A 57,325-nucleotide genomic window follows, 5' to 3' on the forward strand; every position below is an offset into this window, starting at 1 on the left:
CGATCGGCCTGCTCACCCAGGGCGACGACCTCGACCCCACCGCCACCCTGCGCGACGTCGTCGTCGGCGACCGCGCCGAGCACGAGTGGGCGGGGGACTCCCGCGTCCGCGACGTCATGGGCGGCCTGCTCGGCGGCGTGAACGCGGACGCGTACGAGGGCGGCCTGGACGCCGTCATCGGCACGATGTCCGGCGGCGAGCGCCGCCGTGCGGCCCTCGCCCGTCTGCTCATCGACGACCCCGACCTCCTCGTGCTCGACGAGCCCACCAACCACCTCGACGTCGAGGCGGTGTCGTGGCTCGCGCACCACCTCGCCCCGCGTCGTGGCGCGCTCGTCGCCGTCACGCACGACCGCTGGTTCCTCGACGAGGTGGCCACCGAGACGTGGGAGGTCGTCGACGGCGCGGTGCACCGGTACGACGGCGGATACGCGGCGTTCGTCCTCGCCCGCGCCGAGCGGTCGCGGCAGGCGGCGTCCAGCGAGGAGCGCCGGCAGAACCTGCTGCGCAAGGAGCTGGCGTGGCTGCGCCGCGGCGCACCCGCGCGCACCAGCAAGCCGAAGTTCCGCATCGACGCCGCGAACGAGCTCATCGCCGACGAGCCGCCGCCGCGCGACCGCCTGGCGCTGGAGAAGTTCGCGACCGCGCGGCTCGGCAAGCAGGTGTACGACCTCGAGGACGTCACGGTCGCACCCGCAGCGGGTGCGCCGCCGGTCGTCACCGGGCAGACCTGGCGGCTCGGCCCCGGCGACCGTATCGGGCTGCTCGGTCCCAACGGCGTCGGCAAGACCACGCTCCTGCGGCTGCTCGCGGCTGCGCACGACGGCGTGCTCGACACCGAGCACGCCCCCGACGTCCGTGCCGGCACTGTGCGCGTCGGCCTCACCGTGCAGGTCGCGACGCTCACCCAGGCGCTCGCCGAGATCGACCCGGCCGACCGCGTGCTGGAGTCGGTCGAGCGGCAGGCGCAGTACGTCGAGGTCGGCGGCCGCGACGCATCGAGCGCTGCCTGGCAGTCGCGCATGGCCGCCGGCGGTGCCGCGCGGGCGGTGACCGCCCGCAGCATGCTCGAGGGCTTCGGCTTCAGCGGCGACAAGCTCTTCACCCGCCTCGGCGACCTGTCAGGCGGCGAGCTGCGCCGCTTGCAGCTGCTGCGGCTGCTCGTGGGCGGCCCGAACGTGCTGCTGCTCGACGAGCCGACCAACGACCTGGACGTCGAGATGCTGACCGTGCTCGAGGACCTGCTCGACACCTGGCCCGGCACGCTCGTCGTCGTCAGCCACGACCGCTACTTCCTCGAGCGCACCACCGACGTCGTCTACGCGCTGCTCGGCGACGGCGCGATCCGCATGCTGCCCAACGGCGTCGACGAGTACCTCGAGCGCCGCGCACGGATCACGTCGTCCGGCGGCACGGTTGCGGCCTCCGCGACCGTCGCGGCCGACAGCGCGCCGAAGCGGTCGGCGGGCGAGGCGCGCGAGCTGCGCAAGGAGCTCACGCGCATCGAGCGCCGCACGGAGAAGCTGGGCAAGGAGGAGGACCGGCTGCACGCGCTCCTCTCCGATGCCGCGACCTCCACCGACCACGAGAAGGTGCTGGCGCTCGACGCCGAGCTGCGCGGCGTGGTGGCCGAGCGCGAGACGCTCGAGGAGCGGTGGCTCGAGATCGCCGCCGATCTCGAGCAGCAGGCCTAGCCTGTCGCGGTGCAGAACTCCACGAAGGTCCTCGTCATCGGCGGGTCGGCCGCCGGCCTCGCCACGGCCGCGTGCCTGAAGGACACGGGCGTCCCGTTCGAGGTCCTCGAGGCGACCGACGTCGTGGGCACCGCGTGGCGCCACCACTACGACCGGCTGCACCTGCACACGCCCAAGTCGGCGTCCACGCTGCCGGGCACGCCGATGCCGCGCGGCTGGCCGCGCTACCCCGCACGCGAGCAGGTGGTGGAGTACCTCGAGACGTACGCCGCGGAGCACGGGATCGAGCCGCGCTTCGGGCAGACGGTGTCGAGCATCGAGCGCGCCGGCTCCGGCTGGACCGTGACGACGCAGGACACCACGTGGCACGCCGACCACGTGGTGGTGGCGACCGGAGCCACGCGCGTGCCCGTGCGGCCGAGCTGGCCCGGCCTCGAGTCGTTCGGAGGCGCCGTCCTGCACTCGAGCGAGTACCGCAACGGCGAGCCGTGGCGCGGGGGATCGGTGCTCGTCGTCGGGTTCGGCAACTCCGCGTGCGAGCAGGCGATCGACCTCGTCGAGCACGGCGTCGCCGCGCACCTGTCGGTGCGCTCGCAGGTCAACGTGCTGCCGCGCGACCTGCTCGGCATCCCCGTCCTGAAGATGGGGATCGCGATGCGCGTGCTGCCGACCGGCCTCGCCGACGCCCTCGCCGCACCGCTCGTGCGGCTCACGGTCGGCGACATCACGAAGGTGGGCCTGAGGAAGCTGCCGTACGGCCCCAACACGCAGATCAAGAACGACAAGCACATCCCGCTGCTCGACATCGGCACGATGGACCACATCAAGGCGGGCCGCATCGCCGTGCACGGCGACATCGAGCGGTTCACGGCGTCCGGCGTCGTGTTCGACGACGGCGCCCAGGTCGACGTCGACGCCGTCGTGCTCGCGACCGGCTACCGCCCGGCCCTCGAGGACCTGCTGCCCGAGTGGCGCGCGGTCTGCGGCGACGACGGTCGACCGATCGTGAGCGGCGGCCCCACCGCGCTGCCGGGCCTGTGGTTCGTCGGCCAGTTCGTGTCGCCGTCGGGGATGCTGCGCGAGATGGGTCTCGAGGCCAAGCGCGTCGCCGCAGCCGTCGCTGGCTGAGCGGGGCAGCGCGGGGCAGCCGGACCGGTGGCCCGGCTGCCCGGAGGCGCATCGGACTACGACCTGCGGTCGGATGCGACGTAGGTGATCTCGCCCTGCGAGAAGGTCCCGCTCGTCGTCGTGGGAGGCGACTGGAGGTCCGAGCTCCGGGCCAGCAGCTGGCCCGAGCCGGTGGCGTGCAGGAACCGACCCGTGCCGCCGGTGATCGTCCAGTCGACGGTCGGGACGCTGATGAGTCCGCCGGACTCATCGACGTAGAGGTAGAACGTGCCCGACTCCGCCATGTACAGCTGGTCCCCGTTCGCCGCGATGATCACGATCGTGCCGTGGTCGAACGTGCCGGTGGTCGGGCCGGTCAGGTAGCTGCAGTGGCTGATCGTGAACTGCGAGCGGCCCAGGTTCGACAGGTACGCGGTGCCGGACGCGGTGTAGCGCCAGACTGCGCCAGCGGGGCAGCCGGTCGGTGCTTCGGGCGGGAGGTCCTGGGTCACGACGGTGCCGGTCAGCGGGCGGCTGACGGGCGGTGGGGCCGCCGATGCGGCGGGAGGTGCGAGGCTCAGCACGGCCACGGCGGCCACGGCGAGCCCGATGAGTGCGCGCTTCATAAGGATCACTTCCCCGTCGGGGGCGATCGCCACCACTGTCTGTGGGGTCGCCAACCCCCACGGGAGATCCTGCTCCGACGCCGGGCCCGATGCAGGTCGGCCGCCGACGCCCGTCCTGGGGCCCAGGCCGGGGTGGTTCTGGCGCAGGGAAGGCCCGGGGCGGCGATCAGGTGGGCGGGGTGTTCGCCGTGTCGAAGGGCAGGGTGAGGCTGCGGAGCACGGTGGCGAGGCGCTCCCGCTCGGTGACGGTGAGGGCGGCGAGGATGGCGCGCTCGTGGGCCAGCAGGTCGGTGAGGGCGTCGTCCACCCGCGTGCGACCGCCGTCGGTGAGCAGCACCCGGACGCTGCGGCCGTCGGTGGGGTCGGGCACGCGCTCGACGAGGCCCTTGGCCTCGAGCCGGTCGATGCGGTTGGTCATCGTGCCGCTCGTGACGAGGGTGACCTGCAGCAGCCGTCCGGGGGAGAGCGCGTACGGCGGCCCCTCGCGGCGCAACGCTGCCAGGACGTCGAACTCCCACGGCTCGAGGTCGTGCGTCTCGAAGGCCTGACGCCGGGCGAGGTCGAGGTGGCGGGCGAGGCGCGAGACGCGCGACAGCACCTCCAGCGGGGCGACGTCGAGGTCGGGGCGCTCGCGGCGCCAGGCCTCGACGAGCGCGTCCACCTCGTCGCGGGGGTCGGTGCTCACGGTCGGACTCTACGCCCGGTCTCTCGACGTCGAGATACCTGGGGATCAGCCAAGCGACGACCAGCGCGTCTCGCCGTCGTGCACCACGTCCGTGGGACGCAGCCCGATGCGCGCGGCGACCCGCTCCGACGCCGTGTGCCCGGGCGCGATGTGCGCGATCACCTCGACCGCGCCGGCCTCGGTCATGGCCGTCACGAGCGCCGCGGCGGCCTCGCTGGCATAGCCGTGACCCTGCCACGGCGTGCCGACCACCCAGGCGAGCTCGGCGACCACCGCGGAGGCAGACGCCGTCACCGTCGCCTGCAGGAAGCCGACGGCCGATCCGCCGGCACGCTCCCGGGCGACCCAGTTGTGCCAGGTCTCCTGCCCGTCGTCCGAGCGGCCGAGCACCTGCCGCGCATAGCGGGCCTCGAGCTGGGCCACGGTCGGAGGCTCGCCGCCGGTGACGACGTACAGGGAGGGGTCGGACAGGACGTCGACCATCTCGGCTGCATGCTCGACCCGCAGCGGCTCGAGGTCGAGCCGCTCGGTGACGAGCGCCGGCGTGCTCAGGTCAGGCCTTCTTCGTGGCCTTGAGCGTGGGCTTCTTCTCCAGGCCCGCCAGCCCGTTCCAGGCGAGGTTCACCACGTGGGCGACGACCTCCTCCTTCTTGGGCTTGCGGACGTCGAGCCACCACTGACCGGTGAGCGCGACCATGCCGACGAGCATGTTGGCGTACATCGGCGCGAGCTTGGCCGGGAAGCCCTGGCGCTCGAACTCGCGGGCGAGGCGGGCCTCGACCTGGCTGGCGACGTCGCGCAGCAGCGAGGCGAAGTTCCCCGTGCTCTGGGAGACGGGCGAGTCGCGCACGAGGATGCGGAATCCCTCGTTGTGCGTCTCGATGTAGTCGAACAGCGCCCGGCCGGCCTTCTCGAGCAGGTCGCGCGCGCCGCCGCTCGACCCGGTGAGCGAGTCGCTCACCATGCCCATGAGCGCGTTCATCTCGCGGTCGACGATGACGGCGTACAGGCCGTCCTTGCTGCCGAAGTGCTCGTAGACGACCGGCTTGGAGACGCCGGCCTTCGCGGCGATCTCCTCGATCGTGACGACCTCGAACCCCTTGGCGGCGAACAGCTTGCGACCCACGTCGATGAGCTGCTCGCGCCGCTCGCGGCCGCTCATGCGCACGCGCTCGGTGCGCTCCCGGCGTACAGGGGCGGGGTCGGCTTCGGCGGCGTCCGGCACGTTCGGGTCCACGGTCACGGCCTCATCCTGCCGCTCCGGCGGCCTGAACCGTCGACCGGACGCCGCGTCGCCCTCGCAGCACACCCTGGGAGGCGCTCTACCCTGGGCGTGCGAGACCTTCCCGGGTTGCTCTGCTGGCAGGGGCGACCGCACTTTGAATGCGGGTACGACGCAGGTTCGATTCCTGCCCCGGGAGCCCAGTGACAGGCGCGGGAACGGCGGGTGGACGGCTTCCGGCGCGGGGGTTCCGCGAGGTGGCCGGTCGGGCTCCGACCGGGTCCGGGCGCGGGGTAGGGTGATCCCGCCTCGCCCGCCACCTGGAGAGCAGTGACGCCCTCGTGAGCAGCCCACGACCGTCCGCCGTGGTCGTCCTCGCCGCTGGTGAGGGAACGCGCATGGTGTCGACGACGCCGAAGGTCCTCCACGAGATCGCCGGGCGCAGCCTCCTCGGGCACGTCCTCGCCGCCGTGGCCGGCCTCGACCCCGAGCACCTGGTCGTCGTCGTGGGCCACGGACGCGAGCGCGTCACCGAGCACCTCGCCTCGATCGCGCCGTCGGCCGTCGCCGTCGTCCAGGAGCAGCAGAACGGCACCGGGCACGCCGTCCGGGTCGCGCTGGAGGGCCTCGAGGCGACGGGCGTCGCGCTCGACGGCTCCGGCCCGGTGCTGGTCGTCGCCGGCGACACCCCCCTGCTCACGACCGCCACCCTGCAGTCCCTCGTCGACACGCACGCCGCGGCAGGTGCGTCGTCGACCGTCCTCACCGCCGTGCTCGACGACCCCACGGGCTACGGCCGCGTGCTGCGCGACGGCGACTCCGTGACCGCGATCGTCGAGCACAAGGACGCCGACGACTCCCAGCGCGCGGTGCGCGAGGTCAACAGCGGCGTGTACGCGTTCGACGCCGCAGCCCTCCGCGACGCGCTCGGCCGCCTCACGACCGACAACGTGCAGGGCGAGGAGTACCTCACCGACGTGCTCGGGCTGCACGTCGCGTCCGGGCTCGTCGTCGCGGCGGTGACGGCGGACGACGCGAACGAGACCCTCGGCGTCAACGACCGCGTGCAGCTGGCCGAGGCACGCGCCCTGCTCCGCGACCGCACCAACACCGGCTGGATGCGGGCGGGCGTCACGATCGTCGACCCCGCCACCACCTGGATCGACTCCGACGTCGTCCTCGCGCCCGACTGCGTGGTCGAGCGCAACACCGGCCTGCACGGCCGCACCACCATCGCGCGCGGCGCCGTCGTCGGCCCCGACACCACGCTCATCGACGTCGTCGTCGGCGAGGGCGCGAGCGTCCTGCGCAGCCAGGTCACGTCCGCCGACATCGGCGCGGGCGCCACGGTCGGCCCGTTCACGTTCGTCCGGCCTGGCACCGTGCTCGGCCCGAAGGCCAAGCTCGGCGCCTACGTCGAGGCCAAGAACGCCGTCATCGGCGAGGGCTCCAAGGTGCCGCACCTGTCGTACGTCGGCGATGCGGAGATCGGCGTCGGCTCCAACCTGGGCGCCGGCACGATCACGGTGAACTACGACGGCATCGACAAGCACCGCACGGTGATCGGCGACCACGTGCGCGTGGGCAGCGACTCCATGCTCATCGCGCCCGTGACGGTCGGGGACGGCGCCTACACGGCGGCCGGCTCGGTCGTCACCGACGCCGTGCCGCCGGGCGCCATGGCCGTGGCGCGCGCCCGCCAGCGCAACATCGAGGGCTGGGTCGAGCGGCGACGCCCGGGCAGCCCCGCTGCTGAGGCGGCTGCTGCCGCCAAGGCCCACCACGCTTCCGGGACGGCGACCGCCGACCCCGGTGACAGCACGCACGAGGAGCAGGCCCAGTGACCGGCATCGTCCAGACCAGCCAGAAGCGGCTCGTCCTCATCGGGGGCCGCTCGCACCCCGAGCTCTCCGAGCACGTGGCGAAGGAGCTCGGCGTCGAGCTCGTCGACACGCAGGCGTACGACTTCGCCAACGGCGAGATCTTCGTGCGCTTCGAGGAGTCGGTGCGAGGCTGCGACGCGTTCGTGCTGCAGAGCCACACCGAGCCGATCAACAAGTGGATCATGGAGCAGCTGCTCATGGTCGACGCGCTCAAGCGCGCCTCGGCCAAGCGCATCACCGTGGTCATGCCGTTCTACGGCTACGCGCGCCAGGACAAGAAGCACCGCGGCCGCGAGCCGATCTCGGCCCGCCTCATCGCCGACCTGTTCCGCACCGCGGGCGCCGACCGCCTCATGGCCGTCGACCTGCACACCGCGCAGATCCAGGGCTTCTTCGACGGCCCCGTCGACCACCTCTTCGCGCTGCCGCTGCTGGTGAAGTACGTCGCCCAGCACATCGACCGGAACGAGATCACCGTCGTGTCGCCGGATGCCGGGCGCGTGCGCGTGGCCGAGCGCTGGACCGACCTGCTCGGCGCACCGCTGGCGATCATCCACAAGCGTCGCGATCCGGACGTGCCCAACGAGGCGAAGGTCTTCGAGGTCGTCGGCGACGTCGAGGGCCGCATCTGCGTCGTCATCGACGACATGATCGACACCGGCGGCACGATCGTGAAGGCGGCCGAGCAGCTCTTCGAGAACGGTGCCAAGGACGTGATCGTCGCGGCGACGCACGCGATCCTGTCGGGTCCTGCCAAGGAGCGGTTCGAGAACAGCCGCGTGCGTCAGGTCATCGTGACCGACACGCTGCCGATCCCCGAGGAGCGCAGGTTCGACAAGCTCCTCGTGCTGCCGGTCGCGCCCCTGATCGCGCGCGCGATCCAGGAGGTCTTCACCGACGGCTCGGTCACCAGCATGTTCGAGGGCGACCGCGTCTGACCCGCTCCTAGTGCCGGCACTAGCCCGGCATCACGGAGATGAAGAACCCCTCGGCGAGGCGACCGTCGGGGAATCCGGCCTCGGCGGCGAGGCCGGCGCCCCACCCGCGCACGAAGCCCTCGAGGTCGGGCATGTGGGCGGTCTGCGACTCGTGCGCGCGCAGCGCCTCGATCTTGCGCGCGAAGGTGTCCGTGACGTCGACGTAGTGCGTCCGCGTCGGGTGGCCCATCACCCAGACCTCCTGCACCGACCAGGCGTCGAGGCCCTCGTCGTCGAGCAGCGACGGGTGCGCGAACGGGTTGCGCGCGTCCGGGTAGACGGCCTGGATCGCGGCCTCGCCCGCGGCCATGTGGTCGGGGTGCGACGCCGGGATCCGCTCCCAGTTCCGCTCCGGGGTCTGGATGAGCATGCGCTGCGGACGAACCTGCCGGATGACACGTGAGATGTCGCGGCGCAGGCCGTGCGTGACCGTCAGCTCGCCGTCGCGGTAGCCGAGGAACCGGACGTCGGTCACGCCCGTGGCGGCCGCGGCAGCCACCTGCTCGGCGCGGCGGATCCGCGGGATCTCCGAGCGGGGGACGGCCGGGTCGAAGCCGCCGGCGTCGCCGTCGGTGATGACGCAGTAGGTGACCTCGACCCCCGCATCCACCCAGCCGGCGATCGTGCCGGAGGCGCCGAAGTCGACGTCGTCCGGGTGGGCGGTGACGACCAGGACGCGGGACACCTCGGTGTCGTCGAGCACGGTTCCTCCTCGTGGGGGCCGTCGCCCGGCGGCCCCGGCGTCCGGCTTCCGGGGACAACGCCCCGAGCAGCCCGTGCGATTCCGCCGTACGGGTCAACTGCCCGGTCATCGTAGGCGGCAGGACGAAAGTCGCCCGCCGGGGTGGCCGATGACCTCGGTATGAGGACTCGATCTGCCGCCGCGCGCCCGCGTGCGGCCCGGGCGGCGGTCGGCGCTGCCGTGGCGGGCCTCGTCCTCGCGCTCGCCCCCGCCGGTCTCGCGCCCAGCTCCGCCGCCGTCGTGACGCCCGCGGCCGCGCCGAGGCCCGCGACCCCCGTCTTCACCTCCGCCATCGACACGACCGCGGACTACCAGGAGCAGAGCATCTGCTCGCCCACGGCCAAGCCGGGTGCCACCAAGCTGAAGGCGCTGCTGCAGGCCACCTACGGCAGCTACACGGTCGGCATCCCGCGGGACTGCGGCCAGGGCGGGATCAGCGAGCACAAGGAGGGGCGCGCCCTCGACTGGATGGTGAATGCGCGCAACAGCGTCCAGAAGGCGAAGGCCACTGCCTTCCTCACCTGGCTGCTCGCCACCGACAAGTACGGCAACGAGGCCGCGATGGCCCGCCGGCTCGGCGTGATGTACATCGGCTGGAACAACCAGATGTGGCGCGGCTACGACATCGGCCGCGGCTGGGACGAGCTCCGGGGCTGCTACGCGGCCAGCAAGGCCGGGACGGCGTACGACAATGAGTGCCACCGCAGCCACGTGCACATCTCGCTGACGTGGGAGGGCGCCATGGCGCTCACCTCGTTCTGGAGCGGCACGCCCGTCAACGAGACCTGCCGGTCGGGCTGGGGCCCTGAGCCGGGCGCGCCGGTCGCCGGCGGCGACCTCGTGCCGGTCACCCCGGTGCGGGTGCTCGACACTCGGACGGGCACCGGTCTCGACTCGCCGTGCCGCCTCGGCGCCCCGCGCTGGTCCGGCGACACCCGCAGCCTCGTGCTCGACGTCGCCGGTGCCGGAGGCGTGCCGGACACCGGCGTCGCCACCGTGGCGCTGCGCGTGACCGCCTGGGGCTCGAGCGCGCCCCTGCCCACCCTCCGCGTCCGCGCCACCTCGGCGCACTCGCCGGTCCCCGCCGTGACCGCGCTGAGCACCGGCTCGTTCAGCTCCACCGTCGTCGTCCCCGTCGCAGCCGACGGCACGGTGCGGCTCTCGCTCGACCGCGGCACGACCGAGGCCCGGGTCGAGGTCGTGGCGTGGGCCCCGCCGCTCTCGCCCACCGTCGCCGGGGCGACGGCCGCTGCCGTGTCGGCCAGCGGACCGACCCGACTCGTCAGCCCGACGACGGTCGTGGACGGCACCCAGGCGCCGCTCGAGCCGGGGGAGACGCGCACGATCGACCTCTCCGGCCTCGGCGGGGTGCCCGGCAGCGACCTGCGCGGCCTGGCGGTCACGGTGGTCACGGCGAAGTCGGGGTCCTCCGGCGTCGTGAACGTGTACAGCCCCGCCTCGTCGTACGTCGTGGGCCAGGTGCGGGTGTCGACCGCGCTGCAGCGATCCGCGCCGATGATCGTTCCGACGACCGACGGGCGCCTCGTGCTCAAGAACGCGTCGGCCTCGCCCGTGGCGGTCTCGGTGAAGCTCCAGGGGTGGTTCGCCTCGGCGTCCACCACCGGTGGTGCCCGCACCCGGATGCTGGCCCAGCCGATCACCGTCGTCGACTCGGCGCAGGACCTCGGGATCACCGGTGCGCTGCCCGCGGGCGTCTCGCGCGTCGTCAAGGTCGTCGGGAAGGCGGGGGTGCCGGTCGGCGCCCGGGCCGTCCTGCTGTCCGTGACCGCCACCGGCGGGGCGGCGTCCGGCACCCTCACGGTCTCCGGCTCGGGCTCGGTCCCTGCCGTCGCGTTCACCGCCGGCCGGGCCTCGCACGAGCTCGTCCTGATGCCGCTCACGAGCACCGGGAACGTGTCGTTCCTGACCTACGCGTCGGGCACCCACGTCCGCGCGGTCGTGGTGGGCTGGGCCTCCTGACCGGGCGGGGCGGCGTCGGCGCGCGCGCCTAGACTTGCCGCGCGATGACCTCCCTCTTCGACGACCTCGGCCTCCCGACCCCCGAGCCCGAGCCGGCCGCTCCGGCCGCGCGGCCCGGGGTGCTCGACCTCGTGTCCGACCTCAACCCGCAGCAGCGCTCCGCCGTCGAGCACCGGGGCGGCCCGCTCCTCATCGTCGCGGGCGCCGGGTCGGGCAAGACCCGTGTGCTGACCCGTCGCATCGCGCACCTGCTCGCCACCGGCGACGCCAAGCCCGGCGAGATCCTCGCGATCACGTTCACCAACAAGGCGGCCGGCGAGATGCGCGAGCGCGTGGTCGACCTCGTCGGCAACCGCGCCCGCGTCATGTGGGTGTCCACCTTCCACTCGGCGTGCGTGCGGATCCTGCGCAAGGAGGCGCCCCGCCTCGGCATGACGTCGTCGTTCTCGATCTACGACTCCGCCGACAGCCAGCGACTGATGACGCTCGTGTGCCGCGACCTCGACCTCGACCCCAAGCGCTACCCGCCGCGCGGCTTCAGCAACCAGGTCTCCAACCTGAAGAACGAGCTCATCGACCACGAGACGTTCGCGGGCCAGGCCACCAACCACCAGGAGAAGACGCTCGCGGAGGCGTACGGCGAGTACCAGCGCCGCCTGCGCCGGGCGAACGCCTTCGACTTCGACGACCTGATCTCCTCGACCGTCGCGGTGCTGCAGCTCTTCCCCGACGTCGCCGAGCACTACCACCGGCGCTTCCGGCACGTGCTCGTCGACGAGTACCAGGACACCAACCACGCGCAGTACGTCCTCGTGAACGAGCTCGTGGGCAAGGGCGACGACGGCGTACCGCCCGGCCAGCTCTGCGTCGTCGGCGACGCCGACCAGAGCATCTACGCCTTCCGCGGCGCGACGATCCGCAACATCGAGGAGTTCGAGCGCGACTACCCGGACGCCACCACCGTCCTCCTCGAGCAGAACTACCGCTCGACCCAGAACATCCTCACCGCCGCCAACGCCGTCATCACCCGCAACACCGCGCGCCGTCCCAAGCGGCTCTGGACCGACGCCGGGTCCGGAGCGCAGATCATCGGCTACGTCGCCGACAACGAGCACGACGAGGCCAGCTTCGTCGCCACCGAGATCGACCGGCTCTCCGACGAGGAGGGCGTGCCCGCCCGCGACGTCGCGGTGTTCTACCGCACCAACGCGCAGTCGCGGTCGCTGGAGGAGGTCTTCATCCGCGTCGGCCTGCCGTACAAGGTGGTCGGCGGCGTCCGCTTCTACGAGCGCAAGGAGATCCGGGACGCGGTCGCCTATCTGCGAGCGCTGGCGAACCCTGCCGACGACATCTCGCTGCGCCGGATCCTCAACGTGCCCAAGCGCGGGATCGGCGACCGCGCCGAGGCTGTCGTCGAGCTGCTCGCCCAGCGCGAGCGCACCACGTTCGGCGAGGCGCTCGCCCGTGCGTCCGAGGCGCCGATGATCGCGACGCGCTCGCTCACGCAGATCCAGTCGTTCGTGCAGCTCATGTCCGACCTGCGCACGCTCGTCGAGGCCGGCTCCGGCCCGGCCACCGTGCTCGCCGCCGTGCTCGAGCAGACCGGCTACCTCGCCGAGCTGCAGCGCAGCACGGACCCGCAGGACGAGACGCGCGTCGAGAACCTCGCCGAGCTCGAGTCGGTCGCGCGCGAGTTCGAGACCGAGAACCCCGAGGGCACGCTCACCGAGTTCCTCGAGCGCGTCTCGCTCGTCGCGGACTCCGACGACATCCCGGACGCCGAGGAGCACGGCGGCGTCGTCACGCTCATGACGCTGCACACCGCCAAGGGCCTCGAGTTCCCGGTCGTGTTCCTCACGGGCATGGAGGACGGCGTCTTCCCGCACATGCGCTCGCTCGGCGACACCCGCGAGCTCGAGGAGGAGCGGCGCCTCGCCTACGTCGGCATCACGCGCGCGCGTCAGCGGCTCTACGTCTCGCGCGCGATCGTGCGGTCCGCGTGGGGTGCGCCGTCGTTCAACCCGCCGAGCCGGTTCCTCGACGAGGTGCCGTCCGAGCTCCTCGACTGGAGGCGCGAGGACCCGGTCTCGACCGGCGGCGGCTTCAACGCCCAGCGCGCGTCGTCGGGCGGCTTCGGCTCGGCGCCCTCGCTCGTCGCGGCAGCCACGCGTCCGGGCGCGCGCAGCCCCGGCAACCGCGAGGTCGTGAGCCTGTCCGCCGGCGACCGCGTCACGCACGACAAGTTCGGGCTCGGCACCGTGGTGTCGACGTCCGGCATGGGGGAGAAGTCCGAGGCCACGATCGACTTCGGCGCCGAGGGCACCAAGCGCCTGCTCCTGCGCTACGCCCCCGTCGAGAAGCTCTAGCCGCCTCACGCACTCAAGTGCCAGAAAACCCCTGTGGTTTCTGGCACTTCGGTGCGTGAGGCGATCCTGTGGACGACGTCAGCGCGACGACGCGGGCTCCCGGCACGGTTGTCGTATGGGAGCCCATGCCGCCTCGCACGCCCGGGTCAGCGCGTTGGTCGAACGTCTCGGTATCGGGCCGTGGCGTCTGGCTGAGGTGGAGGCCGCGGGCTGGACGCGCAAGCAGATCCGCTGGGCCGTCGACAACGGCCGGCTGGCACGCCCCTCGCGCGGGCTCGTGGCACCTGTCGACGTCGCGGGCGAGGCCCTCCTGGTCCAGCGGTGCCTCGCGGCTCTGGCCGTGGCCCCTCGCGGGTCAGCGGTGAGCCACCGGACCGCCTCGGAGCTCGACCGGCTGTGGCTGCCCCAGGGGATCGACGACCTCGTGCACCTGACGTGCCCGGGCATCCCGGATCGCGACGACCACGGTGTGCGCCTTCATGGTTCGGCCCTCGACACGCGCTGGGTCGACGACCGGCACGGCATGCCGGTCTCGGTCACCGAGCGAGCGGCGGTCGACATCGCCCGTGGCCGTGCCTTCGACCAGGCGCTCATGGTGCTCGACTCGGCAGCGCGGGCGCTGGTGATCGCGGAGGCAGGCGACGACCGCGTCCTGCGTGATCCGTCGCGCCGGTCGCCGTACGCCGATCGCGCCCGGGAACGGCTGTCGCTCGCGTACGACTCCGTGGCCGGCTGGCCGGGCACGCGCGTGGTGCGGCTGGCGCTCCCGTACGTCGATCCCTGCTCGGAGTCGCCGTTCGAGAGCTCGTCGCGCGGGCACATCCTGCGGTCGAGGGTCCCGCCGCCGGAGCTCGCGGTCCCGCTCCGCGGGGCCTCCGGGAAGCGCTACTTCGCCGACTTCCTGTGGCGGCAGCACCGGCTCATCGGCGAGGCGGACGGATGGAGCAAGTACAGGACGGGCATCGCGACCCGCGACGCGCTGCGTGCCGAGCGCGAGCGTCAACGTGACCTGGAGGCCGCCGGCTGGCGCTTCGTGCGCTGGGACCCGGCCGACCCGCCGCGCGTCGTGATCGCGCGCATCGCCGCCGCCCTCGGCCTCGTCTGACGCACGGAAGTGCCACGAAACCCCTGCGGTTTATGGCACTTCGGTGGGTGAGGCGGCTTAGAAGGAGTACTGGCCGAGGGTCTCGTAGGGCTGGACGGTGCCCTGGGTCCAGCCCGGGATCGAGCCCGGGCGGCCGCGGGTGCTGCCCCAGAGGAACGTTGCAGGGTCGGTGGGCTGGTCCCACAGCCGCACCTCGAAGTGCAGGTGCGGGCCCGAGGTGTTGCCCGAGGTGCCGACGGCGCCGATGCGCTCACCGGTCGAGACGCGCTCCCCGGCGCGGACCGACACCTGGGAGAGGTGGCAGTACCACGTGGTCACGCCGTTGCCGAGGTCGAGGATGATCATGCGGCCGTACGCCGGGTGCCATGCCGTCTTGGCCACGCGGGCGTCGTGCACGGCGACGACGGGAGTGCCGGTCGGCGCGCGGAAGTCCAGGCCCGTGTGGCGCCCGCTCGACCAGCCGCCGCGGGCGCCGAAGGCGGCCGAGAGCTGGTACGACGGGACCGGCGAGACGTAGAGCGCGGCGCGGGCCGCACGCGCGGCGGCCTGGCGCTTGCGGGCGGCGAGGCGGTCGGCCCGCTCCTTCCGCTCAGCGGCTGCCTTGCGCTCGCGCCAGGCCTTCTTCGCAGCGAGGTGGTCGATCGCGGCCTGGATCTCGGCGCCGGTCGTGATCGAGCGGATCGCGCCGGTCATCGCCAGCTTCGGCTGCGGCGCGGGGTCGAGCACAGCGGCATCGCCGGCGGAGAACAGCTCGTCCTGGTCGCGCGTCGGGTCGAGGAACGATGCTGCGAGCGCGGCGGTGGGCTCGGCCTGCACGGACGCCGGAGGCGCGGCGGCGAGCCCGGCGCCGGTGAGCGCGAGCACAGCGCAACCGCCCGCGACGGCGAGGCCGTAGCGGGCGGAGAAGGGCGCTCGGGGTCCGGGCACGAGGGAGATCCTGACCGCTCATCAGCCGAACGGCCAACTCGTTCACCGCATGGAGTGACGCACTCCACGCTCATGATGAACAGAAAGGAGTCGCAAAACTACGGAGAGCGACGTCCTCCCGACGTCCGCGATCAGCCGCGGGAGCGGCCGCGCGCTGTCTTCGCGGGCGCGGGCGGCGGAGCCTGCGCGCTGCGGCCGGTCGAGCTCGCGATCGACGTCGCCCCGGCCGCCACGGTGTGGCCCTCGTGGTCGAGGTGGGCGAGCGTCGTGCAGATCTCGTGCACCACGCGGCCGTCGACGGGCAGCGACATGTGCCCGACGCCGCGGACGAAGACGTTCCGAGCCGACAGGTCGGGGTGCACCACCCGGCCGGAGCGCTGCGGCACGACCATCTGGTCGAGGTCGCTCCAGACCGCGACGAAGCGGGTGCGGCACCCGGGCGCCGGCTCGGCCAGCTCGGTGACGACGTCGCTGCCGGGGCGCAGCTGGCGCACGAGCGGGTGCGGCAGGACGTACGCCGGCAGCGTGCCCGAGTGCGGGCTGCCGAGGGTCACCAACGTGTGCACGCGGGCATCGCCGCCGAGGCGCTGCACGTAGTAGCGGGCGACCAGGCCGCCGAGCGAGTGGCCGACCACGTGCACGCGCTCGTACCCGGTCTCCTCGCAGACCTGCTCGACGAGCTCGCCCAGCCGGTCGGCGAGCAGGCGCACGTCGCCGTTGATCGAGGAGTAGTTGACCGTCACGACCCGGCCGAAGCCGCGGCGACGGAGCCCCCGCCGCAGCAGCGTGAAGACGGACCTGTTGTCGACGATCCCGTGCACCAGGATGATCGGCGTCCCCGCGGCCTCGACGTCGCCGACGAGCAGCGCCCGGTGGACCGGGGGCGCGTCGTGCACGCGGGTGCGGTGCAGCACGTCGTCGGTGCGCTGGTCGCGGTGCGCGAACGGCCACATCGCGAGGTGCGCCACCCACCAGGCCGCCTCGACCGTGACGCCCCGGACGCCGGCGGGCGACATCAGCGCGCGCCTCGCCGAGTCCGCCGTGCGGCGCGCGTCGTCGACGGCTCGAGCAGCGCGCTCGAGCCGGGACGGTGCGGCGTCCTCGGGCCGGTCGGTGGGCACGGACGGAGGGTAGACCCTGGACGGCCGCGCGTCGCTGTTACCGCCGTCGCGACACGTCCCGGCGCGTGGAGGTACACGCGGGCGTACGCTCGAAGGCGTCCGAGCGTGCCCCGAGGAGGACCGCCATGAGCACGACCACCAGCGCCCCGCGCACCGCGTCCGGGTCCCCGATCCGCGTGATCGTGGCCAAGCCCGGCCTCGACGGTCACGACCGCGGCGCCAAGGTGGTCGCCCGTGCCCTGCGCGACGCCGGCATCGAGGTCGTCTACACCGGCCTCCACCAGACGCCCGACCAGATCGTCGAGACCGCGATCCAGGAGGACGCCGACGTCATCGGCCTGTCGGTGCTCTCCGGCGCGCACATGACGCTGTTCGCCGCGGTCCTGGAGAAGCTGGCCGAGCGCGACGCCGGCGACATCGTGGTCTTCGGCGGCGGGATCATCCCCGAGGGCGACATCCCCGACCTCGAGAAGCTCGGCGTGGCCAAGATCTTCACCCCCGGCGCCACCACCCAGTCGATCGTCGACTGGGTCGTGGACCGCGTCGGCGCCCACGCCTGAACGCCGGGTACCCGGTGCAGCGACTGACCGCACCGCTCCGGGTCGACCTGCCCTGGTGGCGGCCGGAGGGCGAGGCATCGCTCCGGCTTCCTGTCGCACCCGTGGCGCGCACTGCACGAGTGCTCACCGGCGTCGTCCCGACGGTGCTGGCGGTGGTCGGCCTCACGCTGGCGCTCGGGTCCGCCGTGCTGGCCGAGCGCGGACCGACCGAGGCGGTCGGCACCCTCGGGGTCGAGCTCGGTGCGGCCATGTGGTTCGGCGGTGCGGTGACCCTCGGTGCTCGTCGCGGTGCCACGGTCGGCCGGGCGCTGGCCCTGCTGGGGCTCGCGACGACCGGTGCGGTCCTGATCGCCCTGGCGCTGGTCCTCGGCTGGACCGGTGCCGCGCTCTCCCTGGCCATGGAGTTCGGCGTCGGCGCGGTCGCGGTGGCCGTGATCGACGTGCTGCTCCTCGGTCTGGTCCAGAGCCGGCTGGAGCGCCTCGGTGACCTCCCGGACGATGCCGTGACGGTGACCGTGAGCGGCTCCTGGCCGCTCCTGGCGATGCGCCACGACGAACGCACCTGACCGTTCGGCGCAGGTTCTTCCCACCCTGCGGAACCGGCCCGGGGCGGCAGTGGGTCCCGGTACATGCCGGGGTTAGGCTCGCGACCGTCCTCGCGGACGCCGCCCGGACCTGCTCCGGTGCGCCCGCCCCTCTCTCCAGTCAGGACTGCCAGCGGTGGATCTGTACGAGTTCCAGGCGAAGGAGCTCTTCGCCAAGCACGGGGTTCCGACCCAGGCCGGTGAGGTCGTCCGGTCGCCGAAGCACGCGCAGGAGGCCGCCGAGCGCATCGGTGGCCTCGTCGTCGTCAAGGCGCAGGTGAAGACCGGCGGTCGCGGCAAGGCCGGCGGTGTGAAGCTGGCGGCGACGCCGCAGGAGGCGCACGACCGCGCCCAGGACATCCTGGGCCTGGACATCAAGGGCCACATCGTCCACCAGGTGCTCATCAACCCGGCCGCGGACATCGCGGAGGAGTACTACGTCTCCTTCCTGCTCGACCGCGCGCACCGCACCTTCCTCGCGATGGCGAGCAAGGAGGGCGGGATGGAGATCGAGCAGCTCGCGGTCGAGCGCCCGGAGGCGCTGGCGAAGGTGGCGATCGACGCGATCGTCGGCGTCGACCAGGCCAAGGCCGAGGAGATCGCGGACGCCGCAGGCTTCGACGCCTCGGTGCGCGACCAGGTGGTGGAGATCCTGAAGAAGCTGTGGGACGTCTTCATCAAGGAGGACGCCACGCTCGTCGAGGTCAACCCGCTGGTGAAGACCCCCGAGGGCCTCGTCGTCGCACTTGACGGCAAGGTGTCGCTGGACGAGAACGCCGAGTTCCGCCACCCCGACTTCGAGTCGCTCGTCGACGACACCGCCACCGACCCGCTCGAGCTCAAGGCCCGCGAGAAGGACCTCAACTACGTCAAGCTCTCGGGCTCGGTCGGCGTGATCGGCAACGGCGCGGGCCTGGTCATGTCGACGCTCGACGTCGTCGCCTACGCGGGCGAGGAGTTCGGGGGCCAGAAGCCCGCGAACTTCCTGGACATCGGTGGCGGCGCCTCGGCGCAGGTGATGGCCGACGGCCTCGAGATCATCCTGGGCGACGCCGAGGTCAAGGCGGTGTTCGTCAACGTGTTCGGCGGCATCACCGCGTGCGACGCCGTCGCCAACGGCATCGTGCAGGCCGTGCAGATGCTCGCCGACAAGGGCGAGCCCGTCACGAAGCCCCTGGTCGTCCGCCTGGACGGCAACAACGCCGACCTCGGCCGGCAGATCCTCACCGACGCGGGCAACCCGCTCGTGCAGCTCGTGGACACCATGGACGACGCCGCGCGCCGCGTGGCCCAGCTCGCGGCTCAGGGGGCCTGACACTCATGGCGATCTTCCTCACCGAGAACTCCAAGATCCTCGTCCAGGGCATCACCGGCTCCGAGGGCACCAAGCACACGATCCGCATGCTCGGATCGCACGCCAACATCGTCGCGGGCGTCACCCCCGGCAAGGGTGGCCAGACCGTCACGGCCGAGGGCCGCGACATCCCGGTCTTCAACTCCTGCCAGGAGGCTGTGGCCGCCACCGGCGCCGACGTGTCGGTGGTGTTCGTGCCGCCGAAGTTCGCCAAGGCCGCCGTGGTCGAGGCGATCGACGCCGCGATCCCGCTGGTCGTGGTGATCACCGAGGGCATCGCGATCCACGACACCGCGTGGTTCTACCAGTACGCCGTCAACTCGGGCACCACGCGGATCATCGGGCCGAACTGCCCCGGTCTGATCAGCCCCGGGAAGTCCAACGCGGGCATCATCCCGGGCACGATCGCCAAGGCCGGCCGCATCGGTCTGGTGTCCAAGTCGGGCACCCTGACCTACCAGATGATGTACGAGCTGCGGGACCTCGGCTTCTCCTCGGCCGTGGGCATCGGCGGCGACCCTGTCATCGGCACCACGCACATCGACGCGCTCGCCGCGTTCGAGGCCGACCCCGAGACCGACGCGATCGTGATGATCGGCGAGATCGGCGGCGACGCAGAGGAGCGCGCGGCGGCGTACATCAAGGACAACGTCACCAAGCCCGTCGTCGGCTACGTCGCGGGCTTCACCGCCCCCGAGGGCAAGACCATGGGCCACGCTGGCGCGATCGTGTCCGGCTCGTCCGGCACCGCGCAGGCCAAGAAGGAGGCGCTCGAGGCCGTGGGTGTGAAGGTCGGCAAGACGCCGTCCGAGACCGCACGCCTCATGCGCGAGCTCATCGAGGCGCTCTAGCACCAGCACGTTCGACGAAGGGCCGTCCGCCAGGGCGGCCCTTCGTCGCGTCCTGGCGCAGGTCGGTGGCACAGTGGCGGGATGCGCCGACTCGCCGCCGTGCTCGCCACCGCCGCCCTGATCCCGCTGGCCGCGGTCGGCACCGCGCAGGCGACGCCGACACCCGCAGCGCGCGCCGCCGCCCCCGCCGTCGTTCCTGCGCTCGGCCCGACGCCGTCGACCTGGGAGGGCGGGCGCCCCGTCCCCGTCGCGCCGCGCTGGTGGCCGCAGGGCACGAGCAAGCCGTCAGCCGCCTGGGCCTCGGGGTGGCCGAAACCCGTCGCGTTCGCGCCGACCGCGAAAGGCGAGCTGAGCGGCCGGAAGATCGCGCTCGATCCCGGGCACGACCTCGGCAACTCCCTGCACCTCTCGGCCATCAACCAGACCTCCTGGGTCGGCCTCACCAAGACCTGCAACACCTCCGGCACCGCCACCAACGCGGGCTATCCGGAGGCGTCGTACGCCTTCGACGTCGTCGCGCGGCTGCGTCGGCTCCTCGCCGCGCACGGCGCCACGGTCTACATCACGCGCGACCGGAACACGACCGCGACGTACGGCCCCTGCGTGGGTGCTCGCGGCTCGTTCGCCGCCCAGGAGGGCGCCGACCTCATGGTGTCGGTGCACGGGGACGGCGCACCGAGCTCGGGCCGCGGCTTCCACGTGATCGCACCGGCGTACTACAAGGGCTACACCGACGACATCTCCACGGAGTCACGAACTCTCGCATGGAACATGATCTCGGGCCTGACGGCCGGGGGGCTGCAGCGGACGACGTACCTGCCGAGCCCGCTGTCGGTGCGCAAGGACGTCGGCACCCTCAACATGTCCGACGTGCCGACCGTGATGGTCGAGACGCTCAACATGCGCAATGCGGCCGACGCGCGGATCGCCTCGACGGCAGCGGGTCGGCAGCGGATGGCGACCGGCCTGTACTACGGCATCGTGAAGTACCTGCGCACCGCGCCCTGACACCCGTCACGTGCAATCTGTACATGAATGCTGAACACTGGCGCTCTGTCGACGGTGGAGGTTCACGTGGCTGAGGTAGCAGTCCTCGGAATGGGTCGGATGGGCGCCGCCATGGCCCGACGCGTGGCCGACGCCGGCCACCAGGTGCGGGTCTGGAACAGGACGCCGGCTGCGGCCGACGCGGTCGCGACAGCCGACCCGTCGGGACGTACCACGGCGTGCTCGGACGTCGTGGCGGCCATTGCGGGCGCGGGAGCCGTCCTCACCATGCTGGCGAACGGTGACGTCACGTGCGACGTCCTGCTGTCCCCGGACGTCGCGTCGGCGATCGGCCGGGACGCCGTCGTGGTGGACCTCGGCACCAGCGGCGTCGAGGCCTCGGCGCGCCTGGCCGCCGGACTGGGCGACGCCGGGCTGCGGTACGTCGACGCGCCGGTGTCGGGGAGTGTGCCCGCCGTCGAGGCGGGGACGCTCCTGGTGATGGCCAGCGGTGCCGCCGCCGACGTGGACCAGGCCCGAGAAGTGTTGTCCTCGTTCGCCTCCACGGTGCTGCACGTCGGACCGGCGGGACGCGGCCAGGTCATGAAGCTCGCCGTGAACCTCGTGGTCCACGACCTCAACGCCGCCCTCTCGGAGTCGTTGGCGCTGGCTGCGGCCGCCGGGGTTCGCCCGGAGGACGCCTACGACGTGCTCCAGCACTCCGTCGTGGGAGCGCCGTTCGTGCAGTACAAGCGCGCCGCGTTCCTGGACCCTGCGACCCCGGTCGCCATGAGCCTCGACCTCGTCGCCAAGGACCTCGGGCTGATCCTGGAGCTGGGCGCCACGTCAGGAGTCCCGCTCGGCACGACGCTCGCGGCCTACGAGCAGGTCCAGGCGGCCGTTGCCTCAGGCAGGGGAGCCGAGGACATGGCAGGACTGGCGCGGTTCCTGCGGGAGCAGTCCTCGGGCTGACGAGATCGCTCCGGTGCGACACGACCCTGGTGCAGGGACGGCCACGTACGTACAGTAACGCTGAACATCCCGCTGAACGACTCACGCGATCCTGGGAGCAGCCATGGTGTCCCCCACGTACGGCACGAACCAGGTCGACTGGGAGTCCCGGCTGGACATGGGCCGGCTCCGCACGGAGCGCCTGGCGCGGCTCAAGGCCGAGCTGGAGGCATCGAGCCTCGGTGCGGTGCTGACGTTCGACTTCCACAACATCCGGTACATGACCGCGACCCACATCGGGACATGGGCGATGGACAAGATGATCCGGTTCGCGATCCTGCCGCGTGGCGGGGACCCGGTGCTGTGGGACTTCGGATCGGCGGCCAAGCACCACACGCTGCAGGCGACGTGGTTGGACGAGCCGCACGCGGCCGCCGGCCGGGGCGACAACTACGGCAGCCGGGCGGGGATCTCCACGTTGCGCGGGGCGATCGGTCCGGGCGCGCACCGGGCCGAGGACGTGGCGGCGAAGATCGTGGAGGTGCTGCGCGACTTCGGGCTCGAGGGCCAGCCGGTCGGCGTCGACGTGATCGAGCCCGACGTGCTGTTCGCGCTGCAGGCGGCGGGCGTGCCTGTGGTCGACGGGCAGCAGGTGTTCCTCGCCGCGCGCCGGATCAAGACCAAGGACGAGATCGGCCTGCTGACCCAGGCCGCGTCGATGGTCGACACGGCGTACGAGAACCTCTACGAGTTCCTGCGCCCCGGCGTGCGCGAGAACGAGTGCGTGGGCCTGGTGGCCAAGACGCTGTACGACCTCGGGTCCGAGCACGTCGAGGGCGTCAACGCGATCTCGGGCGAGCGGTGCAGCCCGCACCCGCACGTCTACTCGGACCGTCTCATCCGTCCGGGCGACCCGGCGTTCTTCGACATCCTGCACTCGTTCATGGGCTACCGGACCTGCTACTACCGCACGTTCGCAGTCGGCAGCGCGTCCCGTGCGCAGCGCGACGCATACACGATCTGCCGTGAGCTGATGGACAAGGCGATCGCCGCGGTGAAGCCGGGGGTCACCACCGCCGACATCGTGTCGCTGTGGCCGAGGGCCGAGGAGTTCGGGTTCGCCAACGAGGAGGCCGCGTTCGCGCTGCAGTACGGCCACGGCCTCGGCCTGTCGATCTGGGAGCGTCCGATCTTCTCGCGCATGACCTCGTTCGACGCGCCCGAGACTCTCGAGGAGGGCATGGTCTTCGCCCTGGAGACGTACTGGCCCGCGGCCGACGGCTGGGGCGCGGCGCGCATCGAGGAGGAGGTCGTGGTCACGGCGACCGGGTGCGAGGTCATCACCAAGTTCCCCGCCGAGGAGCTGCTCATCGCGGGTAGGCGCTACTACACCACCGGCGGCTACCTGCCGACGCTCCGCGACTCCCAGTCGCACCTCAACACCACCGCGGGCCGCGGGGAGCAGTAGCGTCCAGCCTCCCGGAGGAGGGACGTCGATGACCCACGAGCCGCTGGAGGCCCGCGCACGCGCGGTGCTGCCCGACGACGTCTACCGCTACTTCGCCGCGGGCTCGGGGCAGGAGCGCACCCTCGCCGACCAGGAACGCGCGTGGGACGCGCTGCACCTGCGCCCCCGGCTGCTGCGGGACGTGTCGTCGGTGACCACGCGCACCACTGTCCTCGGCACCGAGGTCGCGACGCCCGTGCTCGTCGCGCCGTCAGCCCTGCACGGCCTCGCCCACCCCGACGGCGAGGTGGCGACGGCGACCGGCACGCGCGAGGCGGGGTCCCTCCTCGTGCTCTCGATGCGCGCGAGCCGCACCCTCGAGGACGTCGCTGCCGCCGCCGGGCCGTGGTGGCAGCAGATGTACGTGCTCGGCGACCGCGGCGTGTCCGACGAGGTCGCGCGCCGCGCAGCTGCGGCCGGTGCGCGCGCCCTCGTCGTCACGGTCGACGTGCCGTTCGTCGCGCGCAGGCCGAGCGGCCCGCTGCCCGCGCTCCCGCCATCGGCCATCGTCGAGGCGCTCGCGGGCCGCGACCCCGCCGATCCGCGCTACCAGCAGGCACCCGACCTCGGTCCTGCCGACATCGCACGGCTCAAGGAGCTCACGGGCCTTCCCGTCGTCGCCAAGGGAGTGCTGCGCGGCGATGAGGCGGTGCGCTGCCTCGATGCCGGGGCCGACGCCGTGATCGTCTCGACCCACGGCGGTCGCCAGCTCGACGGCGTCGTCCCGTCGCCGGTCGCGCTGCCCGAGGTGGTCGCGGCCGTCGGCGACCGAGCGGAGGTCTACGTCGACGGCGGCATCCGGACGGGCACGCACGTCCTGCGCGCCCTCGCCCTCGGCGCCCGCGCCGTGCTCGTCGGACGGCCGGTGCTGTGGGGGCTCGCCCTCGGTGGCGCCGACGGCGTGCGGGAGGTGCTCGACGACCTCACCGCCAGCACGCGGGACGCGTTCGGCCTGGCCGGCTGCACCTCGCCCGCCGACGCCGGCCGCGACCTGGTCCGCTGACCGGAGGCAGCCGTGTCGCAGCGGGGGTGACCCGCGCGTCGATGCGAGCATCGACGCCATGACGTCGATGCTCGAGCGCCCCGCCACGGAGCAGGCCTCCGCGACGCGCAGACCGCTGCGCACCCGGGCCGACGTCGTCGCGACGCGTCCGGTCGCGGCCGTCACCGCCGCGATCTGGGCGGCCGGGGTCGGGCTCCTCGTGCTCGGAGTGGTCGTGGCCCTCGCCTGGGCGGTCTCGAGCCGCGGCGAGGACGGCATCACCACGCCGCTGCGCGCGGCCAGCACCCTGTGGCTGGTAGCGCACCACGCCCCGGTGGTGACGGGCACCGCCACGATCACGCTGCTCCCGCTCCTGCTCCTCGCGCTCCCGCTCCTGCTCCTCGCCCGGGCCGGCCGGTGGGCGGCGCGCATCACCTCGACCACGACCGTGCCCGACGTCGCGCTGATCGTTCTCACGGGCACGGCGACCTACGTGTCCGTGGCCTTCCTCGTCTCGCAGGTGGCGGGGATCGCCGACGCGTCGTCCCCACCCGTCCCGGTGATCGTCTGGTCGACGGTCGTCGCCCTCGTCGGTCTCGGGATCGGGGCTCTGCAGGGCAGCGGTCTCGTGACGCCTCTCGCCGCCCGGCTCCCGCTGCTCGTGCGTCGTGGTGCGCTCGCGGCGGCTGCGTCCGGTGCGGCGCTCGTGGCGCTCGTCGGCGTCGTGGCCGTGGTGGCCGTGGCACTCCGCTGGTCGACCGTCACCGGGCTCGCCCGCGGGGTGGCGCCCGGGCCGTGGGACATGCTCGGGCTGTTCCTCCTCTCGCTCGCCTACCTGCCGAACCTCCTGGTCTGGACCCTCGCCTACGTCGCGGGCCCCGGCTTCGCGGTCGGTGCGTCGGTGGTCGTGAGCCCCTTCTCGGCCGGGTCGGGGATCCTCCCCGGCGCACCCCTGCTCGGGGCGATCCCGCCGGAGGCGCCTGCGGCCGCGCCGCTCCTGATGCTGCTGCCCGTGCTCGCCGGGCTGGTCGGTGCCGCCGTCCTGCGGCGTCGCGGCACCCTCGCGCTCCGCGACGAGGTCGTCGTCGACGTCGGGGCCGCGGCAGCCGTGGGTGCTGCGACCGGCGTGCTGTGCCTCCTCGCCTCCGGCTCGCTGGGGTCGGCCCGGCTCGCCGACCTCGGCCCGGACGCCCTCGTCACCGGGCTCGCGGTCTTCGGGCTGGTCGCCGCCGGCGCCCTCCTCTGGTCGCTCCTGGCGCACGCGCTGCCCACGATCTGGGTCCGCGAGGACGCCCCGTAGGATCAGGGCATCCCGCCGGCCCCATCCCGAGGATCTCTGCGCCGTGACCGCCGTGCCCGAGAACGACTCTCCTCGCGCACGGCTCGTCGTCCTCGTGTCCGGATCCGGCTCGAACCTCCAGGCGCTGCTCGACGCAGCCACCGACCCGCGGTTCCCTGCCGAGGTCGTGGCCGTGGGCGCCGACGTCCCTGACGCCTACGGCCTCGAGCGCGCTGCCGGCGCCGACGTGCCGACCTTCGTGGTCGAGCCGTCGGCGTACGCCGACCGCGCCGCCTGGACCGACGCGCTGGCCGACGCCGTCGCCGCGCACGAGCCCGACTGGGTCGTGTGCGCCGGCTTCATGCGCATCCTCGGGGCGGCGTTCGTGCAGCGCTTCGCCGGTCGCATCGTCAACACCCATCCGGCGCTGCTGCCGTCGTTCCCGGGCGCGCACGGCGTCCGCGACGCGATGGCCTACGGCGTGAAGGTCACCGGCTGCACGGTGCACCTGGTCGACGAGGGGGTCGACACCGGGCCGATCCTCGCCCAGGCCTCGGTCGCCGTCCGGGCGGACGACGACGAGCCCTCCCTCCACGAACGCATCAAGACCGTCGAGCGCGAGCTGCTCGTCGAGACCGTCGCCGCTCTCGCGGCGCACGGCTGCACCGTCACCGGCAGGAAGGTCACCATCCCGTGAGCACCCGACCCGTCCGTCGCGCCCTCGTCTCGGTCTACGACAAGACCGGCCTCGACGAGCTCGCGCGCGGCCTCGCCGACGCCGGTGTCGAGATCGTCTCGACCGGCTCCACCGCCTCGCGCATCGCCGGCCTCGGCATCAGCGTCACGCAGGTGCAGGACCTCACCGGCTTCCCCGAGTGCCTCGACGGCCGCGTGAAGACGCTGCACCCCACGGTGCACGCCGGGATCCTCGCCGACCTCCGGCTCGAGGACCACCAGAGCCAGCTCGCCGACCTCGGCATCGAGCCGTTCGACCTCGTCGTGGTCAACCTCTACCCGTTCGCCGACACGGTGGCGTCCGGCGCCACCCAGGACGAGTGCGTCGAGCAGATCGACATCGGCGGTCCGACGATGGTGCGCGCGGCTGCCAAGAACCACCCGAGCGTCGCGGTCGTCACGTCGCCGTCGTACTACGGCGACGTGCTCGAGGCCGTGGCCCGCGGCGGCTTCACCCTGGCCGAGCGCCAGCGCCTCGCGGCCGAGGCGTTCATCCACACCGCGTCGTACGACGTGGCCGTCGCGTCGTGGATGGGCAACGTCGTGTCGCCGTCCGACTCGGGCACCGGGTTCCCGGCGTGGCTCGGCGCCACCTGGGAGCGTGCCGAGGTGCTCCGGTACGGCGAGAACCCGCACCAGCGGGCCGCGCTCTACGTCACGAGCAACGCGCCGCACCCGGGCCTCGCCCAGGCCGAGCAGCTGCACGGCAAGGAGATGTCGTACAACAACTACGTCGACGCCGATGCCGCGCGCCGTGCGGCGTACGACCACACCGAGCCCGCGGTCGCGATCATCAAGCACGCGAACCCGTGCGGCATCGCGATCGGCGCGGACATCGCCGAGGCGCACCGCAAGGCGCACGACACCGACCCCGTCTCGGCCTTCGGCGGCGTGATCGCGGCCAACCGCCCGGTCACGCTGGCGATGGCGCGCCAGGTGGCCGAGGTGTTCACCGAGGTCGTCGTGGCCCCCGGTTTCGACGACGACGCGCTCGCGCTGCTGAGCGAGAAGAAGAACCTCCGCCTCCTGGTTGCCGCCGACGTCCCTGCCAAGGGCGGCATCGAGATCCGCCCGGTGTCGGGGGGCCTGCTGCTGCAGGCGACGGACAAGGTCGACGCCGCCGGTGACGCAGTGGAGACCTGGACCCTCGCCTGCGGCGAGCCGGCCGACGAGGCGACGCTGCGCGACCTCGTCTTCGCCTGGCGCGCCTGCCGCTCGGTGAAGAGCAACGCGATCCTGCTCGCCAAGGACGGCGCGGCCGTCGGCGTCGGCATGGGTCAGGTCAACCGCGTCGACTCCGCCCGGCTCGCGGTGTCCCGCGCAGGGGAGGAGCGCTCACGCGGCGCGGTCGGTGCGTCCGACGCGTTCTTCCCGTTCCCCGACGGGCTCGAGGTGCTGACCGCTGCCGGGGTGAAGGCGATCGTGCAGCCCGGCGGATCGGTGCGCGACGAGGAGGTCGTCGCCGCGGCAACGGCTGCCGGCGTGACGATGTACCTCACCGGGACCCGCCATTTCTTCCACTGAGCCGTCCCCGCCTGTGGCGGGGAGCTCAGTCCAGCACCTCCACCCGCCGCTGTGGGCGATGGTGCTCGCGTTCACGGTCGGCATCACCAGCGTGGTGCAGGCGCGGAGCAACGGCGAGCTGGCCATCGCCACCGGCGACGGCCTCCTCACGGGGGTGCTCTCGTTGGCGACCGGCCTGGTCATCCTCGTGGTGATCGTGGCAGCACGCGGGTCGTCGCGCCGAGCACTGATCCGCGAGGTCCCCGCGGCCCTGCGCGACGGACGGCTGCGGTGGTGGCACTTCCTCGGAGGCGTCGGCGGCGCCTGCTACATCGGCAGCCAGGCGGTCACCGTGCCGCTTGTCGGCGTCGCGGTGTTCACCGTCTCGTACGTCGCCGGCGTCACCGGCATGTCGCTCCTCGTCGACCGCTGGGGCTTCGGCCCGGGCGGTGCGCGCGCGGTCTCGCGCCGGCGCGTGCTCTCGGCCGTCGGGACGACCCTCGCCGTCGGGCTGGCCGTGTCGGGCCGGCTGCTCTCGGGCGACCTCGTGTGGTGGGCGGTCGGCGCGGTGCTCCTGGCCGGTGCTGTCGTCGCCACGCAGCTCGCGCTCAACGGCACCGTCGCGCAGCGCACCGGCGACCCGATGCCCGCGGCCCTCATCAACTTCATGCTGGCGCTGGTGCTCCTGCTGATCGGGCTCGGCATCGAGCACCTGGTCGGCCATCGCTGGGCGCCGCCGCCGGCGCCGTGGGACCAGCCGCTCCTGTGGCTCGGCGGCGTGACCGGCGTCCTCTACATCACCGTGGCGGCGGTGCTCGTGAAGCCGTTGGGCGTGCTGCTGTTCGGCCTGCTCACCATCGCCGGTCAGCTCACCGGCTCGCTGCTGTCCGACCTGCTGCTGCCCACACCCGGGACGGTCGTGTCGTGGCAGCTCATCGCCGGCGTGCTGCTCGCCGGTGCCGCGATCGGGTGGGCGGCGCTGCCCCCTCGACGCGCCCGGGTCACGACCGCCTGAAGCTCGGCAGGCGCCGGGGGGCTCGGCCACCGATGCCGGTCAGCGGGAGCCTGTCCTCGCCGCCCCCGGGCCGGTACGGTTCGGCGAGCCCACCGCCGTTGCTCGACGGGGCCGTCGCCCGGACATCTCCGGGCGGCACGCGCGTGCCTGTCCTGCTCGCGGAAGGAGCCCGCCGTGTTCCAGGTGGAGAAGAGCGTCGTCATCGAACGGTCGTCGGCGGACGTCTTCGCCTTCGTCGCCGACCAGCGCAACGCGGTCAGGTGGCAGGCCGGCATCACCGAGATCCGCACCCTGACCGAGCCACCCATCGGCGTCGGGACGAGGCACGCGCTCGCCAGGACGTTCCTCGGACGCCGTATGGAGGTGGAGAACGTGTACACGGAGTACGACCCCGACACGTTCGTCGCCTTCCGGACGACCTCGGGCCCGGTCGCGCTGGTGGCCAGCTACCTCGTCGTGCCCCACCCGCAGGGCAGCACGCTCACGTCGTCGATCCAGATGGACGCCAAGGGGTTCCTGTCCCTGGCGGAGCCGCTCATTGCCGCGGGCCTGCGGCGCGACGTGGCCGCGGCCCTTCTGACTCTCAAGGGAGTCCTGGAGACCTGATCCGACGCGATCAGGCGCCGGTGGTGAACAGCTCGGGGTGGCTCTGCAGCGCGACGCGGGTGCGGCGGATGTGACCCTCGAGGAAGCGCTCGGCATCCTCGGCGTCGCGGCGCCGGATGGCGTCCAGCAGCAGCCGGTGCTCGGCGTTCACGATCGCGGCGCGGTCGTTGCCGGCCAGCAGCATGAACGCGCGGCGGTAGTGCTGGGTGGAGTTCCAGAGCCGCACCGTGGCCGAGAGCAGCTGCTCGCTCGGGCAGGCGGAGTACGACGTCATGTGGAAGTCGCGGTCGAGCACGAGGAAGCGGCCGACATCGTCGTTGGCCTCGATCTGCTCCTGGATCCGCTCCATCGCGTCGATCTGCACATCGGTCAGGTGGGGGAGGCTCTCGGTGAGCGTGAGCGGCTCGAGGCGCTCGCGCATCCGGTAGTAGGTGTGCACCTCGTAGAGGTCGAGCGACGGGACGCGCGCGCCCTTGTTGGGCGAGACCTCCATGAGGCCCTCGGTCTCGAGGATGCGGAAGGCCTCGCGCACCGGGATGCGGCTCGCGCCGAAGCGCTCGGCGATGACGTCCTGCAGCAGCCGCTCGCCGGGGGCGAACTCGCCGCCGAGGATCGCCTCGCGCAGCGCGCCCGCGATGCGCTGGCTGCTGACGGGGTCGACGGCCGGCTCGGTCGTCGCGCTGTCCGCGGACACGCCTCACGCCCTCTTAGGAGAACAGCTCGGGATGGTGGTCGAACGCCTTGCCGTGAGGGTACGAGACCAGCTCGAACTGCATACCCCAGGGGGAGAGGAAGTAGACCCAGCGCTGGCCCTCCGAGGCGCTCCTGCTCGCGGTCGGCTCGCCGAGCACGGTGACGCCCTGTTCGTGGAGGTACGCGACGGCGGCGTCGAGGTCGTCGACGTACAGCGCCACGTGGTGGCCGCCGACGTCGCTGTTGCGCGGGACCTCGGTGGCCTGCTCGGGCGCCTCGTACTGGAACACCTCGAAGACGGCCTGGCCGCCGCAGCGGTAGAAGCGCAGCTCGCGCATGACGGTGCGCGGGTGCACGTTCAAGTGGTCGCGCATCCAGTCGGAGTCGTCCGCGGCGAACGGCCCGAGCCGGTACATGTACTCGCAGCCGAGCACGTCCACGAGCCAGGCGTGGGCCGCCTCGAGATCGGGCACGGTGAACCCGACGTGGTCGAGCCGGGTGAGGCCGGGGATCGCCATAGGACCTCCTGATGGATACATGCGAGCGAGTATGAGGGTGGCATACGCACAACTGGCGCGTCCAGGTCTTGCGAATGGATACATTCTCTGCCACCCTCGGCCTACCAGCTCAGCGTGCGAAGGGGACTCCCCATGCCCGAGAACCACCCGCTCGACCCGGCCGTCCCGTGGACCGAGCTCGTCGTCACCGACGCCGACTGGGACGCCGCCGACCCCGCGCTGCTCACGGGCATGCTGAGCCAGCTCGTGCTCATCCGGGCGTTCGAGGAGTTCGTCCTCGAGCTCGCCGGCGAGGGCCTGATCCACGGCCCCGCGCACTCGAGCATCGGCCAGGAGGGCGGCGCCGTCGGCTCGGCGTACTCCCTGCGCACCGGCGACACGGTCAACGGCTCGCACCGTGGCCACCACCAGTTCCTCGCCAAGGTGCTCGCGCACCTGCACCCGGCGGGCATCGACCCCACGCAGCCGTTCCCGGACGACGTCCGCGACGCGCTGCTGCGCAGCCTCCGCGAGATCGCGGGTCTCGACCTCGGCTTCAGCCACGGGCGCGGCGGCAGCATGCACCTGCAGTGGCACGAGGCCGGCGCGATCGGCACCAACGCGATCGTCGGCGGCGGCGTCCCCCTCGCCGCCGGCTCGGCCTGGGCGCACAAGCACGCAGGCACCGACAACGTCGCGGTCACCTACTTCGGCGACGGCGCCATCAACATCGGCTCGACGCTCGAGACCTTCAACCTCGCCGGCGCGTGGAAGCTGCCGATCTGCTTCTTCGTCGAGAACAACCAGTACGCCGTCAGCACCCACGTGGCCGAGGTGACGGCCGAGACGCGCCTGTCGGGACGCGGCCCCGGCTTCGGCATCCCGAGCTGGAAGGTCGACGGCATGGACCCGCTCGCGGTCCACCTCGCGATGCAGCAGGCCCTCGCCGTCATGCGCTCCGGCGGTGGCCCGACCCTCATCGAGGCCGACGTCTACCGCTACTTCCACCAGAACGGCCCGTTCCCGGGCAGCGCGTTCCGCTACCGCAGCAAGGAGGAGGAGGCGCAGTGGCGCGGGCGCGACCCGATCGACACCACCGCCCGCCACCTCGTGCGCCGCGGCATCCTCGCGCAGGAGCAGGTCGATGGCGCGACCGCCCAGGCGAAGGCGCTCATGGCGGGCCTCGGCGAGGTCATCCTCGAGCCGAAGCCCGACGGCAAGCCGAAGGAGCGCCAGATCAAGGCGGCCGAGTGGCCCAAGCCGGAGTTCGTCGACGAGGGCATCCGCGGCGACCTGTCGGAGTTCGACGGCGTGATCTTCACCGACGTCGCGGACTTCGAGGGCCGGCTCACCGAGGTGAAGTTCATCGACGCCGTGGCCGGCGTGATGGGCCGCCGCCTCGAGACCGACCCGCGCGTGGTGATCCTCGGCGAGGACGTGCACCGACTCAACGGCGGCACCAACGGCGCCACCAAGGGGCTCAAGGACGCCTTCCCCGATCGCGTGCTCGGCACCCCGATCAGCGAGAACGCCTTCACCGGCCTCGGCGGCGGCATGGCGATGGACGGGCGCTTCCGCCCGATCGTCGAGTTCATGTACGCCGACTTCATGTGGGTCGCGGCCGACCAGCTGTTCAACCAGATCGGCAAGGCGCGCCACATGTTCGGCGGCGACGGCGCGGTGCCGTTCGTGCTGCGCAGCAAGGTCGCGATGGGCACGGGCTACGGCTCGCAGCACTCGATGGACCCGGCCGGCATCTTCGCGACCGCTCCGGGCTGGCGGATCGTGGCGCCGTCGACGCCTTTCGACTACGTCGGGCTCATGAACGCAGCTCTGCAGTGCGAGGACCCCGTCGTCGTCATCGAGCACGTCGACCTCTACAGCTCGACAGGCCCCGCCGTCGAGGGCGACTTCGACCACGTGCTGCCCGTCGGCAAGGCCGCGGTGCGCCGCGAGGGCAAGGCCGTCACGGTGCTCACGTACCTCGCGATGACCAACTACGTGCTGCAGGCGGTGGAGGAGACCGGGATCGACGCGGAGGTCATCGACCTGCGCTGGCTCGACCGCGCCTCGCTCGACTGGGACACCATCACCGAGAGCATCAAGAAGACCAACAACGTGGTCATCGCCGAGCAGGGCGCGATCGGCACGTCGTACGGCAGCTGGCTCGGCGACGAGATCGCCCGGCGGCTGTTCGACTGGCTCGACGCGCCCGTCGGCCGCATCACGGGCGGCATGGCGTCGCCCAGCATCTCCAAGGTGCTCGAGCGCGCGGCCTTCGCCAAGTCGGAGGAAGCCGCCGCCCGCCTCCGCGAGATCACGGAGGCCTGAGCCGTGCCCGAGATCCTGCGCATGCCGGAGGTGGCCGCCGGTGCCACCGAGGCCATCCTCTCGGCCTGGAACGTGCCGGTCGGCCAGGCGTACTCCGCCGGCGACCTGCTCGTGACGATCGAGACCGACAAGGCCGTCGTCGACGTCGAGGCCGAGGCCGACGGCGTCCTGCTCCGCCTGCTGGCCGAGGCCGGCGCGACGGTCGAGGTCGGGTCGCCGATCGCCGTCACCGGCGCGTCCGGCGAGACGGTCGACGACGCCGCCATCGCCGCCCTAGGCATCTCCTCCCCGACGTCGACGGATGCACCCGCCGCGGCCGTGGTCGCGGCCTCCGTGGCAGCGGCCGCCGCCACGGCGCCCGCGACCCCCGGCGAGCGCGTGTTCGCGAGCCCGCTGGCCCGCAAGATCGCGCGCGACGCCGGAGTCGACCTCGCGGCCCTCGACGGCACCGGCCCCGGTGGCCGCATCCGCCGCCGCGACGTGGAGGCCCACCTCGCCGCAGCGCCAGCGGCATCCGTCGCTGCGCCTGCTGCACCGGCACCCGCGGCATCGCCGAAGCCCGTGGCTGTCACCGGCGATGCCGAGTACGTCGACGAGCCCAACTCCCGGCTCCGCAACGCCATCGCGGCGCGGCTCACCGAGAGCAAGACGACGGCTCCGCACTTCTACGTGCGCGGCTCTGCCCGTGTCGACCGGCTCCTTGCCCTGCGCAAGGAGATCAACGACGGCGGCGACATCAAGGTGTCGGTCAACGACCTCGTCGTGAAGGCCGTCGCGAAGGCGCACACGCTCGTGCCGGCGCTCAACGTGATCTGGACCGGCGACGCCATCCGTCACTTCTCGCGCGTCGACGTCTCGATCGCCGTCGCCACCGAGAGCGGCCTCGTCACCCCCGTCGTGCGCGGCGTCGATCGGCTCTCGCTCGGCGAGCTCGCGGCGGCCACCCAGGACCTCGCCGCCCGCGCGAAGGACAAGCGGCTGCAGCAGAGCGAGCTCGAGGGCGGCACGATCAGCGTGAGCAACCTCGGCATGTTCGGCACTGAGGACTTCGCGGCGATCATCAACCCGCCGCAGGCCTCGATCCTCGCCGTCGGCGCCGCCCGTCAGGAGCCGGTCGTGGTCGACGGCGCGCTCGCCGTCGGCACGGTGATGCACGTGACGCTCTCGGTCGACCACCGCCCGGTGGACGGCGCCGCCGCGGCGGAGTGGATGCGCGCCTTCCTCGGTCTGCTCGAAGCCCCCGCGCGCATCCTCGTGTGACCCGGGGACAGCGGCGTACGGGAGGGTGAGCGCGTGAGCGCCGACCTCGACACCCTCGCGTGGGTCGCCCTGGCGGTCGGGGCGGTGTGCGCCGGGTTCTCCAAGACCGGTATCAGCGGCACGGGCCTGATCACGGTGGGGGTCTTCGCCTCCGTGCTGCCGGCGCGGCAGTCGACGGGCAGCGTGCTGCTCCTGTTCCTGGTGGGCGACGTCTTCGCGCTCATGGCCTATCGCAGTCACGCGCACTGGCCGACGCTGCGGCGCCTCGCCGTCCCGGTGCTCGTCGGCATCGTCGTCGGCGTGCTGTTCCTGACGCAGGTCGGCGACGGCGGGCTGAGGCGCACCATCGGCGGTGTGCTGCTCGTCCTGGTAGCGCTGCACCTCTGGGTCCGGCGCCGCACCGAGCACGGCGACGGCCTGCGCGCACTCCCGAGGCCGGTCACGGTTGCCGCCGGTGCGATGTCGGGCTTCACCAGCATGATCGCCAACGCAGGCGGTGCGGTGATGTCGGTCTACCTGCTCGGCGTGCGCCTCGAGATGCTCGCCTTCCTCGGCACCACGACGTGGCTGTTCTTCCTCATCAACGTGACCAAGGTGCCGCTCTCGCTCGGTCTCGGCCTCCTCACGTGGGACGGCGCGCTCATCGCGCTGCTCGTCGCACCGTTCGTGGTCGTCGGGGCGTGGCTCGGGCGCCAGCTCATCAAGCGCCTCGCGCAGCACCAGTTCGAGTGGCTGGTGCTCGCCTCCACCGTGCTGGCCGGGCTCAACCTGCTCCTGCGCTGAGCGCAGGAAGTCCATGCACGGAGGTGTAGGCGCGTCCGGATAGGGGTACCTGGCCCCCATGCACAATGCCTCCACCCGGGCGCGCGCGTGAGCAGCGACCCCGGCGACAGCGCCCAGGGGACGGTCGGCGACGTCGTCGACGACGTCGCCTCCTCGCAGCCCATGGGGTGGGCGGCGCGCCTCGGGCTGACCGCCCGCGCCCTCGTCTACCTCGTCATCGGCTTCCTCGGCCTCTCGCTGGCCTCGGGCAACAGGGCCGAGCTCGACCAGAAGGGTGCGCTGCGGGAGCTGCTCGAGCGGCCGTTCGGCACGGTGCTCGTGCTGCTGTGCGCGATCGGCTTCGTCGGCTACGCGCTGTGGCGCTTCGCCGAGGCGATCAGCGGGCCGGTCGGCGACGGCGGCAGCAGGTCGGCCCGGCTGAAGTCGGCCGCGCGCGGCGTCGTCTACACGGTGCTCGCCGTGACCGCGGTGACCGTGCTCCTGGGGTCGCGATCGAGCCAGGGTGGCCAGCAGCGCGGCCTCGTCGCCACGGTGCTCACCTGGCCTGGAGGGATGCTGATCGTCCTGCTCGTCGGCGTCGGCGTGGCCGCGGCGGGCGTCGGGCTCGTCGTCGAGGGGTGGCGGCGCAAGTTCCTCAAGTACCTCGACCACGCCGACATGAACGAATCGACCCGCACGCTCGCGCGGTGGACGGGCACGGTCGGGTCGATCGCGCGAGGCCTCGTCGTGATCCTGATCGGCGTGCTGCTCGTGCTCGCCGCGCTGACGGGCGACAAGGAGGACGCCACCGGAATGGACGGCGCGCTCAAGTCGCTGCGCGACCTGCCCTTCGGCAACATCCTCCTGGTCCTCGCCTCGCTCGGCCTCCTCATCTTCGGCGTCTACGCACTGGTGGAAGCGAGGTACCGACGTGTTGGAGTCTCGGGAGCTGAGGCCTGACGACGTGGCCCGGAACGACTCGGACGGCAGCGGCTGGGGCAGGCGCGAGGCGGGCCTCCTCGTGGCCGGGATGCTGGCGCTCACGGCCCTCCTGCTGCTCTGCGGGTTCGCGCTCACCCGGTGGTCGGCGCTGGCCGGCGTACGGGCCTGGGACGTCGACGTCGCCGACTGGTGGGTAAGCATCCGCACCCCCACCCTCGACACCCTGACCGACATCGGGTCGAGCCTGTCCGACACCCCGGTCGCCATCGCAGTCACCGCCGTCGCCTTCGTGGTGCTGCGGCTCCTCACCGGGAGGTGGACCGCGTCCTGGATCGTGCTGGCCGCGATCTTCGGCGAGCTGCTCTACTTCCTGGCCCTCACCTCGGGCGTGGGGCGTGAGCGGCCGGACGTGCTGCAGCTCGACGCCGCGCCCCCGACGTCGAGCTATCCGTCCGGTCACACCGGTGCCGCCGTCGCGCTCTACGTGTGCCTCGCGGTGATCGTGTGGCGGCACCTGTCGAACCGGATCGCAGCCGTCCCGCTCGCGCTCCTGCTCTGCCTCGTCCCCGTGGCCGTGGGGCTGTCGCGCATGTACCGAGGCATGCACTTCGCGACCGACGTGCTGTTCGGCGCGCTCGGCGGCCTGCTCTGGCTGCTCGTCGTGCTGGCCGTGCTGTGGCCGGGCCGCCGACCCTTGACCGACCGGGCCCCCGCCCAGGAAGAAGCCGCTCCGTGAGCACCGTGCCGCAGCGTCCCGCGATCGTGGTGAACCCCACCAAGGTCGACGACGGCAACGTCGAGGCCGTCGAGAAGGCCTTCGCCGACAACGGGCTCCCCATGCCTCGCTGGTACGGGACCACCGAGGACGACCCGGGCGAGGGCCAGGCCCGCCAGGCCCTCGCCGACGGCGCCGACCTCGTGCTGGCGCAGGGCGGCGACGGCACGGTGCGCGCGGTTGCCGCGGTACTGGCGGGTGGGGACGTCCCGCTGGGGCTGCTCCCGGCCGGCACCGGCAACCTGCTGGCGCGCAACCTGGACGTTCCGCGGTCGCTCGACGACGCCGTCGCGGTGGTGGCCGGAGCCGGTCGGCGCGCCGTGGACGTGCTCGAGCTCGACGGCGAGCCGTACGTCGTGATGGGCGGCAGCGGCTTCGACGCGCTGCTGTTCGAGCTCACCTCCGAGGACCTCAAGGCGCGGCTCGGGTGGGCGGCCTACCTGAGCGCGGGCATCCGTGCGGTGCGCGCCGCGAAGGCGTACGACGTCGAGATCGTGACCGACCGCGCCGCGATGACCGTGCCGGCCGTAGGCGTGGTGGTCGGCAACGTCGGCACGCTGACCGCCGGGGTGCAGCTGCTGCCGGACGCCGAGGCCGATGACGCCCGCCTGCACATCGCCGTCCTCACGCCGCTCCGGCTCCGCAACTGGGCCGGGCTCGCCTGGAACCTCGTGCTGCGACGGACCCCCCGGCGCTTCCAGATGCGCACGCTGCGCGCGCGCGACGTGCGGATCCGCTGGCCCGAGGCCCTGCCGGCCGAGCTCGACGGCGACCTCGTGGACGGCCGGGCCGAGCTCCACGTCACCATCCGCCCCGGCGCTCTCACGGTCTGCGTGCCCGAACCCGGATGAGCGTGGCGAGGGCCTGTGCCAGGGTGACGCCATGGCCGACTGGCACCTCGCGCAGCTCAACGTCGCACGGCTCCGCGTCCCCCTCGACCACCCCGCGATGATCCCGTTCGTCACCAACCTGCTCGCGGTCAACGCCGAGGCCGATGCCGCACCCGGGTTCGTCTGGCGGCTCCAGGAGTCGGCGTCCGGCAACGCGACCGACCTGCGCCCCTGGGGCGACGACATGATCGTCAACATGAGCGTCTGGACCGATGTCGAGTCGCTGCGCCAGTACGTCTTCACGCCCGGGCACATCGAGATCATGCGGCAGCGCCGCGCCTTCTTCACCCCGATGGAGACGCCGTACTCCGTCCTCTGGTGGGTGCCGGCCGGGCACATCCCGACGCTCGACGAGGCCAGGGAGCGGCTCGACCTGCTCACGGCCGAGGGCCCGTCGCCCCGAGCGTTCACCTTCACGTCCGAGCACCCGGCAGAGGCCGCCACCGACGCATGACAGGATGCCGACGTGACGGCGACGATCCTCGACGGCAAGGCCACTGCGGCAGCGATCAAGTCCGAGCTGGCGGCCCGCGTGGCCCGGCTCGCGGAGGCGGGCGTCGTGCCGGGGCTCGGGACCGTGCTCGTGGGCGACGACCCGGGCAGCCACTCGTACGTCGCCGGCAAGCACCGCGACTGCGCCGAGGTGGGCATCACCTCGCACCGCGTCGATCTCCCGGCCGACGCCTCGCAGCAGCAGGTCGACGAGGCGATCCTCAGCCTCAACGAGGACCCGACGTGCACCGGCTACATCGTGCAGCTGCCGCTCCCGAAGGGTCTCGACGAGGCGCGTGCCCTCGAGCTGATCGACCCCGGCAAGGACGCCGACGGCCTGCACCCGACCAACCTCGGTCGGCTCGTGCTCAACATCCCGGCGCCGCTGCCGTGCACCCCGCGCGGGATCGTCGAGCTCCTGCGCCGGTACGACGTGCCGATCAACGGCGCCGAGGTCGCGGTCGTCGGCCGTGGCGTCACCGTCGGGCGCCCGCTCGGCCTGCTGCTCACGCGCAAGAGCGAGAACGCCACCGTGACCCTGTGCCACACCGGCACCCGTGATATCGCGGCGCACACCCGAGGCGCCGACATCGTCGTGGCCGCTGCCGGCGTCGCCCACCTCATCACCGCCGAGATGGTGAAGCCGGGGGCCGCCGTCCTCGACGTTGGCATCACGCGGACCGACTCCGGCCTCGTCGGCGACGTCCACCCCGACGTCCGCGAGGTCGCCGGCTTCGTGGCCCCGATGCCCGGCGGCGTCGGGCCGATGACCCGGGCGATGCTCATCCTCAACGTCGTCGAGGCCGCCGAGCGCCAGGCCGGGCTCGCCTGACATGAGCCCCGACGCCGGCGCCGACGCCCCCGTGCAGCCCCCCGAGGCCGCTGCCCGGGAGACGGTGCCGCGCCGGTTCCGGGAGTGGCCGCTCGCGGTCGTGATGGCCGTCGTCCTCGCGGGCCTCGTCGTCGTCGCCTCGGGCCACTTCCGCCGGGGGACCGTGGTGCTGTCCTTCGGCGTCGCCCTCGCGCTCTTCCTCCGGCTCCTCCTCCCGGGCGCCGACGCCGGGATGCTGCGGGTGCGGTCCAAGCGCATCGACGTCGCCGTCCTCGGCCTGCTCGCCGTGAGCGTCGGGGTCCTGTCCCTCTGGGTCCCCCCGCCCAGCACATAGCCCCCGGGGAGGGACTACGCTCTCCCCAGATGTCTTGACGACGAGATATCCACCCGGACCCTGGCCGAAGCCGTCCCGGGGCCGACGACAAGGAGAGCGCGCCATGGCCCGTACCCCCGTCACCGTCACCGTCACCGGAGCCGCCGGCCAGATCGGCTACGCGCTGCTCTTCCGCATCGCCTCCGGCCACCTGCTCGGGAACGACGTCCCCGTGCGCCTGCGTCTGCTCGAGATCACGCCGGCGCTCAAGGCCGCCGAGGGCACCGCGATGGAGCTCGACGACTGCGCCTTCCCGCTGCTCGCCGGCATCGACATCACCGACGACGCGCGCGCCGCGTTCGACGGCGTCAACGTCGCCCTGCTGGTCGGCGCCCGTCCGCGCACCGCGGGCATGGAGCGCGGCGACCTGCTCTCGGCCAACGGCGGCATCTTCAAGCCCCAGGGCGAGGCCATCAACGCGGGTGCGGCGGACGACGTCCGCGTGCTCGTCGTCGGCAACCCGGCCAACACCAACGCCCTCATCGCCGCGTCGCACGCGCCCGACGTGCCGTCGAGCCGCTTCACGGCCATGACCCGCCTCGACCACAACCGCGCCAAGACCCAGCTCGCGAAGAAGGCCGGCGTGACGGTGAACGACATCACCAACCTCACGATCTGGGGCAACCACTCGGCGACCCAGTACCCCGACATCTTCAACGCGAAGGTCAACGGCCGGAACGCCGCCGAGGTCGTGAACGACCAGGCCTGGCTCGAGGGCGACTTCATCCCGACCGTCGCCAAGCGCGGCGCGGCGATCATCGAGGCGCGCGGTGCGTCGTCGGCGGCCTCGGCCGCCAACGCAGCCATCGACCACGTCTACTCGTGGGTCAACGGCACCCCCGAGGGCGACTGGGTCTCGGCCGCGATCGCCTCCGACGGCTCGTACGGCGTCCCCGAGGGCATCATCTCCTCGTTCCCCGTCACCTCGAACGGTGGCGAGTGGGAGGTCGTGCAGGGCCTCGAGATCAGCGACTTCTCGCGCAGCCGTATCGACGCCTCGGTCGCCGAGCTCGTCGAGGAGCGCGACGCGGTGCGCGCGCTCGGCCTCATCTGACCCGCTCGACAGACATCCAGAAGCAGGAGAACCCCGTGGCGAAGATCAAGGTCGTCAACCCGGTCGTCGAGCTCGACGGCGACGAGATGACGCGGATCATCTGGCAGTTCATCAAGGACAAGCTGATCCTCCCGTACCTCGACGTCGACCTGAAGTACTACGACCTGTCGATCGAGAACCGGGACGCGACCGACGACCAGGTCACGATCGACTCGGCCAACGCCATCAAGCAGTACGGCGTCGGCGTGAAGTGCGCCACGATCACGCCCGACGAGGCGCGCGTCGAGGAGTTCGGCCTCAAGAAGATGTGGAAGTCGCCCAACGGCACGATCCGCAACATCCTCGGCGGCGTCATCTTCCGCGAGCCGATCGTCATCTCGAACATCCCGCGCCTCGTGCCCGGCTGGACCAAGCCGATCATCATCGGCCGCCACGCCTACGGCGACCAGTACCGAGCCACCGACTTCGTCGTGCCCGGCAAGGGCAAGCTCTCGGTGAAGTTCGTGCCGGAGGACGGCAGCGAGCCGATCGAGATCGACGTCTTCGACTACCCGGGCGGCGGCGTGTCGATGACGATGTACAACCTCGACGACTCGATCCGCGACTTCGCCCGCGCCTCGATGCGCTACGGCCTCGATCGCGGCCTGCCGGTCTACCTCTCGACCAAGAACACGATCCTCAAGGCGTACGACGGCCGGTTCAAGGACCTGTTCGCCGAGGTCTTCGAGACCGAGTTCAAGGACGAGTTCGCCGCCGCCGGCATCACCTACGAGCACCGCCTGATCGACGACATGGTCGCAGCGGCGATGAAGTGGGAGGGCGGCTACGTCTGGGCGTGCAAGAACTACGACGGCGACGTCCAGAGCGACACCGTCGCGCAGGGCTTCGGCTCCCTCGGCCTCATGACCTCGGTGCTCATGACGCCGGACGGCAAGACGGTCGAGGCCGAGGCGGCGCACGGCACGGTGACCCGTCACTACCGCCAGCACCAGCAGGGCAAGCCCACCTCGACGAACCCGATCGCCTCGATCTTCGCCTGGACCCAGGGCCTCGCCTACCGCGGCAAGATGGACGGCACGCCCGAGGTCACGGCCTTCGCCGAGACCCTCGAGCGCGTCTGCATCGAGACGGTCGAGGAGGGCAAGATGACCAAGGACCTCGCCCTGCTCATCGCCTCCGACGCGCCGTACCTCACCACCGAGGAGTTCCTCGACGCGATCGACGCCAACCTCCAGAAGGCCATGGCCTGACGCACCCCGCACCACCGACCAAGGCCCCCTTCATCGCGATGAAGGGGGCCTTGGTTGCTGCGAGCGCGACAATCCCGGCCTTCACGGGCACCGCAGCACCGCCCTGTCGTCCGGCATCGTGACCGGGCTCGGTGCGAGGATCGGGGCGTGAGCACGCACCTCGAGCGGCTGCACGTGCAGGTGGCGCGGCGGATGGACGCGCCCGCCCTGGCGGCGCTCAACCAGGCCGTGCAGCAGATGCACCACGACTGGTCGGCGTCCGAGTACCTCGTGCCCGATCCGCGCGCGGCCGAGGAGTTCTTCCTGCACAAGGTCGGCGACCCGTCGGCGCTCGTGCTGGTCGCCGAGCGAGGCGGCCATCCGGTCGGCTTCCTCTACGCGCAGGAGATGCATCGCCCGGCCAACCCGTTCACCGCCGAGATGACCGTGCTGTACGTCGAGCAGGTGGCCGTCCTGCCCGAACGCCGGCGCAGCGGCGTCGGCCGAGCCCTGTTCCACGCGGCGGAGGCCGCAGCGGCCAAGCGGGGGCTCGACGGCGTACGGCTCGAGACGTCGGCGCAGAACTCCGCGGCGCAGAAGTTCTTCGAGCGGCTCGGGTACGACGCCTACTCGGTACGGATGAAGAAGGACCTGTAGAGGAGCGCGTGATGCGCGTCTTCCCGCCGCTGCCACCCGTGCCGCCGGCCCCCGACCCCGGCACGCGCGACCTCGCGCTGGACGTCGTGCGCGCGTGGTCGCTGCTCGTCGTCGTCCTCGGCCACTTCCTCATGCTCATCCTGCTCTGGGACGACGACGGCGTGCCGGCCTCGGCGAACACGCTCACCTCGGGGGCGCCCTGGCCGTACGTGACCTGGCTGCTGCAGGTCATGCCGCTGTTCTTCATCGCCGGTGGCGCGGTGAACCAGCGGAGCTTCGAACGGTTCGCCGGCAGCTACAACCAGTGGCTGTGGAACCGCACACGACGGCTGATGCGCCCGACCGTGGTCTTCCTGCTCGCGCTCGCGGTGATCTTCACCGTCGTCACGCTGCTCGTCCGCCGCGAGGTGACCGACCCGCTCCTGCAGGGCGTCACCGGTCCGCTGTGGTTCCTCGCGCTCTACATCCCCGTCACAGCGCTCACGCCGGTCACCAGCCGATGGTGGGCACGGTCCGGGCCGTGGTCGGTCGGGGTGCTGCTCGTCGGCGTCGCCGCCGTCGACTACGTGCGGCTGTCGCACGTGGAGACCTGGGGGGCGCTCAACATGCTGCTCGCCTGGGTGCTCGTGCACCAGCTCGGCTACTGGTACCGCGCGGGCGTCTCGCGGCGGATGGCGACGGCCCTGCTGCTCGGGGGGCTCGCGGTCAACGTGTGGCTGTCGCAGGTGCTCGGCTGGTACCCGACGTCGCTCGTCGGCATCCCCACGGAGAAGTTCTCCAACATGGCGCCGCCCACGATCGTGCTCGTCATGCACTCGTTCGTGCTCTTCGGCGGCTTCGTGCTGCTCGCTCCCTGGCTGCGCGTGCGGTTCGCCACGCCGCGCGCCTTCGCCGCCACCACCCGCGCCGCACTGTTCGCGATGACGATCTACCTGTGGCACATGCTCGTCCTCGTCGGATGGCTCTCGCTGCTGCACGCGCTCGACCTCGACCTCCCCGTGCGCGTGGAGGGCGGCAACATCGTGCCGGAGGGCCTCAACTACTGGGGCTGGCTCGTCCCCTCGACGATCGGCTTCGCGCTCGTGCTGTACGCCGTGGTGCGCTGGCTGTGGCCGGTCGAGTTCCTGCGGCTGCCGTGGTTCGACGGTGCCACCGGCCGCCCGAGCGACTCCGCGTGGCGGGCCGGGATCGGAGCGACGCTCGTCGGCGCCGGCCTGCTCGCCGTGGCAGGCGCAGGGTTCTCGGGCTTCCCGGTGGCGGTGCACACGGCGTACGGGATCCCGGTCTCGTCGGCGGGTGCGATGGTCGCCATCGGCGTCGGCCTCGCACTGCTGCGTCAGCCCGCGCCCGCCCGTGCCGAGGTCGGTGCCGGCTGATTGGATGACGACGTGCTCACCGTCGTCACCGCCAACGTCAACGGCGTCCGCGCCGCCGCCCGTCGCGGTGGGCTCGAGTGGCTCGCGGCGGCCAACGCCGACGTGCTCTGCCTGCAGGAGGTGCGGGCCTCGGACGACCAGCTCGCCGAGGTGCTCGCCGAGGCCGGGCTCGGCCACCTGCACGTGGCGCACACCGAGGCCGAGGCCAAGGGCCGTGCTGGGGTCGCCGTGCTGACCACCGCCCCGCAGCGGAAGGTGCGCGTCGGCGTCGGGCCCGACGAGTTCGCCGGCTCGGGCCGGTACGTCGAGGTCGAGATCGACACCGCCGTCGGCAGGGTCGTGGTCGCGAGCGTCTACGTCCACACCGGCGAGGCCACCGACGAGGCCCGGCAGTCGGAGAAGTACCGCTTCCTCGACGCCGTCGAGACCCGCATGCTCGAGCTCGGCAAGGCTGCGGCGCGCAAGACCGGCGCCCAGGCGATCCTCTGCGGCGACCTCAACGTCGCCCACTCCGAGATGGACATCAAGAACTGGAAGGGCAACCGCGGCAAGGCCGGCTTCCTCGAGGACGAGCGCGCCTACCTCACCCGCTGGTTCGCCGAGCACGGCTGGACCGACCTCGGCCGCACCCTCGGCGGCGACGGCCCCGGCCCGTACACCTGGTGGTCGTGGCGCGGCCGTGGGTTCGACACCGACGGCGGCTGGCGGATCGACTACGCGCTCGCCACACCGGGCCTCGCAGCGCGGGCCGTGAAGGCCGAGGTCGGCAAGGCCCCGTCGTACGCCGAGCGCTGGAGCGACCACGCGCCGCTGACGGTCACCTTCGCCTGATCCGTGCAGGATCGCTCGGCACGCTGGGTGACGGCGTCCACCGGTCGGAGCACTGGTAAGGCCCGCCTGTGTCGCTCTCCGGCACCCTCATGGCACGCTGACCTCGTGACCAGTACGAAGTCCTGGGTCGGGGGGTTCCGAGCCAACCTCGAGCGCGACGCCGCCGACGAGGGCGTGCCCGCGCGGGCCGCCTGGTGGGGTTTCTGGGCGCCGTTCGTCGGCCTCGTCGTGTTCGCGATCCTCTACGTCGTCGTCCGCGACGCCTACTACTGGCTGCTGCGCGAGGACCGCGCCATCGAGTGGTTGCAGTTCTTCCTGCTCGTCTTCACCGCGGTCGTGTCGATCCTCGGTTCGGTCGCGGCGTTCCGGCGCGGGCACCGGCTCGCCGGCTCCTTCCTCCTCGTGGTGGCCCTCGGCACGCTGTTCCTCGCCGCCGAGGAGATCTCGTGGGGCCAGCGCGTCCTCGGCTTCGCCGGCGGGGCCGCGGGCAACCGCCAGGGCGAGATCAACATCCACAACCTCGACGACGTCGACGGCATCCCCGTCGAGCGGTTGTTCCGCATCGCGCAGGCGGCGATCGGCTTCATCGGCCTGGTGCTGCCCTTCCTCGTGCGCTGGAACCCTGCGCGGCTGCGGGCAGCCGGCTGGCGCGTCGTCACCCCGCCGATCTTCCTGGCCACGAGCTTCCTCGTGATCCTCGGCTTCCGCACCCAGCGTCTGCTGTTCACGGCCGACATCTCCGCCTTCATCGTGATCCAGGAGTGGGCCGAGGTGTGCCTCTACGGCGCGCTCGCCACGTGGGTCACGCTGACCTGGCTGGAGGAGAGCGGCGGACGCCAGCGGACGGCCGACGGGTTCACGTCGCTGCGCGGCGGCGCCGGACGCACGGCCGTCGTGGTCGCCGCCGCCGTCGCGGTCCTCACAGCGGTGTGCATCGTCCTGACCATGGCGTCGGGCATCGACCCCGGCAACGTCTGACCCTGGTCCGGCTCGACCGGTTTCGGAGGCCGGGCTCCCTAGGAGGCCGAGGCTCCCTAGGCTGCCCCTGCGCGCGTGGGCGCGCCCGACCGGAGGTTCGAGTCATGGCTGAGCACTTCCACCCGCTGGGCAAGGCGGCGTCGTCGACCACCGCCGCCGCGGCCGCCGCAGTGCGCTCGTCGCTCCCCTTCGAGGACACCCGTGACTTCGAGGAGTCGAGCCACGGGTTCCTGGCGGCTCCGACGTACCGGCAGATCCTGGCCGACGACGGGCGGGTCATCTGGGACATGGGTGCCTACGACTGGCTGCTCGAGGGCCAGGACTTCGACTCGATCCATCCGTCGCTGCAGCGGCAGGCCGTGCTCAACATGGGCTACGGCCTGTACGAGGTCGTGCCCGGCCGCATCTACCAGGTGCGCGGCTTCGACCTCGCCAACGTCAGCTTCATCCGGTCCGACACCGGGTGGATCGTCATCGACCCGCTCACAGCCAAGGAGACCGCGGCCGCCGCGCTCGCGCTGGTCAACGAGACGCTGGGCGAGCGACCGGTCGTCGCGGTCATCTACTCGCACTCGCACGGCGACCACTTCGGCGGCGTGCACGGGGTTGTCGACGTCGCCGACGTCGAGAGCGGCAAGGTGCCGGTCATCGCACCCGTCGGCTTCCTCGAGCATGCCGTGGCGGAGAACGTGTTCGCCGGCAACGCCATGAACCGCAGGCTCTTCTACCAGTACGGCATCCTGCTGCCGCAGAGCCCGTTCGGCCACGTCGACCAGGCGATCGGCAAGAACATCGCCCGCGGCACCTCGGGGCTCATCGCACCGACGATCTCGATCGTCGAGGACGTCGAGGAGCTCACGGTCGACGGCGTCCGCATGGTGTTCCAGAACACGCCCGGCACCGAGGCCCCGGCCGAGATGAATACCTGGTTCCCGGACCTCAAGACGTTCTGGGCCGCGGAGAACATCACCGGCACGATCCACAACATCTACACGCTGCGTGGCGCCCTCGTCCGTGACGCCCTCGAGTGGTCGAGGCAGATCAACAAGGCCCTCTACCTCTTCGGCCGCGAGGCCGAGGTCATGTTCGCCTCGCACTCGTGGCCGCGCTGGGGCAACGAGCGCATCCAGGAGGTCATGCGGGCGCAGCGCGACACCTACGCGCACCTCAACAACGGCGTGCTGCACCTCGCCAACCAGGGCGTCACGATCAACGAGGTGCACAACGTGTACCGCGTCCCCGAGAGTCTCGAGCAGCAGTGGGCCGCGCGCAGCTACCACGGGTCGGTGGCCCACAACGCCCGTGCCGTGGTCAACCGATACCTCGGATACTGGGACGGCAACCCGACCACCCTCATCCCGTTGTCGCCCAAGGACTCTGCGCCGATCTACGTCGAGATGATGGGCGGGGCCGCGCCGATCCTCGCGAAGGGTCGCGAGCTCGTCGACGCCGGCCACTACCTGCTCGCCACGGAGATCCTCGACAAGCTGGTCTTCGCCGAGCCCGGCAACGCCGAAGCGCGCAACCTGCTCGCCGAGGCGTTCGAGCAGATCGGCTACCAGCAGGAGAGCCCCAGCGTCCGCAACAGCTTCCTCGCCGCCGCTCTCGAGCTGCGGTCCGGGATCCCGCAGGGCGTCGCACCCAACTCGTCCGGCCCCGACCTCATCCGAGCGCTGAGCACCGGCCAGTTCCTCGACTTCCTCGGTATCCGCCTCGACCCGGTGAAGGCCCAGGGTGCGGCGTTCGTCGTCAACCTCGTCACGCCGGACAACGGCGAGAAGTTCGTCGTCGAGCTCAGCAACGGCACGCTCACGAGCCTCGAGGGGTTCACGAGCGACAACGCCGACCTCACGATCACGCTGAACCGCACCGACATCGAGGACGCGATGATCGGTACCCGTCCCCTGCAGCAGCAGGTGGCCGATGGCACGGCCCAGCTCGAGGGCGACGCGTCGGTGCTCATCCAGCTCGCGCAGATGCTCGTGACCTTCCAGCTCGGGTTCGAGATCCTGCCGGGCACCGGCGGCATCCCCGCCCCGACCGCCGACGACCCCTTCGCCCAGCCCGCGTTCGGCGACAGCACCGGAGGCTGATGGTGACCACCCGCGAGCAGTTCACCGACGAGCAGTGGGCCGAGGCCTCGGCCCTCCCGGCCCTGGTGATCATGGCGGCGAGCCTCTCGGACGGGAAGGTCATGCCATCGATCCGCGAGCTGAAGGCCGGCGGGGAGGTGCTCGTCGCCGGCGCCGCGCGATACCCCGACAACGTCCTGCTCCAGCACCTGAAGGATGGCGCCGAGGCCGCGAAGGCGGAGACGAAGCAGGGCCAGGAGCAGGCCGGGCCGACGAGCGTCGACGACGTCGTCGCCACCCTGCTCGGTCAGATCGAGGAGAGCGTCGCCGTGGCGCGGGGGCGGCTCGCGGCGGAGGAGCTCGCCCAGCTCCGCGAGGTGCTGCTCGAGGCCGCGACCGCGGTGGTCGCGCGGCTCGGCGGCGGCTTCATGGGCAGCGGGGAGAAGGTCACCGAGTCCGAGACCTCCTTCGTCGCAAGGCTCGCCGCGCTCCTCGCCTGACGGCTACCGCGCGATGCGCGGGTCCTGCACGCGCTCGCGGATCGCGGCCGCGGCGTCGTCGTCCGGGGCGGCCTGCGCCTCGAGCTCGGCTGCCACGCGCATCTGGTAGCGCGTGACCTCGGCGTCGCGGGTGGCGTCGTCCCAGCCGAGCACGTCGCCCATCAGGTGCGACGCGTGGCGGGCCGCGACGAGGCCGCGGTCGCCCGCCTCGAGGTAGAGGCGAGTGCGCCGCGTGAGGACGTCGTCGACGTGCAGCGCGCCCTCGTGCGTGGCCGCGTGCACGATCTCGACGGCGAGGGTGCCGGCGCCGCCGGGCACCTCCTTCGCCAGCTCGGGCTCGTCGTCGACGTGCAGCAGGAGCTCGGGCAGGAGCCGGCCGTAGCGGTGCGCGAGCCGGTCGAGGTGCTCGGGGGAGATGTTCTCGGTGCCGGGCGACCCGGCGATCTCCACGAGGTAGTCGGCGGGCTCGCACGCGCCGACGAGCGGCACCTCGGACGTCGTCGACCCCGGCAGCTGCGCCGGGTCGTCGGGGAAGAGGTCGGGCGCGCAGGCGTCCACGGTGTCCTCGGCCATGACGCGGTACGTCGTGTACTTGCCCCCCGCGATCGTGACGAGGCCGGGGAGGGGGCGGCGCACGGTGTGCTCGCGCGAGATCTCCGACTCCGAGAGTCCCTCGGTGTCGACGAGGGGGCGGAGCCCGGCGTACAGCCCGATGACGTCGGACTCGGTGAGGTCGCTCGTGAGCGCGGCGTTGGCCATGTCGAGCAGGTAGTGCAGGTCCTGGTGCGTGGCCGACGGGTGCGACAGGTCGTGGTGCCAGGTGGTGTCGGTGGTGCCGATCACCCACGAGCGGCCCCACGGGAGGATGAACAGGACCGAGGTCGCCGTCTTCGTGATGAGCGCGAGCGAGGCGTCGATGCGGTCCTTCGGCACGACGATGTGCACGCCCTTGGACGGCCGCATCCGGATCGGCTGATCGACTCCGGCGAGCTGCTCGGTGAGCCCCGCCCAGACCCCGGTCGCGTTGACGACGACCTTCGCCGGGATGTCGTGCGACTCGCCGGTCATCGCGTCGGTCACCTTCGCGCCGACGACGCGGTCGCCGTCGCGCACGATCTCGGTCACGCGTGCCGCCGACACCAGCGAGGCGCCGTGCGCCGCGGCGGTGCGGGCGAGCTCGAGGGTGTGGCGGGCGTCGTCGACCTGGGCGTCGTGGTAGCGGATGGCGCCCGCGATGATCTCGGGCCGCAGCGACGGGAAAGCCTTGAGCGCCGCGGACTTCGTGAGGTGCGAGTGCCGCGGGACCGACGGCTGGAGCCCGCCCAGGGTGTCGTACAGCGTGAGCCCGGCGCCGACGTACGGCCGCTCCCAGACCTTGTGCGCGAGGGGGTAGAGGAACGGCAGCGGGGTGACCAGGTGCGGCGCGAGCCGGTCGAGCAGCAGGGCGCGCTCGCGCAGCGCCTCGCGCACGAGACCGAAGTTGAGCTGCTCGAGGTAGCGCAGGCCGCCGTGGACGAGCTTGGACGACCGCGAGGACGTGCCGGCCGCGAAGTCGCGCTGCTCCACCAGGCCGACCGACAGGCCGCGGACCGCGGCGTCGAGCGCCACGCCCGCACCTGTCACGCCGCCACCGACGACGAGCACGTCGACGCCGGCGCGCATGCGCTGCCACGACTCCGCGCGGTACGCCGCGTCGAGCCGGCCCTTGGTGGTCATCCGAGCCTCCCGTATCCGTCGACGGGCACGGCATCCAGGAACGCCGGCTCGTCGAGCCCCGCGTCGGCGAAGGCCGCGCGGACGGCGACTCGGAGCGACTCGGTCTGCGCGGTCTCCACCAGCGCGATCGCCGAGCCGCCGAAGCCGCCACCTGTCATCCTCGCCCCGTACGCACCGGCCCGCAGCGCGGAGTCCACGGCGACGTCGAGCTCCACGCTCGACACCTCGTAGTCGTCGCGCAGCGACACGTGCGACGCCGTGAGCAGCGGGCCGATGCCGCGGACGTCGCCGGCCTCGAGCAGCGCGACGACGTCGAGCACCCGCTGGTTCTCGGTCACCACGTGGCGCACCCGGCTCTGCAGGACGTGGTCGTCCAGCATCGACATCGCGGTGCCGAGATCGGCCACGTCGCGAAGCGACGGGACGCCCAGCAGCACCGACGCCTGCTCGCACGACGCGCGCCGGGCGGCGTACTCGCCGTCGACCAGGCGGTGCGGCGCGCGGGTGTCGATCACGACGAGGGTGAGCCCCTCCGTCGCGAGGTCGAAGGGGATGTGCCGTGGCTCGAGCGACCGGGTGTCGAGCAGGAGGAGGTGCCCCGCGCGGCCGTGGGTCGAGGCGAACTGGTCCATCACGCCGCAGGGCACGCCGACGAAGTCGTTCTCGGCCTTCTGCGCGAGCAGGGCGACCGTCGCGAGCGGGAGGTCTGCGCCGGCGAGGTGCAGGAGCGCACCCGCGACCGCGCACTCGAGCGCTGCCGACGACGACAGCCCCGCCCCCCGCGGCACGTCGCCGTCCACCAGCAGGTCGGCGCCGGGCACGTCGACGCCGTGGCCCTGCAGCGCCCAGGCCGTGCCGGCGACGTACGCAGCCCAGCCGTCGATCGCCCCCGGGGCGAGCGTGCCGAGGTCGACCTCGGCGGCGACGTCGGTCGCGCGCGCCGAGACGATGCGCAGCACGCGGTCGGCGCGGCGCGCCGCCAGCACGTGCGCCTCCCGCGGGATGGCGAGGGGCAGCACGAACCCGTCGTTGTAGTCGGTGTGCTCGCCGATGAGGTTCACCCGGCCGGGGGAGCGCCACCCGATGTCGGGCTCGCGGCCGAAGGCCGCGACGAAGGCGTCGGTGCTCACGATCCCGCGACCTCCCGCAGCCGCGCCGCGATCGACTCCGGCTCGCGGTCGTTGACGAACGCGCCCATGGCGGACTCGGACCCCGCGAGGAACTTCAGCTTGTCGGCGCTGCGCTGCACGGAGAAGAGCTCGAGGTGCAGGGCGCCGTCGTCCCGCTGCTGGCGCACCGGGGCCTGGTGCCAGGCCGCGATGTACGGGAGCGGGATGCCGAAGAAGGCGTCGCCACGACGCAGCAGGTCGAGGTAGGCGACCGCGAGGTCGTCGCGCTCGGCGTCGGTGAGGGCCGCGAGGTCGGGCACCCGCCGCCGCGGGTAGAGGTGGACCTCCACCGGCCAGCGGGAGGCGAACGGCACGAACGCGACCCAGTGCTCGGACTCGAGCACCACCCGTCGTCCGTCCGCGAGCTCGGCTGCCACGACGTCGTCGTAGAGGTTGCGGCCCGTCGCCTCGCGGTGACGGCGCACCGACTCGAGCTGCGCGCGCGTGTGGGGGGTGACGAAGGGGTACGCGTAGATCTGGCCGTGCGGGTGGCGCATCGTGACGCCGATGGCCTCGCCGCGGTTCTCGAACACGAACACCTGCTCGACGCCCGGGGTCGAGGTGAGCTCTGCCGTGCGGTCTGCCCACGCCTCGACGACGAGCCGGGCCCGCTCGACGGACAGGCCGGCGAACGACCCCTCGTGCTCGGAGGTGAAGCAGACGACCTCGCACCGGCCCCAGGCGGCGTGGTGCTCGAACGGGCCGTCGGCGACGACGTCGCCCGGGGGTCCCACGAACGACGGGAAGCGGTTCTCGAAGACGACGACGTCGTAGTCGTCGCTCGGCACCTCGGTGGGGTAGCCGGGCCGGGACGGGCAGAGCGGGCAGTCGTCCGCGGCCGGCAGGAAGGTGCGTCCCATGCGGTGGGCGGCCACCGACACCCACTCGTCGAGCAGCGGGTCGTGGCGCAGCTGCGGCGCGGCACCCCGGGGCTCGAGCGGGCGCGTGTCGACCTGGGTGCGCTCGGGCGCCCCGTCGTGGTCGAAGTGCACCAGCTCCCGGCCGTCTGCGAGACGGACCACTGTGCGACGCATGCTCACCGCTCCCCGGCGCGGGCGCTCTGGCCACGCGCGATGACGAGTTCGCCGACCTGGCCGCCCAGCACCTCGCGTGCGTGCGGCGTCAGGGCATCGTCCGTGATGAGGACGTCGGCGTCGGACAGAGGGACGATCGTGGACAGGCCGACCACGCCCCACTTGGAGTGGTCGGCCACGACGACGAGCTGGCGCCCTGCCTCGACGAGAGCGCGGTCGGTCTCGCTCTCCATGAGGTTGGGCGTGGTGAAGCCCCGCTCGTCCATCCCGTGGACGCCGAGGAACACGACGTCGAGGTGCAGGGTGCGCAGCGCCTCGACGGCGACGGGGCCGACGAGCGCGTCGGACGGCGTGCGGATGCCGCCGGTGAGGACGACCGTCTGGTCGGTGCGCCCGCTCGAGAGGACGACGTCCGCGACCCGCATCGAGTTGGTCACCACGGTGATGCCGGGGATGTCGCGCAGCAGGTGCGCGAGGGTCCACGTCGTGGTGCCGGCTGAGATCCCGACGGCGCTGCCGGGCGTCACCATCTGGGCCGCCACGTGCGCGATCGCGTCCTTCTCGCCCTGGGCCCGGACCTGCTTGGCCTCGAAGCCCGGCTCGTCGACGCTGCGGCCGCCGACGGAGGTCGCGCCGCCGTGCACCTTGATCACCAGGCCGCGCTGCGCGAGGGCGTCGAGGTCGCGCCGCACCGTCATGTCCGAGACGCCGAGCCGCGCCACGAGGCTGCTGACGCGGACGGCGCCGAGCCGCTCGACCTCGTCGAGGATCACAGCCTGGCGCTGGCTGGCGAGCGGGTTCATGCGCTGCCGCCCCTCTCGCGCACGACGGCGATGCCCCCGGCCGCCACGACGAGGCTGCCGTCGACGGCGGAGTCGCTCACGAGGTCGTGCCCATGGGCCTCGACCGGGACGGCGGACGACGTGTGGTTGAGCACGAAGAGCCAGGACGCACCGCCGTCGGACCGGCGGCGAACGACCTCGAGCCCCGGCACGGTGGTCGTGGTCGCCGTGACGCCCGCCTCCGCGACGAGGCGCCGCACGATCGTGGCCGTCGTGGCGGCATCGGTGCGGGTGGCGACGTACCAGGCGACGCCGTCGCCGTGCTCGTTGCGCGTGACGGCGGGCACCCCCGCCTGCGGGCCGTCGACGTACGTCGAGACGGCCTCGGCTCCCGCGAGGTGCAGGTGCTCGGTCCAGACGTCGGCGCGGCCGCCGTCGTCGAGGGTGACGACCTCGCCCTCGAGCAGGGGGGCGAACTCCTCGACGCGGACGCCGAGCACGTCGCGGAACGCCCCGGGGTAGCCGCCGGCCCGCACGTGGTCGTGCTCGTCGACGATGCCGGAGAAGTACGTGATCAGCGCATGGCCACCGCCCGCGACGTAGGTGCGCACGGCCTCGGCCGCGGCATCGTCCGCGAGGTAGAGCGTGGGCACGACCACGGCCCTGTAGCCGTCGAGCGGCGCGCCGGGACGCACGACGTCCGCGGTGATGCCGAGGTCCCACAGCGCGTGGTGGAACGCCCGGGCCCGGTCGGGGTAGCGGACGTCGGACGACGGGTGGCTGTCGAGCTCGCACGCCCACCAGGCCTCATAGCCCCAGACGATCGCGACGTCGGCGTCGACCCTGCTGCCGGCGACCTCGCCGAGCCGGTCGAGGAGCGAGCCCAGCTCGACCACCTCGCGCCAGAGCCGGGTGTCGGTGCCGGCGTGGGGGATGAGGCCCGAGTGGAACTTCTCCGCGCCGGCCACGCTCTGCCGGATCTGGAAGACCGCGAAACCGTCTGCGCCACGGGCGATCTGCTGCACGGCGTCGAGCCGCAGCTTGCCCGCGGGCTTGGCGGTGTTGCGCGGCTGCCAGTTGACCGCGCTGGGGCTCGTCTCCATGAGCAGCCAGGGAGCGCCGCCCGCGAGGCCCCGGGTCATGTCGGCGCAGAGCGCTGCCTCGACGTGGGTCTCGGGGTCGGCGAAGTCGGGGTAGTAGTCGGTCGAGACGAGGTCGACCTCCTCGGCCCAGCGCCAGTAGTCGAGCTGGTCGAACCGCGTCATCACCATGAAGTTGGTCGTGATGGGCACGCCCGGCGACAGCCGGCGCAGCACGTCCCGCTCGGCGACGAACTCGCTGAGCAGGAGGTCGGAGGCGAAGCGGCGGTAGTCGAGCTGCTGGGTCGGGTTCGCCCAGGCGCCGTCGGGTGTGAGCCGCGGCGGCAGGATCTCCTCGACGTCGGAGTAGCGCTGGCTCCAGAAGGCGGTGCCCCAGGCGTGGTTGACGCCGTCGAGGTTGCCGTACCGCTCCAGCAGCCATCGGCGGAAGCCCGCGGCGCACGTGTCGCAGTAGCAGCGCGAGGTGTGGCATCCGTACTCGTTCCCGACGTGCCAGAGGCGGACGGCGGGATGCGCGCCGAAGCGTCCGGCCACCTGCTCGACGAGGGCGAGGGCGCGCTCGCGCCACGCCGTCGACGACGGGCAGTAGGCCTGCCGTGCGCCGGGCCACCGGGTGCGGCCGTCGTGGTCGACCGGCAGCGACTCGGGGTGCAGGCGGGCGAGCCACGGCGGGGGCGAGGCGGTGGCGGTGGCGAGGTCGACCGTCACGCCCGAGGCGTGCAGGCCGTCGAGGACGTCGCCGAGCCAGTCGAGCTCGTACCGGCCCGGCTCGGGCTCGAGGTGGGCCCAGGAGAAGATGCCGACGCTGGCGAACGAGACGCCCGCCTCACGCATGAGCCGGTGGTCCTCGTCCCAGACCGCGCGGGGCCACTGCTCCGGGTTGTAGTCGCCGCCGAAGGCGATGCCGGCCCACGCTCCTGTCACCCGCACAGCCTCCCCTGCGCACGCGGCCGAAGTCAACAGTCCCGAACAGGAGACAACACTCCCTGTTGGGATCTGTTGATCTAGGTCGGGGACCGTGGTGGGACCGACGTGGGACGCCCAGGGAGCGTCCCGGGCCGAGGTGCACCGCCCACCGCCTAGGATCAGGCCATGGACGACGCGCACGAACGCGCCGGCAGCCGCCGGGCGCCCGCGCGCGCAGCCCGCGGGGGGATCCACCGGTGAGCGAGTTCCTGCTCAACCTCGGCGTCGTGCTGCTGTTCACGCTCGTCGGCGGCTTCTTCGCCGCGGCCGAGATCGCCCTGGTGTCGCTGCGCGAGAGCCAGGTGCAGCGCATTGTCGCCGAGCGCGGCAGGCGCGGGCAGCGGCTGGCCGACCTCGTCGAGGACCCCAACCGGTTCCTCGCCGCCGTGCAGGTCGGCGTCACCATGGCCGGGTTCCTGTCCGCCGGCTTCGGTGCGTCGCGGATGTCGCCGCAGATCTCGCCGATCCTCGTGGGCTGGGGCCTGTCCCAGGGCGCAGCGGACGCCATCGCCTTCGTGCTCGTCACGGTGCTGCTCGTCTACATCTCGCTCGTGCTGGGCGAGCTGACGCCGAAGCGCATCGGCCTGCAGAACGCCGAGGGCATCGCGGTCGCCGTCGCCGGCGTCGTCGACTGGCTGGCCCGCATCAGCCGGCCGTTCATCTGGCTGCTGTCGCGCTCGACCGACGTCCTCGTCCGGGTGCTCGGCGGCGACCCGAACGCGAACCGCGAGGAGATCAGCGAGGACGAGCTCCGCGGCATCCTCGCCTCGCAGTCGAGCCTCACCCAGCAGGAGCGCGAGCTCATCGACGACGTGTTCGAGGCCGGCGAGCGCGAGGTGCGCGAGGTGATGGTGCCGCGCACCGAGGTCGACTTCATCGATGCGAGCACCCCGGCGTACAAGGCGGCGCGCGCGGTCGCGTCGATGCCCCACTCGCGCTACCCGGTCTACCGCGACTCGCAGGACGACATCGTCGGCTTCGTCCATGTCCGCGACATCCTCGACCCGAGCATCAGCGACCGCGGCATCCGCGTCGACGAGCTCACGCGCGAGGTGCTCATGCTCCCGGGCAGCAAGCGCGTGCTCCCGGCGATGTTCGAGATGCGCGCGGCGGGCGCCCACCTCGCCATCGTCGTCGACGAGTACGGCGGCACCGCGGGCATCGTCACCCTCGAGGACCTGGTCGAGGAGCTCGTCGGCGACATCCGCGACGAGTACGACGTCGAGGAGCGCCCCGAGCTCCGAGTCGGCGGCGAGATCGAGGTCGACGGCCTGCTCAACATCGAGGACTTCGCCGACGAGGTCGGCTTCGAGCTCCCCGAGGGCCCGTACGAGACCGTGGCCGGCTTCGTCATGGCCGATCTCGGCCACCTTCCCGAGGTGGGGGAGAGCGTGGTCGTCGACGGCCGCACCCTCACCGTGTCCGAGCTCGACGGCCGTCGCGCCTCGCGCATCCGTGTGACGCTGCGCAAGCCCGGGGGCGGGGACGCCGAAGGCGCCACCGAAACCGGTGCGCGGAGCACCCCCTCCCCGATGGAAGGATCCGGCGCATGACCTCCCCGACCGCGGCCGACGCCGCGGCCCCTCGCGTCCTGTCCGGCATCCAGCCCACCGCCGGCTCGTTCCAGCTCGGCAACTACCTCGGCGCGGTCAAGCAGTGGGTCGCGATGCAGGACGACCACGACGCGTTCTACTGCGTCGTCGACCTGCACGCCATCACGGTCGAGCAGGACCCGAAGGAGCTCCACGCCAACACGCTGCTGGCCTACGCGCAGCTGCTCGCCGCAGGCGTCGACCCGGACCGCGCCACCCTCTTCGTGCAGAGCCAGGTGCCCGAGCACGCGCAGCTCGGATGGGTCATGCAGTGCATCACCGGCTTCGGCGAGGCCAACCGCATGACGCAGTTCAAGGACAAGTCCGCGCGAGGCGGCAGCGATCACGCCTCGGTCGGCCTGTTCACCTACCCGATCCTGCAGGTCGCGGACATCCTCATCTACCAGGCGGACGCCGTCCCGGTGGGCGAGGACCAGCGCCAGCACCTCGAGCTCACCCGCGACCTGGCCCAGCGCTTCAACAGCAGGTACGGCACCACGTTCACGGTGCCGCAGCCCTTCATCGTCAAGGACACCGCCAAGATCCTCGACCTGCAGGACCCGACGGCGAAGATGAGCAAGTCGCTGCCGCACGGAGCCGTCTTCCTGCTCGACGACCCCAAGGTGATCGCCAAGCGCCTCAAGTCCGCCGTCACCGACAGCGAGACCGAGGTGCGGTTCGACCCGGACACCAAGCCGGGTGTCTCCAACCTGCTGACGATCCTGGGCGCCTTCACCGGACGCGACGTCGAGTCGCTCGTGCTCGACTACGACGGCAAGGGGTACGGCGCCCTCAAGGGCGACGCCGCCGAGGCCGTCGTCGCGTTCGCGCAGCCGTTCGCCGCCCGGGTCGCCGAGCTGCAGGCCGACCCCGCCGAGCTCACGCGGCTCATGGGGGCCGGCGCGGCCAAGGCCCAGGCGGTCGCCTCGACCACCCTCGCCACCGTGTACGAGCGGATGGGCTTCGTCGCAGCCCGCTGACCCGCGGGTCTAGGGTCACGCCCGTGCCTTCGACCAGCGCGCGCATCGGCGTCGCCATCCCGATCCCCGAGCCGTGGGGCGCGGAGATCGAGG

General features: G+C 72.4%; 54 protein-coding genes and 1 tRNA gene (2 of these 55 only partly in view). 41 read left to right on the plus strand and 14 right to left on the minus strand.

Annotation, left to right across the window (positions count from 1 at the left end):
* Together ACFQGU_RS02670 and ACFQGU_RS02675 are read left to right on the plus strand one after the other, a co-directional pair.
* Nucleotides 1-1,694: the 3' portion of an ABC-F family ATP-binding cassette domain-containing protein gene (locus tag ACFQGU_RS02670; protein WP_386763802.1), read on the plus strand. The gene continues 208 nt to the left of window position 1, outside the view; 1,694 of the gene's 1,902 nt are visible here — the last part of the coding sequence; its start codon lies beyond the left edge, outside the window; it ends in the stop codon at nt 1,692-1,694.
* 9 nt (nt 1,695-1,703) lie between these two features.
* Entirely contained in the window at nt 1,704-2,822 is a 1,119-nt protein-coding gene (locus tag ACFQGU_RS02675) for a flavin-containing monooxygenase (protein ID WP_386763803.1), read from the plus strand.
* Between the two features lie 56 nt (nt 2,823-2,878).
* Here ACFQGU_RS02675 and ACFQGU_RS02680 read toward each other — a convergent pair whose 3' ends face one another.
* From ACFQGU_RS02680 to ACFQGU_RS02695, 4 genes are all read right to left on the minus strand, one after another.
* Nucleotides 2,879-3,427, minus strand: coding sequence for a hypothetical protein (locus tag ACFQGU_RS02680; RefSeq protein ID WP_386763804.1), 549 nt, complete (start codon nt 3,425-3,427; stop codon nt 2,879-2,881).
* A gap of 166 nt (nt 3,428-3,593) precedes the next feature.
* A complete protein-coding gene (locus ACFQGU_RS02685; RefSeq protein ID WP_386763805.1) occupies nt 3,594-4,112 on the minus strand; it encodes a MarR family winged helix-turn-helix transcriptional regulator in 519 nt (172 codons plus the stop codon).
* Between the two features lie 45 nt (nt 4,113-4,157).
* A complete protein-coding gene (locus ACFQGU_RS02690) occupies nt 4,158-4,664 on the minus strand; it encodes a GNAT family N-acetyltransferase (RefSeq protein ID WP_386763951.1) in 507 nt (168 codons plus the stop codon).
* Nucleotide 4,665: 1 nt separating this feature from the next.
* Nucleotides 4,666-5,274, minus strand: coding sequence for a TetR/AcrR family transcriptional regulator (locus ACFQGU_RS02695; RefSeq protein WP_386763952.1), 609 nt, complete (start codon nt 5,272-5,274; stop codon nt 4,666-4,668).
* A gap of 182 nt (nt 5,275-5,456) precedes the next feature.
* Between ACFQGU_RS02695 and ACFQGU_RS02700 the strand changes: the two genes are divergently transcribed.
* The 3 genes from ACFQGU_RS02700 to ACFQGU_RS02710 all read left to right on the plus strand — a co-directional run bounded on the left by ACFQGU_RS02700 (nt 5,457) and on the right by ACFQGU_RS02710 (nt 8,155).
* Nucleotides 5,457-5,533, plus strand: a tRNA-Gln gene (locus ACFQGU_RS02700).
* A gap of 142 nt (nt 5,534-5,675) precedes the next feature.
* Nucleotides 5,676-7,178, plus strand: a complete 1,503-nt coding sequence (gene glmU / locus ACFQGU_RS02705; protein WP_386763806.1) for a bifunctional UDP-N-acetylglucosamine diphosphorylase/glucosamine-1-phosphate N-acetyltransferase GlmU — start codon at nt 5,676-5,678, stop codon at nt 7,176-7,178.
* The gene (locus ACFQGU_RS02710; protein ID WP_386763807.1) at nt 7,175-8,155 is read left to right on the plus strand and encodes a ribose-phosphate diphosphokinase; all 981 of its coding nucleotides are present in this window, start codon (nt 7,175-7,177) and stop codon (nt 8,153-8,155) included. The genes glmU and ACFQGU_RS02710 overlap by 4 nt, the downstream gene beginning before the upstream one ends.
* Before the next feature lie 19 nt (nt 8,156-8,174).
* Here ACFQGU_RS02710 and ACFQGU_RS02715 read toward each other — a convergent pair whose 3' ends face one another.
* A complete protein-coding gene (locus tag ACFQGU_RS02715; RefSeq protein WP_386763808.1) occupies nt 8,175-8,897 on the minus strand; it encodes a PIG-L deacetylase family protein in 723 nt (240 codons plus the stop codon).
* Nucleotides 8,898-9,056: 159 nt separating this feature from the next.
* Here ACFQGU_RS02715 and ACFQGU_RS02720 point away from each other — a divergent pair, with 159 nt between their 5' ends.
* The 3 genes from ACFQGU_RS02720 (at nt 9,057) to ACFQGU_RS02730 (ending at nt 14,387) form a co-directional block, all read left to right on the plus strand.
* Nucleotides 9,057-10,916, plus strand: a complete 1,860-nt coding sequence (locus ACFQGU_RS02720; protein WP_386763809.1) for a hypothetical protein — start codon at nt 9,057-9,059, stop codon at nt 10,914-10,916.
* A 44-nt stretch (nt 10,917-10,960) separates the two neighbouring features.
* Complete coding sequence (gene pcrA, locus ACFQGU_RS02725; protein WP_386763810.1) at nt 10,961-13,282, plus strand: DNA helicase PcrA; 2,322 nt, start codon at nt 10,961-10,963, stop codon at nt 13,280-13,282.
* 115 nt (nt 13,283-13,397) lie between these two features.
* A complete protein-coding gene (locus ACFQGU_RS02730) occupies nt 13,398-14,387 on the plus strand; it encodes a type IV toxin-antitoxin system AbiEi family antitoxin domain-containing protein (RefSeq protein ID WP_386763811.1) in 990 nt (329 codons plus the stop codon).
* Nucleotides 14,388-14,444: 57 nt separating this feature from the next.
* Here the strand turns inward: ACFQGU_RS02730 and ACFQGU_RS02735 are convergent, their stop codons facing one another.
* Together ACFQGU_RS02735 and ACFQGU_RS02740 are read right to left on the minus strand one after the other, a co-directional pair.
* Nucleotides 14,445-15,314, minus strand: a complete 870-nt coding sequence (locus tag ACFQGU_RS02735; RefSeq protein ID WP_386763812.1) for a M23 family metallopeptidase — start codon at nt 15,312-15,314, stop codon at nt 14,445-14,447.
* Between the two features lie 131 nt (nt 15,315-15,445).
* Nucleotides 15,446-16,435, minus strand: a complete 990-nt coding sequence (locus ACFQGU_RS02740) for an esterase/lipase family protein (RefSeq protein WP_386763813.1) — start codon at nt 16,433-16,435, stop codon at nt 15,446-15,448.
* 125 nt (nt 16,436-16,560) lie between these two features.
* Between ACFQGU_RS02740 and ACFQGU_RS02745 the strand changes: the two genes are divergently transcribed.
* The 13 genes from ACFQGU_RS02745 to ACFQGU_RS02805 all read left to right on the plus strand — a co-directional run bounded on the left by ACFQGU_RS02745 (nt 16,561) and on the right by ACFQGU_RS02805 (nt 29,349).
* Nucleotides 16,561-16,995: a cobalamin B12-binding domain-containing protein gene (locus tag ACFQGU_RS02745; RefSeq protein WP_386763814.1), complete on the plus strand. Its 435-nt coding sequence runs from the start codon at nt 16,561-16,563 to the stop codon at nt 16,993-16,995.
* A gap of 101 nt (nt 16,996-17,096) precedes the next feature.
* Nucleotides 17,097-17,561, plus strand: a complete 465-nt coding sequence (locus ACFQGU_RS02750) for a hypothetical protein (RefSeq protein WP_386763815.1) — start codon at nt 17,097-17,099, stop codon at nt 17,559-17,561.
* Between the two features lie 154 nt (nt 17,562-17,715).
* Nucleotides 17,716-18,894 (plus strand): ADP-forming succinate--CoA ligase subunit beta, encoded by a 1,179-nt coding sequence (gene sucC, locus ACFQGU_RS02755; RefSeq protein WP_386763816.1) that lies wholly within the window; start codon nt 17,716-17,718, stop codon nt 18,892-18,894.
* A gap of 5 nt (nt 18,895-18,899) precedes the next feature.
* Nucleotides 18,900-19,784: a succinate--CoA ligase subunit alpha gene (gene sucD, locus ACFQGU_RS02760; protein WP_386763817.1), complete on the plus strand. Its 885-nt coding sequence runs from the start codon at nt 18,900-18,902 to the stop codon at nt 19,782-19,784.
* Between the two features lie 81 nt (nt 19,785-19,865).
* The gene (locus ACFQGU_RS02765; RefSeq protein WP_386763818.1) at nt 19,866-20,792 is read left to right on the plus strand and encodes an N-acetylmuramoyl-L-alanine amidase; all 927 of its coding nucleotides are present in this window, start codon (nt 19,866-19,868) and stop codon (nt 20,790-20,792) included.
* A 27-nt stretch (nt 20,793-20,819) separates the two neighbouring features.
* Nucleotides 20,820-21,743, plus strand: coding sequence for an NAD(P)-dependent oxidoreductase (locus tag ACFQGU_RS02770; protein ID WP_386763819.1), 924 nt, complete (start codon nt 20,820-20,822; stop codon nt 21,741-21,743).
* Nucleotides 21,744-21,846: 103 nt separating this feature from the next.
* Entirely contained in the window at nt 21,847-23,190 is a 1,344-nt protein-coding gene (locus tag ACFQGU_RS02775) for a M24 family metallopeptidase (RefSeq protein ID WP_386763820.1), read from the plus strand.
* A 28-nt stretch (nt 23,191-23,218) separates the two neighbouring features.
* Entirely contained in the window at nt 23,219-24,232 is a 1,014-nt protein-coding gene (locus ACFQGU_RS02780) for an alpha-hydroxy acid oxidase (protein ID WP_386763821.1), read from the plus strand.
* A 58-nt stretch (nt 24,233-24,290) separates the two neighbouring features.
* The gene (locus ACFQGU_RS02785) at nt 24,291-25,511 is read left to right on the plus strand and encodes a cell division protein PerM (RefSeq protein WP_386763822.1); all 1,221 of its coding nucleotides are present in this window, start codon (nt 24,291-24,293) and stop codon (nt 25,509-25,511) included.
* Nucleotides 25,512-25,554: 43 nt separating this feature from the next.
* Nucleotides 25,555-26,187 carry a phosphoribosylglycinamide formyltransferase gene (gene purN / locus ACFQGU_RS02790; protein WP_386763823.1) on the plus strand — a complete coding sequence of 211 codons (633 nt, stop codon included), beginning with the start codon at nt 25,555-25,557 and terminating at the stop codon, nt 26,185-26,187.
* Complete coding sequence (gene purH, locus ACFQGU_RS02795) at nt 26,184-27,749, plus strand: bifunctional phosphoribosylaminoimidazolecarboxamide formyltransferase/IMP cyclohydrolase (RefSeq protein WP_386763824.1); 1,566 nt, start codon at nt 26,184-26,186, stop codon at nt 27,747-27,749. The genes purN and purH overlap by 4 nt, the downstream gene beginning before the upstream one ends.
* A 13-nt stretch (nt 27,750-27,762) precedes the next feature.
* A complete protein-coding gene (locus ACFQGU_RS02800) occupies nt 27,763-28,743 on the plus strand; it encodes a DMT family transporter (RefSeq protein ID WP_386763825.1) in 981 nt (326 codons plus the stop codon).
* Between the two features lie 174 nt (nt 28,744-28,917).
* The gene (locus ACFQGU_RS02805) at nt 28,918-29,349 is read left to right on the plus strand and encodes an SRPBCC family protein (protein WP_386763826.1); all 432 of its coding nucleotides are present in this window, start codon (nt 28,918-28,920) and stop codon (nt 29,347-29,349) included.
* 10 nt (nt 29,350-29,359) lie between these two features.
* On the opposite strand, the gene ACFQGU_RS02810 is transcribed toward ACFQGU_RS02805, so the two are convergent.
* Together ACFQGU_RS02810 and ACFQGU_RS02815 are read right to left on the minus strand one after the other, a co-directional pair.
* A complete protein-coding gene (locus ACFQGU_RS02810; protein ID WP_386763827.1) occupies nt 29,360-30,043 on the minus strand; it encodes a GntR family transcriptional regulator in 684 nt (227 codons plus the stop codon).
* Between the two features lie 13 nt (nt 30,044-30,056).
* The gene (locus ACFQGU_RS02815; protein WP_386763828.1) at nt 30,057-30,560 is read right to left on the minus strand and encodes a VOC family protein; all 504 of its coding nucleotides are present in this window, start codon (nt 30,558-30,560) and stop codon (nt 30,057-30,059) included.
* Nucleotides 30,561-30,692: 132 nt separating this feature from the next.
* Between ACFQGU_RS02815 and ACFQGU_RS02820 the strand changes: the two genes are divergently transcribed.
* The 17 genes from ACFQGU_RS02820 to ACFQGU_RS02900 all read left to right on the plus strand — a co-directional run bounded on the left by ACFQGU_RS02820 (nt 30,693) and on the right by ACFQGU_RS02900 (nt 47,893).
* Nucleotides 30,693-32,870 carry an alpha-ketoacid dehydrogenase subunit alpha/beta gene (locus ACFQGU_RS02820; RefSeq protein ID WP_386763829.1) on the plus strand — a complete coding sequence of 726 codons (2,178 nt, stop codon included), beginning with the start codon at nt 30,693-30,695 and terminating at the stop codon, nt 32,868-32,870.
* A 3-nt stretch (nt 32,871-32,873) separates the two neighbouring features.
* Nucleotides 32,874-34,130 carry a dihydrolipoamide acetyltransferase family protein gene (locus tag ACFQGU_RS02825; RefSeq protein WP_386763830.1) on the plus strand — a complete coding sequence of 419 codons (1,257 nt, stop codon included), beginning with the start codon at nt 32,874-32,876 and terminating at the stop codon, nt 34,128-34,130.
* Nucleotides 34,131-34,163: 33 nt separating this feature from the next.
* On the plus strand, nt 34,164-34,913 hold the full coding sequence (locus ACFQGU_RS02830; RefSeq protein WP_386763831.1) for a sulfite exporter TauE/SafE family protein: 750 nt from the start codon (nt 34,164-34,166) through the stop codon (nt 34,911-34,913).
* Nucleotides 34,914-35,000: 87 nt separating this feature from the next.
* Nucleotides 35,001-35,852: a DUF1206 domain-containing protein gene (locus ACFQGU_RS02835; protein WP_386763832.1), complete on the plus strand. Its 852-nt coding sequence runs from the start codon at nt 35,001-35,003 to the stop codon at nt 35,850-35,852.
* Between the two features lie 4 nt (nt 35,853-35,856).
* Entirely contained in the window at nt 35,857-36,570 is a 714-nt protein-coding gene (locus tag ACFQGU_RS02840) for a phosphatase PAP2 family protein (RefSeq protein WP_386763833.1), read from the plus strand.
* Nucleotides 36,567-37,460 carry a diacylglycerol/lipid kinase family protein gene (locus tag ACFQGU_RS02845; protein WP_386763834.1) on the plus strand — a complete coding sequence of 298 codons (894 nt, stop codon included), beginning with the start codon at nt 36,567-36,569 and terminating at the stop codon, nt 37,458-37,460. Before ACFQGU_RS02840 ends, ACFQGU_RS02845 begins: the two co-directional genes overlap by 4 nt.
* A gap of 31 nt (nt 37,461-37,491) precedes the next feature.
* On the plus strand, nt 37,492-37,953 hold the full coding sequence (locus tag ACFQGU_RS02850) for a DUF3291 domain-containing protein (RefSeq protein ID WP_386763835.1): 462 nt from the start codon (nt 37,492-37,494) through the stop codon (nt 37,951-37,953).
* Between the two features lie 12 nt (nt 37,954-37,965).
* Nucleotides 37,966-38,823 (plus strand): bifunctional methylenetetrahydrofolate dehydrogenase/methenyltetrahydrofolate cyclohydrolase, encoded by an 858-nt coding sequence (locus ACFQGU_RS02855; RefSeq protein ID WP_386763836.1) that lies wholly within the window; start codon nt 37,966-37,968, stop codon nt 38,821-38,823.
* Nucleotide 38,824: 1 nt separating this feature from the next.
* Nucleotides 38,825-39,157: a DUF3017 domain-containing protein gene (locus tag ACFQGU_RS02860; protein ID WP_386763837.1), complete on the plus strand. Its 333-nt coding sequence runs from the start codon at nt 38,825-38,827 to the stop codon at nt 39,155-39,157.
* A gap of 103 nt (nt 39,158-39,260) precedes the next feature.
* Complete coding sequence (locus ACFQGU_RS02865) at nt 39,261-40,250, plus strand: malate dehydrogenase (RefSeq protein ID WP_386763838.1); 990 nt, start codon at nt 39,261-39,263, stop codon at nt 40,248-40,250.
* 35 nt (nt 40,251-40,285) lie between these two features.
* Nucleotides 40,286-41,500, plus strand: a complete 1,215-nt coding sequence (locus tag ACFQGU_RS02870; protein WP_386763839.1) for an NADP-dependent isocitrate dehydrogenase — start codon at nt 40,286-40,288, stop codon at nt 41,498-41,500.
* A 147-nt stretch (nt 41,501-41,647) separates the two neighbouring features.
* On the plus strand, nt 41,648-42,136 hold the full coding sequence (locus tag ACFQGU_RS02875; protein ID WP_386763840.1) for a GNAT family N-acetyltransferase: 489 nt from the start codon (nt 41,648-41,650) through the stop codon (nt 42,134-42,136).
* An 11-nt stretch (nt 42,137-42,147) separates the two neighbouring features.
* Entirely contained in the window at nt 42,148-43,512 is a 1,365-nt protein-coding gene (locus ACFQGU_RS02880) for an acyltransferase family protein (RefSeq protein WP_386763841.1), read from the plus strand.
* Nucleotides 43,513-43,524: 12 nt separating this feature from the next.
* Nucleotides 43,525-44,343, plus strand: coding sequence for an exodeoxyribonuclease III (locus ACFQGU_RS02885; protein WP_386763842.1), 819 nt, complete (start codon nt 43,525-43,527; stop codon nt 44,341-44,343).
* Nucleotides 44,344-44,448: 105 nt separating this feature from the next.
* Nucleotides 44,449-45,321: a hypothetical protein gene (locus ACFQGU_RS02890; RefSeq protein WP_386763843.1), complete on the plus strand. Its 873-nt coding sequence runs from the start codon at nt 44,449-44,451 to the stop codon at nt 45,319-45,321.
* 104 nt (nt 45,322-45,425) lie between these two features.
* Nucleotides 45,426-47,414 (plus strand): alkyl/aryl-sulfatase, encoded by a 1,989-nt coding sequence (locus ACFQGU_RS02895; protein ID WP_386763844.1) that lies wholly within the window; start codon nt 45,426-45,428, stop codon nt 47,412-47,414.
* Complete coding sequence (locus ACFQGU_RS02900) at nt 47,414-47,893, plus strand: hypothetical protein (RefSeq protein ID WP_386763845.1); 480 nt, start codon at nt 47,414-47,416, stop codon at nt 47,891-47,893. Before ACFQGU_RS02895 ends, ACFQGU_RS02900 begins: the two co-directional genes overlap by 1 nt.
* Nucleotides 47,894-47,896: 3 nt before the next feature.
* Here ACFQGU_RS02900 and ACFQGU_RS02905 read toward each other — a convergent pair whose 3' ends face one another.
* Genes ACFQGU_RS02905 through ACFQGU_RS02925 form a run of 5 tightly spaced genes read right to left on the minus strand, consistent with a single transcriptional unit; the run spans nt 47,897 to nt 54,624 of the window.
* Complete coding sequence (locus ACFQGU_RS02905) at nt 47,897-49,609, minus strand: glycerol-3-phosphate dehydrogenase/oxidase (RefSeq protein WP_386763846.1); 1,713 nt, start codon at nt 49,607-49,609, stop codon at nt 47,897-47,899.
* Nucleotides 49,606-50,739, minus strand: coding sequence for a galactokinase (galK, locus tag ACFQGU_RS02910; protein ID WP_386763847.1), 1,134 nt, complete (start codon nt 50,737-50,739; stop codon nt 49,606-49,608). Before galK ends, ACFQGU_RS02905 begins: the two co-directional genes overlap by 4 nt.
* Nucleotides 50,736-51,812 carry a galactose-1-phosphate uridylyltransferase gene (galT, locus tag ACFQGU_RS02915; RefSeq protein ID WP_386763848.1) on the minus strand — a complete coding sequence of 359 codons (1,077 nt, stop codon included), beginning with the start codon at nt 51,810-51,812 and terminating at the stop codon, nt 50,736-50,738. The genes galK and galT overlap by 4 nt, the downstream gene beginning before the upstream one ends.
* A gap of 2 nt (nt 51,813-51,814) precedes the next feature.
* Nucleotides 51,815-52,615, minus strand: coding sequence for a DeoR/GlpR family DNA-binding transcription regulator (locus ACFQGU_RS02920; RefSeq protein ID WP_386763849.1), 801 nt, complete (start codon nt 52,613-52,615; stop codon nt 51,815-51,817).
* The gene (locus tag ACFQGU_RS02925; RefSeq protein WP_386763850.1) at nt 52,612-54,624 is read right to left on the minus strand and encodes a beta-galactosidase; all 2,013 of its coding nucleotides are present in this window, start codon (nt 54,622-54,624) and stop codon (nt 52,612-52,614) included. Before ACFQGU_RS02925 ends, ACFQGU_RS02920 begins: the two co-directional genes overlap by 4 nt.
* A 233-nt stretch (nt 54,625-54,857) precedes the next feature.
* Here ACFQGU_RS02925 and ACFQGU_RS02930 point away from each other — a divergent pair, with 233 nt between their 5' ends.
* The 3 genes in view from ACFQGU_RS02930 to ACFQGU_RS02940 are tightly spaced (at most 23 nt apart) and all read left to right on the plus strand, a layout consistent with a single transcriptional unit that may run on beyond the window.
* Nucleotides 54,858-56,213, plus strand: coding sequence for a hemolysin family protein (locus tag ACFQGU_RS02930; RefSeq protein WP_386763851.1), 1,356 nt, complete (start codon nt 54,858-54,860; stop codon nt 56,211-56,213).
* Nucleotides 56,210-57,232, plus strand: coding sequence for a tryptophan--tRNA ligase (gene trpS, locus ACFQGU_RS02935; protein WP_386763852.1), 1,023 nt, complete (start codon nt 56,210-56,212; stop codon nt 57,230-57,232). The genes ACFQGU_RS02930 and trpS overlap by 4 nt, the downstream gene beginning before the upstream one ends.
* Before the next feature lie 23 nt (nt 57,233-57,255).
* On the plus strand, nt 57,256-57,325 hold the start of the coding sequence (locus tag ACFQGU_RS02940; RefSeq protein ID WP_386763853.1) for a 2'-5' RNA ligase family protein. It continues 452 nt past the right edge of the window; 70 of the gene's 522 nt are visible here — the first part of the coding sequence; the start codon lies at nt 57,256-57,258; its stop codon lies beyond the right edge, outside the window.

The sequence above is a fragment of the Longivirga aurantiaca genome (assembly GCF_042660085.1).
Taxonomy (GTDB): Bacteria; Actinomycetota; Actinomycetes; order S36-B12; family CAIYMF01; genus Longivirga; species Longivirga aurantiaca.

Excerpts from the sequence above, each read along its gene's own strand:
- ACFQGU_RS02680 (WP_386763804.1), bottom strand. The coding sequence starts at position 3,427 with ATGAAGCGCGCACTCATCGGGCTCGCCGTGGCCGCCGTGGCCGTGCTG.
- ACFQGU_RS02695 (WP_386763952.1), bottom strand. The coding sequence starts at position 5,274 with ATGAGCGGCCGCGAGCGGCGCGAGCAGCTCATCGACGTGGGTCGCAAG.
- ACFQGU_RS02720 (WP_386763809.1), top strand. The coding sequence starts at position 9,057 with ATGAGGACTCGATCTGCCGCCGCGCGCCCGCGTGCGGCCCGGGCGGCG.
- pcrA (WP_386763810.1), top strand. The coding sequence starts at position 10,961 with ATGACCTCCCTCTTCGACGACCTCGGCCTCCCGACCCCCGAGCCCGAG.
- ACFQGU_RS02730 (WP_386763811.1), top strand. The coding sequence starts at position 13,398 with ATGGGAGCCCATGCCGCCTCGCACGCCCGGGTCAGCGCGTTGGTCGAA.
- ACFQGU_RS02745 (WP_386763814.1), top strand. The coding sequence starts at position 16,561 with ATGAGCACGACCACCAGCGCCCCGCGCACCGCGTCCGGGTCCCCGATC.
- sucD (WP_386763817.1), top strand. The coding sequence starts at position 18,900 with ATGGCGATCTTCCTCACCGAGAACTCCAAGATCCTCGTCCAGGGCATC.
- ACFQGU_RS02765 (WP_386763818.1), top strand. The coding sequence starts at position 19,866 with ATGCGCCGACTCGCCGCCGTGCTCGCCACCGCCGCCCTGATCCCGCTG.
- ACFQGU_RS02770 (WP_386763819.1), top strand. The coding sequence starts at position 20,820 with ATGCTGAACACTGGCGCTCTGTCGACGGTGGAGGTTCACGTGGCTGAG.
- ACFQGU_RS02775 (WP_386763820.1), top strand. The coding sequence starts at position 21,847 with ATGGTGTCCCCCACGTACGGCACGAACCAGGTCGACTGGGAGTCCCGG.
- ACFQGU_RS02780 (WP_386763821.1), top strand. The coding sequence starts at position 23,219 with ATGACCCACGAGCCGCTGGAGGCCCGCGCACGCGCGGTGCTGCCCGAC.
- ACFQGU_RS02785 (WP_386763822.1), top strand. The coding sequence starts at position 24,291 with ATGACGTCGATGCTCGAGCGCCCCGCCACGGAGCAGGCCTCCGCGACG.
- ACFQGU_RS02815 (WP_386763828.1), bottom strand. The coding sequence starts at position 30,560 with ATGGCGATCCCCGGCCTCACCCGGCTCGACCACGTCGGGTTCACCGTG.
- ACFQGU_RS02820 (WP_386763829.1), top strand. The coding sequence starts at position 30,693 with ATGCCCGAGAACCACCCGCTCGACCCGGCCGTCCCGTGGACCGAGCTC.
- ACFQGU_RS02850 (WP_386763835.1), top strand. The coding sequence starts at position 37,492 with ATGGCCGACTGGCACCTCGCGCAGCTCAACGTCGCACGGCTCCGCGTC.
- ACFQGU_RS02860 (WP_386763837.1), top strand. The coding sequence starts at position 38,825 with ATGAGCCCCGACGCCGGCGCCGACGCCCCCGTGCAGCCCCCCGAGGCC.
- ACFQGU_RS02865 (WP_386763838.1), top strand. The coding sequence starts at position 39,261 with ATGGCCCGTACCCCCGTCACCGTCACCGTCACCGGAGCCGCCGGCCAG.
- ACFQGU_RS02880 (WP_386763841.1), top strand. The coding sequence starts at position 42,148 with ATGCGCGTCTTCCCGCCGCTGCCACCCGTGCCGCCGGCCCCCGACCCC.
- ACFQGU_RS02895 (WP_386763844.1), top strand. The coding sequence starts at position 45,426 with ATGGCTGAGCACTTCCACCCGCTGGGCAAGGCGGCGTCGTCGACCACC.
- ACFQGU_RS02900 (WP_386763845.1), top strand. The coding sequence starts at position 47,414 with ATGGTGACCACCCGCGAGCAGTTCACCGACGAGCAGTGGGCCGAGGCC.
- ACFQGU_RS02905 (WP_386763846.1), bottom strand. The coding sequence starts at position 49,609 with ATGACCACCAAGGGCCGGCTCGACGCGGCGTACCGCGCGGAGTCGTGG.
- galT (WP_386763848.1), bottom strand. The coding sequence starts at position 51,812 with ATGCGTCGCACAGTGGTCCGTCTCGCAGACGGCCGGGAGCTGGTGCAC.
- ACFQGU_RS02920 (WP_386763849.1), bottom strand. The coding sequence starts at position 52,615 with ATGAACCCGCTCGCCAGCCAGCGCCAGGCTGTGATCCTCGACGAGGTC.
- trpS (WP_386763852.1), top strand. The coding sequence starts at position 56,210 with ATGACCTCCCCGACCGCGGCCGACGCCGCGGCCCCTCGCGTCCTGTCC.